Source organism: Flavobacterium sp. AK-345 (assembly GCF_058310175.1).
Genome location: NZ_JBZEER010000005.1, coordinates 230,687 through 288,357, shown reverse-complemented (window position 1 = coordinate 288,357; position 57,671 = coordinate 230,687). Strand labels below are relative to the sequence as shown.

Here is a 57,671-nt window from a genome sequence, read left to right as displayed (position 1 = left end):
ATATATACAGCTAAAAGGTTGTAAATTTGTAGATGAAATAGTTCCCTACGCAACCGAACAAGATTTAAATGACATCTTAACATCCTTTAAAATTGATGTTAGAATCTTAGGTGATGAGTACAAAGAAAAGGATTTTACCGGACGTACTTATTGTGAAGAAAAAGGGATTGAATTATTTTATAATGTACGCGATCATCGTTTTTCTAGTAGTGGCTTGCGAAAGGAAGTGGCTTTTAGAGAATTATCAATCGCTAAATAATTTTTGAAATAGACGAATGAATAAAAACACGAAAATTTATATTGCAGGCCATAAAGGTATGGTCGGAAGTGCCATCTGGAGAACTTTATCAGAAAATGGATTTAGTAATTTAATTGGTGCTTCGAGTAAAGAATTAGATCTTAGAAATCAACAAGCAGTTCGCGATTTCATCCAAAAAGAAAATCCTGAAGTTATTATTGATGCTGCGGCACGTGTTGGCGGAATTTTAGCAAACAATGATTTTCCATATCAATTTATTATGGAGAATATGCAAATTCAGAATAATTTAATTGACTCTGCATTACAAAATGACGTTGATAAATTTATTTTTCTAGGCAGTTCTTGTATTTATCCAAAATTAGCTCCACAACCATTAAAGGAAGAGTACCTGCTTACAGATACTCTTGAGCCAACAAATGAGTGGTACGCTATTGCGAAAATTACAGGGGTAAAAACATGCCAGGCAATTAGAAATCAATTCGGGAAGGATTATGTAAGTCTTATGCCCACAAATTTGTATGGCACATATGATAACTTTGATTTAAACACTTCTCATGTTTTGCCTGCCATGATAAGGAAATTTCATGAAGCAAAAGAAAATAATCACGCACCGGTAACCCTTTGGGGAAGTGGTTTACCGATGCGTGAATTTTTATTTGTAGACGATATGGCCAAAGCAGTAGTTTTTGCCTTAGAAAATAAATTGCCGGATTATTTATATAATGTTGGGACAGGCGAAGATTTGACAATTAAGGAATTAGCAGAAATAATTCAGGAAATTACAGGTCACAAAGGAGAAATTATTTGGGATTCCACCAAACCAGACGGGACACCAAGAAAATTAATGGATGTTTCTAAAATGCATGAATTGGGATGGAAACATCAGGTTGATTTAAAAGAGGGAATTCAAAAGACATACAATTGGTTTTTAGAAAACACGGAAAATTTTAAACAAGTAAAATTATAATAGATTAAATAGATTTAAAATCGTTTGATATAGAAAAATATGAAAGTAGCATTTATTACAGGAGTAACAGGGCAGGACGGCGCTTATTTAAGTGAGTTTTTATTAAAAAAAGGATATAAAGTTCATGGACTAAAAAGACGTTCTTCATTATTTAATACTGATCGTATTGATCATTTATATCAGGATCCACATGTAGACCACCGCAATTTTTATTTGCATTATGGCGATATGACTGATAGTACGAATTTAATTCGTTTGATAAAGGAAATTCAACCGGATGAAATTTACAATTTGGCGGCAATGAGCCACGTAGCCGTTTCTTTTGAAACACCTGAATATACCGGAAATGCTGACGGATTAGGAACGTTACGAATTTTAGATGCTGTTCGTTTATTAGGAATGGAAAAAAAGGTTCGTATTTATCAGGCTTCAACATCTGAACTATACGGAAAAGTTCAGGAAGTACCTCAATCTGAAAAAACGCCTTTTTACCCACGTTCGCCTTATGCAGTAGCTAAAATGTATGCTTTTTGGATTACAGTAAATTATCGTGAGGCTTATGGTATGTATGCCTGTAATGGTATTCTATTTAATCATGAATCTCCAATTCGTGGAGAAACTTTTGTAACGAGAAAAATTACAAGAGCTACAGCCAGAATTGCATTAGGGTTACAGGATAAATTATATCTTGGAAATTTGGATGCAAAACGAGATTGGGGACATGCCAAGGATTATGTTCGCATGATGTGGATGATTCTGCAGGCTGATGAACCAGAAGATTGGGTAATTGCAACAGGTAAAACTACGGCAGTAAGAGATTTTGTACGTATGAGTTTTGCCGAAGTAGGTGTAGAACTTGAATTTAAAGGAGAAGGAGCAGAAGAAAAAGGATATGTAAAAGCATGTAATAATCCTGAATTTCAAATAGAGATAGGCAAGGAAGTACTTGCTGTTGATCCTAAATATTTTAGACCTACAGAAGTTGATTTGTTAATTGGAGATCCTACAAAAGCAAAAACCAAATTGGGCTGGGAGTGTAAATATGATTTGCAAAGTCTTGTAAAGGATATGATGCAAAGCGATTTAAAGCTAATGCAGAAGGATCAATACTTAAAAGATGGTGGCTATAGAACGTTAAACTATTTTGAATAGTCTGATTACCGAAAAAGTATTTTATTTGGAGTTGTTTTAATCTTCGGTATTTATCTATGGCAGTAAATCAATTAAAGGTTGGTGCATTATTATCTTATGTTGTACTAATACTAAATAATATAGTAGGACTAGCATATACTCCATTTATGCTACGTATGATGGGGCAAAGTGAATATGGTTTGTATTCTTTAGTAGCTTCGGTTATAGCGTATTTAACGATACTTGATTTTGGGTTTGGAAATGCAATTATCAGGTATACTTCTAAATTTAGGGCTCAGGGCAAATTAGATGAGCAGTTTTCCATGTTTGGAATGTTTATAATTCTATATTCAATTATTGGAGTAATTGCCTTCATTGCAGGATTGTGTTTATACTATAATGTAGATTCTATGTTTGGTAAAACAATGACGATTGAGGAACTGGGCAAGGCTAAGATTATGATGCTTTTAATGGTATTTAATATAGCTTTTACGTTTCCATTAAGCATTTTTGGTGCTATTATTACTGCTTATGAAGACTTTATTTTTCAAAGAATTATCCAGATTGTTCGAATAATACTCAACACAGGGGTTATGATCCTATTGTTAACGATTGGTTATAAGGCAATCGCTATTGTGGTTGTCACGACCATTTTTAATTTATTGACATTGTTGATTAATTATTTCTATTGTAGATATAAAATAAAAATAAAAATATACTACAAGAAAGTTGATTGGAGTTTCTTAAAAGAGGTTGCATTGTATTCATTTTATATCTTCTTAAGTATGATTATGGATCGTATTTATTGGGGTACAGGGCAATTTATATTGGGTATGTATGTTGGTACGGCCGCCATTGCTATCTTTTCAATCGCTATTTCACTGCAAAATATGTATATGAGCTTTTCGGCTTCGATTGCAAATGTGTTTTTACCTAAAATCACAAAAATGATTACCGAAGGACAATCTGAAAAAACCATTTCAGATTTGTTTATAAAGACCGGAAGAATTCAATTTATTATTATTTCATTTGTTTTGGTTGGTTTCATTATTTTCGGGCAACAATTTGTTGTTCTGTGGGCGGGTAAAAGCTATGTTGAGGCGTATATAATAACATTATTGTTTTTTATTCCCTTGACAGTACCATTAATACAAACAGTTGGGATTACTATTCTGCAAGCTCGAAACCAAATGAAATTTAGATCATTACTTTATATCTGGATTGCTTTTTGTAGCCTTGGATTGCAATTTTTACTTGCGAAAAAATATGGCGGAATTGGTGTGGGAATAGGAATTTCATCAGGTTTGTTTTTAGGGCAAATTGTAATAATGAACATTTACTATTACAAAAAACAAAAAATTGATATTCCTTACTTCTGGAAAGAGATTGCTAAAATGTCTATTGTTCCTTTAATTTTAGGCGTGTCTGTATATTATTTATCTACTTTGTTTATTATAAATACAATTATGGATTTGTTTTTAGGCATAGTACTTTTTAGCATTGTTTATATACCACTTTTCTGGATATTCAGTATGAATAAATTTGAGAAAGATCTTTTTGGAGCTCCTATAAAAAAGCTTTTTTTAAGAAGATGAAACTTATAATATTAGCTTAAAGAAAAAAAATAAAATTGTTATAATACTTAAAATATATTAAAAGAGAAAATGAGTAAAATTTATTTATATTGGTTTAATAAAAAAGGAAAATTTGGAAATTTTGGCGATGAGTTAGGACCTTATATCATACAAAAACTCTCAGGCAAAGAAGTTTATCAAGTACCTATACCAAGAAGCTCAATTAAGTTAATCCTTGCTTATATAAAAGCAGTTTTTTATAAATATCACAGTATAAATATATTTAAATCTGTTTTAAAGACACTATTCCTAAATGGGAAGTATATCATATCTGTTGGTAGTATAATTGGCTGGGGAAGTGGAAAACGAATAGTTTGGGGAAGTGGTATTTTATTTGCAAATGAAAAAGTTGACAATGGAACATTTTTAGCTGTTAGAGGTAAATATACTCAGAATAGATTAAAAGAATTGGGATATAATTATCCTGAAGTTTTTGGTGATCCGGCTTTACTTTTGCCGTTAGTATATCCGGTGACTTTGACAAAAAAATATAAATTAGGATTGGTTCCCCATCATACGCAATTTGAGCATTTTGCTCATTTTGAAGATAAATTCGGCATAAAAGTAATAAACTTAATTGGTGATGTCGAATCGATAATTGATGATTTTGCCAGCTGCGAAACTATCATTTCTTCATCTCTTCATGGTGTTATTGTTGCCCATGCCTATAAAATCCCAGCTTTGTGGTATGAATATCCTAAAATAAAATGGCATGGTGAAAATATTAAATTCTTAGATTATTTTTCTTCTGTTGGTATTGATGAATATGCACCATTTCCTTTAAAAGAGAGTGATTCGTTTGATGTAGATAGTGAAATAGAAAATGTTAAAAGAAATCTTGACAAGGCTAATATTAACATGGATTTAAAAACTATACAGGACAAACTTATTGCTGTAGCTCCATTTAGTGTATTACCAAAATTTGCTAATCAGCTTTAAATTGATAAAAGGATTCTATAAAAATTGATTAAATAAAGTAATAAATAAGTAAATGAGATTTAGATATGATATTGGATTCCTAAGAGCATTAGCCGTTTTTATAGTAGTTTTTTTTCATTATAAAATACCGTTTTTTCAAGGTGGTTTTATTGGGGTTGATATTTTCTTTGTGATAAGTGGTTTTCTTATGACCAGTATAATTTTAAAGGGCTTTGATAAAGATTTTTTCTCTATTAAAGATTTTTATATAAGACGTTTCGAAAGAATTGTTCCTGCACTAGCAGTAATGATGCTCTGTGTTTTAATAATAACATTTTTTATTTACTTTCCTGTAGATTTAAAGCAGGTCTCTGTATACACATTTTTCTCAGGTTTGTTTTTATCAAATTATTATTACTTATTTAATTCAGATTATTTTGATGCATCTTCACAAACCAACATATTATTACATACTTGGTCACTTTCTGTAGAATGGCAGTTTTACATAATTTATCCACTTTTTTTAGTACTATTAAAGAAGTTCTATCTTAAGCGAAAAAAGGAATTTAATGCCATATTTCTGGCCATTACTTTGTTTTCTTTTCTTTTGGTAATTGTTTTTAATAATTTTTTGCCATCTTCTTATAGCAAAATCAGCTTTTTTTCATTTACTCATAGAGCCTGGGAAATGATGTTTGGCGGGATGGCATTTCTATACAAAGATTTTTTTGAAAATAAAATATCAGATTTTTTTAAAAATATATTGATTGGTCTGAGTATTATCGTCATAGCGATTAGTATCGTTTGTTTAAACGAAACTTATGCATGGCCTTCCTCGTTAACACTTTTACCCGTAATTGGTACTTTCTTGGTGATTGCTTTAAATAAAGAATATAATTTTTATAAAAATTCAATCATACAGTATATAGGAAATATTTCTTACTCTTGGTATTTGTGGCATTGGCCTATATGTGTTATAGCTAGATACTTTGACTATAAAGGTGTTGAAGTAACAGCATTATTGATCGTTATTTCTTTGCTATTAGCTAGCTTATCTTATGAGCTTATTGAAAAAAGGTCTAAACTTGTCTCTTTGAAAAAGATGATTATAGGCTCTTCATTTGTTATTCTTATCTCTCTGATCGGAATTTTTGGGACTCCAAATAAATACTTGTTTTCTAAAGACGCAGTCTTACTTTCAGAATATAAAGATCATTATGATGAAAATAGGAGAAAGCAATTTCATTCTGGTGTATGTCATAATGTTAGTAAGGTAGATTATAAAAAATGTTTATGTATAAACATAAAAAAGAAAAATATTTTATTGTTGGGTGATAGTCATGCCGGGCAATTTTCCCTTTCTTTTAGAAAAAAGTTAGATAGTACAAAATTTAATTTTATGGAACATACAGTTGTTGGCAGTTTTCCGTTGATCAATGCAAAGGGAGAGAAAAGAGCAACTGGACAATTTAAAAGCATATTTAATAAATTTATTGTAGAGCATAAAAGTAATATTGATGTGGTCTTACTTTCATGTAATTGGATGAATTATCCTAATTCAGCGGGATATACTTCTAATGAAGAATTAGTTAATGATGTTAATGCTACAATTAATGAGTTGAAAAAAATGGGAATAAAAAAAGTTCTCGTCATGGGGCAGGGAGAAGAATACAATATTGATTATCCAAGAGTTATTGCATTTAATTTAGAAGGAAAACTTGGAAAATCTTATGTCAATCAAGAATCAGTAATATTAAATAATGATTTAAAAAAACTAGTTCCGCCGGAAAACTATATTAATATATTTTTAGACAATAAAATTAAGCATTACGATCCCGTAAACAAAGTACCCTACATGTTTGATGATGACCACATGACTATTTACGGAGCCGATCAGATTGTTGATCTCTTACTTAAAAAAAATATTTTTTAATATGGGGAAAAGAAAAATTGCTTTTATTTTATACCAGTTTGGTGTAATATCTGGTAGATCAAATGGTGTAAGAAGCCAGGCATTATCGGCTTGTAACATTTTGAATGAATTTGGTGATGAATGTATTTTAATAAACGGATGGGAGCATTATGATTGGAAATCATTTGATGCAATTCATATTTATGGTTATGATACTGCTATACATACTTTTGTTAAAACATTATCATTTAAAAATCCAAATATATTTATATCGCCAATTATAGATTCTACTAAGCCATATTCTATTTATAAGTGGGCAACATTTAATGGTTTTGAAAAATTAAGATTATACAGTAATAATTATGCATTGCGTAAAGCGCTACATTTAGTAAAAGGAGTATGTGCCAGAAGCGAACATGAAGCTAAATTTTATAAAGAATCTTTTGGAATCGATTCGAAAAAAGTTTTTAACATACCGCTTTCTTATGGTGTAGAAGCACCACAGAATATCCAAAATATTTTAGAAAGAAAAGAAAATTTTTGTTTTCATTTAAGTTCTCTTTATCAGGATAGAAAAAATGTAATTAGATTAGTTGAGGCTGCAAAAAAATATAACTTCAAGCTTGTACTTGCAGGCAATAAAGGTAGTGATGCTGAATTCTTAAAAATTCAACAAGCCATCGGTAATGCAACGAATATAAAGGTTTTAGGGTTTGTGTCTAATGAAGAATTAAAAGAAATATACTCAAAGGCAAAAGTTTTTGCGCTTCCAAGTACAAATGAAGGAGTAGGGATAGTGGCTATGGATGCTGCTGTTTACGGATGTAATATTGCAATGACTAACTTAAAAGGACCAGTTGAATATTATCCAAATATTAAAACAGTAGAGATCTTAAACCCATATAATATTGATGATATTGGGGAGAAAATTGTTAAACTTCTTAAGGAAAATAATGACGAAAATCTTTATCAGTATATGCTTTTAAATTTTTCTGCAAAGAGTATCTATTTTAAATTGAAAAATATGTACGATGGTTGTAACTAGATCAGGTAAAACTAATAACATCAAAATTAACGGTTCGAAATTTAACTTAATATCGAACGTTTTTTCTCCATTATTGAATTAATCCTTAATGATAAAAGCAGAAAATTTTACCTATCTGGGGATCGCATTGTCTCTTATTGGAGTGCCATTAGGCATGTATTTCAATTATTTATTTCCTTTTGTTAAATGGTCACCGATATTTATGTTTTTATCTGTGATTCTTATAATATCATATAAGAATTTATTTTTAGGAAAGTTACCATCGTATAATAAATGGTTCACGATTTTAGTTGCCTTCCAATTACTAATGCTTATTTATGGCTTACCTTCTGATAAATTAACTTTCCAATATATAAGCTTTCATGGTTATATTATTTTTCTAGTATTTGCGCTAGCCAGTAATAAAAACGATGTGTCATATGACAAAATTATATTATTTACTTTTTACGTTTCAGCATTGTGTACATTTCTTGGAGCGTATTTTATTTGGAAAGGTCTTGTAACTGGTGAAGATGCTTGGCAATTAAGACAAGATCAACAAGATTATGCTCTTGAAGCCTTTACAATAGCTAATGGTGCAATAATTAATTACACTAGTATTTTATGTTTGCGTTTCAAAAATAAATTTGTTAAGATTTTACTATTGCTTGTATTTGCATTAGATATTTACGTTCTGTTTATGTCTACAAAAAGAACACCGGTATTCGTTGCTATAATCATAGCAATATTGTATTTATATCGAACTGGTTCTGTAAATAAAGCCTTAGTTCTTAAATATTTTAAGATTCTATTATTGATAATTGTTGGTTTTGTGGTTGCTTATATTAATATTGAAGCCTTACAAAAAATCATCGATAAATTTGCATATGATTTCTATAGTGGAGTGCTTAATATCTTAGGAAATACAGATATTAGAGATACTTCCGGTTCTGCGATTGCAAGATATAGAAGCAGGGAGTGGGCCTATAATTACATAGATAATAATTTTGACTTTTTTAATTACATCTTCGGAGGCGGCTATATGACCCGATGGCTTGATAACCCTCTTTTACAATCTTATCTGGATATGGGCATATTTGGTTTTATTATGTATGTATTGCTAATATTGGTTTTTCCAATCAAAAATTATTTCAAAATAAACAATATTCTTACACTTTTTGCTTTTCTACTATGTATATACAATATAATGGCATCTATTAGTTCAGGTAATCCATATCTTTATATGAAGCACATTCCTGTTGTATTTTTAGTTTTTACATTGAATTTAAAAGCAAAACAAGTTTATTTTTCCGAAAAAAAGCTGGTTCGTAAAGTATAACTATATAAAAATCATAAATATATATGCATAAGACGGCAATTGTTTATCATTATCTGGCATCTTACAGACAACCGATATTCACTAAACTTATGAGATCGAAGAAAATTGAATTTTCTATATATTCAGGAACAGTTAGTGAAATTGAAATAAAGAAAATTGATACGAGTTTTTCTTTAAAAGAAAGTAATGACGGATTACGTTGGTTTTTTTTTAAAAACAGATGGTTTTTTAAAAAGAAATTACTTTGGCAATCCGGTTTAATTACTTTGATGCGTAAGAGTGATTATGATTCTGTAATTTTTTTAGGATCGCCATATCATATTTCTACATGGTTTGCTGCTATCGTGGCGCGATTAAGAAGAAAAAGAGTATTTTATTGGATGCACGGAGTGTATAAGGATAAAATTACTTTTGTTGATTACTTCAAATTATTTGTTTTTTATAAACTAGCAAATGGTTTTTTCTTGTATGGAAGACGAGCCTACAATGTACTGAATAAGTATAAGGTTAAGCCAAAAGAGAATATTCATATAATATATAATTCTTTAGATTATGAAAAAAGTCTCGAATTTAGAAAAGCTATTACTGAAATAGATATTTGGAATTACAGGTTAAAATATTTCAACGAAGAAAATACGCCAGTAATTGTTTTTATCGGCAGACTAAATTCCATTAAGCGCTTAGATATGATAATTGAAGTCCAGCGTTTACTTAAGTTAAAACACAATAAAAATTTCTTTAACACTCTTATAATTGGCGATGGTGAAGAAAGACAAAAACTGCAAAAGCAGGTTGATCAAAATGAGTTAACAAAAAACGTCTCTTTTTTAGGAGCCATTTATGACGAAGAAATTAATAGTGAAGCTTTAATGTATGCCGATCTATGTGTTACACCCGGAGAAATTGGCTTGACAGCCATTCATAGTTTGGCATATGGTACTCCTGTTGTTTCTCATGATAACCTGAATTTACAAATGCCAGAGATAGAATCTATCCATAAAGGAGTTACCGGAGATTTGTATGAATATAATAATTTAGAAGATTTGGCAAATGTGATTGAAAATTGGTTGCTAGCGAAACCGATCAAAAATCAATCTATAGTAACAAACTGTTATAAGGTTATTGATGATTACTATAATCCAGATTACCAATTAAAAATTTTTGAATCAGTATTGTGTAATGCTAAAAATATATAGATGAGTATTGTTTTTAAATTGAAACAAAGTAATGAATTAGCTCTTATTTATAGGTTTTTTAAAAGGCTTTTTATTAAATACATATATGGTTTAAAAAGTGTACATAAAACCTTTAACATAGGCGGAAAATGTAATATAAGTAAGGATTTAAAGGCGGGTGAATATTCTTATGTTGGAAATAACTGTTTAATTTACCCGGGTGTTACCATTGGAAGATATACTATGTTGGCGCAAAATGTTCAAATAATTGGGGCAGACCATAACTATGATATACCAGGTATACCATCGACATTTTCTGGGAGACCAACCTTAAAAAAAACATTCATTGGTAGAGATGTTTGGATTGGGGCAAATAGTATTGTAATGGCAGGCGTTAAAATTGGAGATGGAAGTATCGTTGCCGCTGGATCAATAGTGACAAAAGATGTCGATCCATTTGTTATAGTTGGAGGAGTACCAGCCAAGTTTTTACGAAAACGTTTTTATTCTGCTGAAGATGAATTAAAGCATTTAAATATGCTGGATGGTGAAGTATTAAAAAATGTACGTAATAAACCAGTTACTATAAACTAATTTTAACAATAAGTTATAATAATCATGAAATCTGAAATTCCAAAATATATTGACACAATTCCAAAATCAGATAAAATCTATAGGTTGATTTGGCGTATTACTTCCTTATTTTTTTTTAAGCCTTTCTCTTTACCTTTTTTTAATGGCTGGCGTATTTTTTTATTAAAAATTTTTGGAGCAAAAATTGGAAATCATTGTGTTATTCATGCTTCAATAGAGTTGCCATCTCCTAAAAATTTGACATTGGGATCTTATTCGGCATTAGGTCCGGAAGTTAAATTACATTTTGGAAAAACTATTATAGGAAATAAGGTCACTATTTCGCAAAGAACATATTTATGCAGCGCTACACACGAAACAACGTCAATAAATACACCTTTTGTAGCAGGTACTATTGTTATAAAAGATTTTGCGTGGGTTGCAGCAGAAGCATTTATAATGACAAATGTTATAATTGGTGAAGGAGCAATTGTAGGAGCAAGAGCTGCAGTTTTTAAAGATGTCGAGGATTGGTCCATAGTTGGTGGAAATCCTGCTAAGTTTATTAAAAAAAGAATTATCTATGACAATCAATGATTTTACTCCAGTACAAACAACACCTTTTGATAAAAAAACAAAAATCAAAATTCATCTTTGGAGATTGATTAATAGAACAATATTTAGAGTTTTTCCTAATCAAATCAAAAAACCAAGAATTATTCTATTACGTTTATTTGGAGCTCAATTAGCAGAAACAGTAAATATTAATAGAAAATCAAATATCGAATTACCATGGAATTTGACAATGGGGCATCAGTCCAGTGTAGGAGAGAACTCTTGGATATATTGTTTGAATAAAATACAAATAGGTGAGAAATGTTGTATTGGTAAAGATGTATACTTAATTACAGGCAGCCATTCTATAGAATCTCTGAATTTTAATATGGTAACAAAACCTATAATTATCAATGATGGATGTTGGGTCGCCACAGGAAGTTATATCCTAGCTGGCGTTGTATTAGGTAGATTTTCTGTCATTGGGGCAAAATCAATAGTGAATAAAAATACAAATGAGTTTGACGTTGTCGTTGGAAATCCAGCCAAATTTATTAAGAAAAGAGAATTTAAATCTATTTAAGGAATGATATCAATACTAATACTTACTAAAAACGAAGAGCAAGATTTACCTGGTTGTTTGGAATCAGTGTCCTGGAGCGATGATATTCATGTATTTGATTCTTTTAGTGATGATCAAACTGTTGCAATTGCCCAAAATGCTGGAGCTAAGATTACTCAGCGAGGTTTTGATAATTGGTCAGCACATCAAAATTGGGGTTTAGCAAATATAAAATTCAAACATCCGTGGGTACTTTATATTGATGCAGACGAAAGAGTTTCAGATTCTCTGTATTCCGCAATTAAAAATCTTAAATTAGATACTAATTCTGAAGTAGTTGCTTATGAAATTAGACGAAGAGATTTTGCATGGAATGGAAAGTGGTTGAAATATTCACAAATGTCTCCTTTCTATTTAAGACTATTTCGTCCGAATAAAATGCGTTATGAAAGGCTGGTAAATCCAGTTTCAATACCAGATGGTGCGGTGGATAAAGTTGAAGGTTTCTTAGACCATTATCCTTTTAGTAAAGGTTTTAAATTTTGGATTCAACGCCACTTGAGTTATGCTGATATGGAAGCCCTTACAAGAGTAAAGGATTTGGAAAAAGGCACATCTTTTTCTTTAAAAAAAGCTTTGTTTAGTTCTGACTTTACAGAAAAACGATACCATCAAAAAGGCATTTTTTATAAGATGCCAGGCCGCCCATTAATAAAATGGTTCTACATGGTAATTATCAGGAGAGCCTTTTTAGACGGATCAGCTGGTATTACTTATGCTACTTTACAATCTATATATGAATATTTCATTGTTTTAAAAAGTAGCGAACTCATCAAACAAAAAAAATAATCAAAATTATTTTAAGATAACAAAACTTATGAAAGTCTCTATAATTACGGTTTGCTACAATAGAAAGGCAACCATTAAACAATCTATAAACAGTGTTTTAGATCAGGATTATCCAAATATAGAGTATATAATCATAGATGGTAATTCATCAGATGGTACTCAGTCTATTATTGAATCTTACTCGGATAAAATTGCTCATTATATTTCTGAACCCGATAAAGGAATGTATGACGCAATTAATAAAGGTTTGAAATTAGCAACCGGTGATATTATTGGATTAATGCACTCTGATGATGTTTTTTATGATAACAGTGTTGTTTCTAAAATAGTTAATACATTTTTAATGTCTTCTAATGCTGATGCTGTTTATGGAGATGGTATTTATGTTACAAATGATGCTGAAGAAAAAATAATTCGAAATAGAATTGGCGGACAATATAATTTTGAAAAATTAAAATCGGGTTGGTTACCATTGCATCCAACGGTCTATATTAAGAAATCAATTATTGAAAAATACGGTTATTATAGTTTGGATTTTAAAATAGCTTCTGATACTGAATTTTTATTACGATACCTGTTCAAATACAAAATAAATATTGTTTATATGAATGAATATGTGGTGAAGATGAAAATGGGAGGGTTAAGTACTGACTATAAAAGAGTATTTCATGTTCTATCTGAAGATTATAAAATTTATAAATATCATAATCTTTCAGCTTTTAAAGCTGTTTTTCAGAAAAAATTTTTAGCATTAACACAGTATTTAAAATAATATAAAATATAAGATTCTCACAGATGAAAACTTTAAATAAATTATCTGGTCACAATTTTTCGCGTTATTTTAAGCTCTTATTTGTAGTTTGGGATTTAGTCTTATTGAATATATCTATACTGTTATCTGGAGTTGCTGGCTTTGGCAGTATTGATAAACTTTTTTTAACACAGGTTCAAACAGTTTCATTACTGAGTAATTTAGTTTGGATTACTTTGCTTTTATATAATGATTCATTTAGGATTGTAAGGATAGAATCTATAGAATCTATATTGAAGAGAACAATTAAAAAAATCGCTATTCACTCTGCTTTTATCACAATCTTTGTTGTTTTTTTAAATTATACAGATGTTTCAAAATGGTGTTTAATTTATTTTTATTACTTTTTCTTTTCTTTAATTATAATATCACGCTATTTGTCTATAAGACTTTTAATGTATATAAGAGCCCAAGGGTATAATTTTAAAAGTTATATTATTGTAGGAGCGAATGATACAGGCGAAAGAATGCGTAAAACATTATCAACGAATCTTACGTATGGATATCGTTTTCTAGGTTTTTTTGACGAGAAAGTCGATCCATTTGCTTTTATTTCGGGACCAGTTGTAGGTGATTTTAATGATGTTGAGGAATTTATTATTGCAAGAAACGTTGATGAAATGTATGTAGCATTGCATATTGATAATATTTCGGTAATAAATAATTTGATACGAATTTGTGAGCATAATATGGTGCGAATTAAATTCATTCCGGATTTTCAGCTCTATACGAAATCAAGTAAAGTCGAAATTTTATTTCACGATAATACACCTGTACTTACATTTCGACGTGAACCTTTAGAATTTACAGTAAACAGAATATTAAAAAAAGGATTTGATGTTTGTTTTTCTCTAGCAGTAATTTTATTGATATTTCCGTGGTTATTTCCTATTTTAGTACTGATTATTAAATTAGAATCACCAGGACCAGTTTTTTTTAAGCAGCAACGTTCAGGAAGAGATAATCAGGCTTTTGCATGTTTAAAATTTAGAAGCATGCGTGTTAATGATTTATCAGACTCTAAGCAAGCTGGTAAAGGGGATAGTCGCATCACTAAGTTCGGAGCTTTTATGCGTAAAACTTCTATTGATGAACTTCCTCAGTTTTTTAATGTTTTCCTTGGAAATATGTCTGTTGTAGGGCCAAGACCTCATATGATAAATCATACAAAACAATATACCGATTTGATTAATAATTATTTGGTTAGGCAGTATGCAAAACCTGGAATCACTGGTTGGGCTCAGGTAAATGGTTTTCGAGGTGAGACAAAAAAGGTTCTTGATATGGAAAATAGAGTAGAATTTGATATTTGGTATATTGAAAACTGGAGTCTTTTATTAGATATCAGAATCATAATAAAAACAGTTGTCAATATATTTCAGGGAGAAGAAAATGCTTATTGAAAATTAAGAACAAACAGTACGTCACAATTATAATCAATATTTTTAATCTTAATATATGTTAAGTCAAATTACAATCCTAATGAAATATAAATCACCTTTTTTTATAAAAACAACATGTCTTTTATCCCTTATACTTTTGCTTTTTTCCTGTGCTTCACGAAAAGATATAGTTTATTATCAAAATATTGATACAATTAAAGCGGGTCAAAATACAAATTCTTATGAAGTGAAAATTCAACCGGATGATTTATTAATGATAATTGTTTCAGCTGAAGATCCTGAAATTGCACTTCCTTTTAATTTGACTACTGTTGCTACGCAAAACAACGCAAATTTACTAGCCGCTACAAGTCAGAGTGTAATTCAGTCATACCTGGTAGATAAAAATGGAAATATTGAATTTCCTGTTTTGGGAAAATTACAAATAGGAGGATTAACTCGCACAGAAGCATTACAGCTTTTAAAAGATAAGATAGCGGTTTATATTAAAAACCCAATTATCAATATGCGAATAATGAATTTTAAGATTTCCATGCAAGGTGAAGTCAATATTCCCGGAACTTATTCCGTTACATCAGAAAGAGTTACTTTGATTGAAGCTTTGAGTATGGCAAAAGACATGACTATCTATGGCAAGAGAGATAATATTTTGGTAATTAGAGAAGTTAATGGTGTTAAATCGTATAATAGAGTAGATATTACAAAAGCTGATTTTATAAATTCTCCATTTTATTATTTAGCACAAAATGATGTAGTTTATATAGAACCAAATAGGACTAAAGTAAATGCTTCTGCTGTAGGACCTAATACGTCTGTAATAATATCAGCTGTTTCTATTTTAATATCACTTTCTGTTCTAATCTTTAAATAAAATTAAATAAAAAAATGCATACACAGGACTTTTACAATGAGATAGATAATAAAAGCGAAGAGGTAAATCTTAGGGAACAGTTAGATAAATATATAATTAATTGGCTATGGTTTTTATTAAGTGTGGTGATTTGTTTAATAGGTGCCTTTCTATACTTACGTTATTCGACACCAATTTATGAAGCTACTACCGCCATATTGGTTAAAGATGAGAAAAAAGGAGGAATGCTTTCAGAACTATCAGCTTTTTCAGATTTGGGAATTGGAGTAGGATCTGTTAATAATGTTGATAATGAAATCGAAATATTAAGATCCAGAACTATTATTGAAAGTACTGTAAAAAGATTAAATCTAAATATTAATTTAGTAGCAGAAGGTAGTGTTGTTGATCGGGATATATATCTGGATTCTCCTATAAGGGTTAATTTTATTAGCAAAACACATTTATTTAATGATGCTAAATCAGTTTTAAGGTATAATTCCTTAACAGCTAATACTTTTGAATTAACAAATGAAATAGTAGATAGTGAAAACATAATTTTAGCAACAAAAAAAGTATTTAACTATGGTGAAAAAATCCCAACTAGTTTAGGGATTATGGTTATAGATAAAACCATTAACATTGTAGCTAAGACCTCTGAACACTATAAGTCCATAAAGATTTTCCTAAATTCGATTGAAAGTGTTGCCGAGAGTTATAAAAGCAGAATTGATGTTGAGCCTATTAGTAAAACAAGTAGCGTAGTAAATATTTCTATTACTGATCCTGTACAGAGAAGAGCAGAGGTTTTTCTGGACAATATGATTCAGATTTATAATCAGGATGCTGCTCAGGATAAAAATTTTATTTCTGAGAATACTTCTCAATTTATAGCAGGTAGACTAGCCTTGATAGCAAAAGAATTAGATGGAGTTGAGCAAGATGTCGAAAGCTTTAAAAAAACAAACAAATTAACTGATATTGAATCTGAAGCGAAATTATTTATAGAAGGCTCAAGTGAATATGATAAAAAAGGAGTAGAAACAGAAATTCAATTAAATGTGGTTTCGTCTTTGTTAGATTTTATAAAAAAAAGCACTAATTCTGATTTATTACCGACTAATTTAATAACAGCGGATGGCGACGACACCAGCGGATTGATTACCTCTTATAACCAAATGGTTTTAGATCGTAATCGTATTTTAAAATCGGCAACAACAGAAAACCCGTCGGTAATAAAATTAGATCAGCAGATTTCCTCTTTAAAATCAAACATGACTGCGAGTTTAAAGCGTATGCAGTCTAACTTACAAATTCAAAATAGGAATATTCAGAGTCAGGAAAATCTTTTAAATAGTAAAATTGGTAAAATCCCAGTTCAGGAACGTCAATTCAGAGTAATTGCAAGACAACAAAAAGTAAAAGAAGAATTGTATTTGTATTTATTGCAAAAAAGAGAAGAAACTGCTATTTCCTTAGCTGCTACAGAACCAAATGCACGCGTTATTGATGTTGCTAAAGCAGGGAAATTCCCTATAAGTCCTAAGAAAAAAATAGTATATCTAGCCGGAATATTAATGGGATTATTAATTCCTTTTGGATTTATTTATGTAGATGATTTATTAGATACAAAAATTAAAAGTAAATTAGATTTAGAGGGAAAAACACAAATTCCATTTATTGGAGATATACCAACATCTAATGACATTGGCGAATTAATAAAATCTGAAAGCAGAACTAGTTCTGCAGAGGCGATCAGAATTGTTAGAACCAATTTGGAGTTTATGCTTAATAAAGTACCTGAAGGAACCGCTAAAACTTTATTTATTACATCTACATTTTCATCAGAGGGTAAAACATTTATATCTGTTAATTTAGCTGCAACATTTGCTCTCTCAGGAAGGAGAGTTTTATTAATTGGTATGGATATTAGAAATCCAAAATTTGGAGAATATATTGATGTTCCTCCTTTAGGCTTAACAAATTATTTGTCATCTAGTGAAAATAATATTGAAAATTATATTGTAAAACACCCAGGTTACGAGAATTTCTTTATTCTTCCCTCAGGTATAGTTCCGCCAAATCCTGCTGAATTGTTGATGAGTAAAAAAGTAGATCAGCTTTTTGAAAAATTTAAAAAAGAATATGACTATATTATTGTTGATACAGCTCCTGTAAGTTTAGTTACAGATACTTTATTAGTGGCTAAAAATGCTGACACATTTGTATATGTAATGCGTGCAAATGTTTTAGAAAAACGTATGCTTTCTATTGCAAATACTTTTTACAGAGAGGGTAAATTACCAAATATGTGTATTCTTCTTAACGATACTGACTCTACAAAAGGCTATGGTTATGGGTATGGGTATGGCACTACGGAAGAAAAAAAATCTTGGCACAAAAAACTTTTTTCTTAGTAAAAAAAAAATAATTATATAAAAAAACGGTTCAATTAATTGAACCGTTTTTTTTTGTTTTACACCGTTTTAAATTTTAAAAACATCAATATTTAAAATTTAAAGAACTGATTATTAGATATTATTTCTTTTAAATTAGCTATGGTGTTTACTTTTATTCTTTTATCGAATGAAGCTATATGTTTATTATGATGAACATCTGTACCCGTAAAATCGTACATTCCTTTTTTTAGAAGATGATCTGCAACTTTGGTAATTGTTTCGCCATAATAACCTACTAATGCTAGTAAATTTAATTGAAATAAACACCCTGCTTTTTTTAGCTTTTCATACTCATTCAGGTTTTTATGATAAAACAAATACCTTTCGGGGTGGGCTAAAACAGGAACATATCCTGCTACCTGCAAGTCAAAAAGAATTTTATATAATTGTACCGGAGCATTCATGTAGGACATTTCGACCAAAACATAATTATCTTTTAAAGTAAGAAGCTTTTCCGATTTAAAATGACTTTCAAACCAATCGTCCATAAAATATTCTGCGGCAGCATGAAATGGAATTTTAACATCCAGATCATTTAATAAAAGTTTGGTTTCCGAATGATTTGCAATAATAGCCTCAGGAGAATTATTCCAGATATAGTGGCTAATATGCGGAGTAGTTATAAATTGATAAATACCAATTTCCTGTAGCGATTTAACAAGATTTTTGGTTTCAATTATAGTTCGTGCGCCATCATCAATCCCTGGTAATAAATGAGAATGGATATCAACATAATCTTCAGACAGAAGATCTTTTAAATATGGTTTAGACTTGAAAAATGATAACATATTACAAATGTAAAATAAATAGTGATATTTTCTTACCCTTATAAGATTTTTATTTATTAAGATTATACTACATATAAGTTGTTACAACATAATTTTTGCCCTTTGCTAATTATGTTATATTTTGCATTGATAAAAAATGAAGTATTTTATGAAAATTAAGGAAAATTTATATAACAAAAGAATAATTTCTATAGATGCTTTAAGAGGAATTACGATTTTTGTGATGATTTTTGTAAATGAATTGGCAAGCGTGAGGAATGTTCCTCAATGGATGAAACACATGCCTGCAGATGCCGATGCTATGACTTTCGTAGATCTCGTATTTCCTGCATTTTTATTTATTGTTGGCATGTCAGTTCCGTTTGCATTTAATGCGAGACTGTTAAAAGAAGATAGTACACGAACAATCTGGACACATACTTTTAAAAGAGCATTGGCCTTAATTATAATTGGCGTTTTTATGGTGAATGCGGAATATGGTTATGATGCCACAAAAATGTTAATTACACCCGCTTTTTGGGGACTTTTAGCATACTCAATGCCAATTCCTATTTGGAATAAATACCCAAAAGATTTTCCTCTTTGGCTAAAAAACACACTGCAATATGGCGGAATATTAGTTTTGATAACACTTTACTTTTTATATATTCAGGATACAGGTGAAATAGGTATGACACCAAAATGGTGGGGAATTCTGGGTTTAATCGGTTGGGCATATCTTTTTACTGTAGTATATTATTGGCTTGTTAACGGGAAATTATGGGCAATGATTTTCTTTTTAGTAGTTTGTGTTGCTGCAAACTCGATCAATTTAATAGAAGGAAGTATATTACAACAGTATTCATGGCTTAATTTTATTGCAGGACATTTAACCCATGCTTCGTTAGTTACTGCTGGCGTAATTATTTCTTTATTGTTTTTTGATCGAAAAATTCCACTTAAAATCAATTGGCCGGTTATCTTTTTTGCAATTTTATTTTTTGTAACAGGGTATCTTTTAAGACCGTATTTCGGAATATCAAAAATAAAAGGAACACCTTCGTGGACGATGTTCTCTGCTGCAATTTGTACCGTTTTGTTTTACTTTTTGTATTGGTTAATGGAAATTAAAAAACAAACAAAATGGAGTGACTTTTTTATGCCGGCCGCTGCAAATCCTTTATTGATTTATATTTTGCCGGGTATTAGTTATTATTTTAATCTTGCTTTTAAAATTGAAATTATTCCGGAGTATTTTCGCGAAGGGCTTCCGGGAATAATCTGGTCATTACTATTCTCAACAATTATGTTATTGGTAATGAAAATTTGTAATAAGTATAAAATTCAATTGCACTTATAGAGAGTTCTAAGTTCAGGTTGGCTCAAAGTAAAACTTGAACCTAAACTTAGAATATTTATATTTTAACTGATTTGATTTCTAAAAATGCTCCAGAAACAGGATTGTAATTCACAAAATTGAATTTACAAAGATTATGAATGTTTAAAAGTTTTCCATCAGGCAATCCGTCTTGTTTAAATTCTGACCACAGAATTTTAGTTGTTGTAAATCTGCTTGGCGAAGGCATTAAATCAACTCTTGGGTGCGAACCACCATGTACACAGCCAGTTCCTTCCGGATTTCCTTCGCGAGCCTGAATTTTTATTAAATGAGATGATTTATAAGTAATGATCACAAATTTTGAATGGTCAGATAAATTTGTTGAAACGCCGTCATTTGAATCAGATGCCGTAATCATTACATTTAATTCTATTTCTCCAACAGGATTATTTTTAGCAGTAACCTTAACGATTCCCTTTTTTTGACGAATCCTATTAATTGTTTCCTGGTTTTCTACAGCTGGCCCGGCAATATACCAGGTTGAGGTTTTGATTAAATCTTTATCAGAGCCAGATTGTTTTTTAAAGAAAACAAAGCCTGAGCTGAAAAAAGAAATTGTAATGACCAGAACGACTATTTTGTTTTTCATATTAAAATTCTTTTATCCAAAATCAAAAATATACTTTTTATAAACTATTTTGGTTTCCCTTTTTTATTATTCATAAAATCAGCTTTTTGTTCTAAATTAAATTTTAAATTTGTAAGAAGTTGTTTCTTAAAATTTTGCAGAATGAAAAGTCTGAAATTCATAGTTACCTTATTTTTATTTTCAATGGTATCATTTTGTTACGCACAAAATGATACCATTGAAAATAATAAAAAAGATATTTTAGATGTTCTCTATAAGCTTTTTGATAAAAATGATTCCGTATCGAGGAATTCTGATAAAAAAGTGGCATTTTCACTGCTTCCCGTTCCAATAGATTCAGATAAAAATGCTGGTTTAGTAGTGTCTTTTTTAACAACATTTTATCTTGGAGACAGAGAAACTACAAAAATGTCTCAGGTTACTTTTTCTCCCTATTTCAGTTTTACCAAACAATATGTATTTCCAATTCAGTCTTATATTTATACCAAAAATAATAACTGGAATTTTATCGGAGATTATCGTTATATGATTTATCCTCAGCCAACATATGGTTTAGGAGGACATAATACAGATGAAAAAATGTCGACCTTAGATTATCAGCAATGGCGTTTTTATCAATTTGCAACCCGAAAAATAATTGGAAATTTTAGGCTTGGTTTAGGTTTCCTTTTAGATAATTACCAAAATATTTCTGAAGAATCATATATTGATGAAGAAACAGATTATTTTAAATATATGGATGGAAATTTTGATGATGAAAATTCTTTTGGAGTTGCGATTCAGGGATTGTATGATTCAAGAGAAAACAACGTAAATCCTGAACAAGGTTTGTATGTAGAAGCAGATTACAGAATAAATACAAGCGGAGTAAATGATGAAAAATGGAAATCTATTTATTTTGATGCCCGAAAATATTATTCATTCCATAAAACCAAACACAGAGTTTTAGCCTCCAGAGTTTTTTATTGGTCGACTTTTGGTGGGAAACCACATTATCTCGATTTACCAAGTATTGGCTGGGATCGTGACGGTAAAACCGGAAGAGGCTTTACCAGAAACAGATTTCGAAGTAACGCACTAATTTATTTCGAAACAGAATATAGAACAGACATCACTAAAAACGGTTTTCTTGGAGCAGTATTTTTTACTAATATTTCCTCTGTTTCAAAACTGGACACCTATAAGTTTAGCAAATGGAATCCTGCCGTTGGAACCGGAATTCGTATTAAATGGAACAAGCAAAACAACAGTAATTTGGTTCTGGATTTTGGAGTTAGTAAAAACGATTGGTCTTTGCGATTGGGTTTAGCCGAAAATTTCTAACTTTCCAAAAAATCAACTGATCAAAAATTCATGCAATTATCTGTTATTATACTTAATTATAATGTGCGTTACTTTCTGGAACAATGCGTTTTAAGCGTTCAGGAAGCGATTTCTAATCTTGATGCAGAAATTATTGTAATAGATAATAATTCTGATGATGATAGTTGTTTGATGATGAAGCAACGTTTTCCGGAAGTAAAATTGATCGAAAATAAAGAAAACTTCGGATTTCCAAAAGGAAATAATATTGGAGTTGATGAGGCAAAAGGAAAATATGTATGCATTTTAAATCCTGATACGGTTGTTGCAGAAGATACCTTTACAAAGATTTTGGCTTTCGCCGAAAGGCAAACTAATCTCGGAATCATTGGCTGTAAATTAATTGATGGAACAGGAAATTTTCTACCGGAAAGTAAACGCGGGATTCCAACACCCTGGGTAGCTTTTACCAAGTTTTTTGGACTCTATAAAATTTTTCCAAAATCAAAACTTTTCAATCAATATTATGCTCAGCATTTGGACGAGAATGAAACCGGAGAGGTTGAAATTTTAGTTGGTGCCTTTATGTTGATGGAAAGAGATTTATATCTTAATTTAAAAGGTTTTGACGAGGATTGTTTTATGTATGCCGATGATATTGATTTGTCGTATCGTACTTTGAAAATGAAAAAAACAAATTTCTATTTTCATGACACTACGGTTTTACATTATAAAGGAGAGAGTACTGTAAAAGATGAAAAATATATGAAGCGTTTTCAGGAAGCAATGACTTTTTTTTATCAGAAACATTTTAAAAAGTCCTTATTTTTTTCTATTTTCATTAAAGTTGGAATCGTGTTTTTTTCTTTCATTAAAATGTTTCGTGGAAAACCGAAAGTAAAACCATTGCCAGATATCTATTTTTTATATTCTTTAAATACAGAATTGTCTGAAAAGTTGACTTTTATTCTGAAAAATAAAGTTGCTATTTTCGATTTCAAAAAAGAAAAAATGGTAAATTCGTCGCAGATTTCGAGAGGTAAAAGAGTTGAGGTTATTTTGGATAATCACTATGTTTCGTTCAAAAAATGTATCAAAATCATAGAAACTCTTAAAGATAAGAGTATTACTTTTAAGATTTTGCCCAAAAGAGCAAATTTTGTTATTGGAAGTAATTCAAGAAATGATAGAGGTCAAATTATAAAAATTGAGTAAAAAATTATATTAAATATAATTTATATTTAAAATATTCAGTAATTTCGCAATCTGAAAATCAAAATCACCCTTGAGGTTAACAATATGGCAAGATTTGAATTAAAACTTCCCAAAATGGGAGAAAGTGTAGCTGAAGCAACTATTACAAACTGGTTGAAAGAAGTTGGAGACAAAATTGAAACTGATGAAGCAGTACTTGAAATCGCGACTGATAAAGTAGATAGCGAAGTACCAAGTGAGGTTTCGGGAATTTTAGTTGAACAATTATTTGGCAAAGATGATTTAGTTCAGGTTGGTCAAACCATTGCAATTATTGAAACAGAAGGAGATGTTCCGCAAGCAAAAGTTGAAGAACAGGTTGCGGTTCCGGCAGAAGTAACTGAAATCGAAAAAACAATTGAAACAGCTCAGGAGACTGTTGCTGCCCCTCAGGATTTTTCGGGATCAGATAAATTCTTTTCTCCATTAGTTAAAAATATTGCAAAAGAAGAAGGTATTTCTACTGCAGAATTAGACGGTATTAATGGTTCAGGAAAAGATGGCAGAGTTACCAAAGAAGATATTTTAAAATATGTAGAAGATCGTAAAGCTGGCGTTATAACTCCAAAAGCTGAGCCAATTGCAGTTGAAAAAACTGAGACTGCTACTCAGGCTCAAACTGATACTGTGACTGATACTACAACTCCGGTTGCGCCAAAAGTTGCTGAAACAGCAATTCAAAAAAGCCAGCAGGCGGTTCCGGTTTCTGTAAACGGAGGTGATGAAATCATCGAAATGGACAGAATGCGTAAACTGATTTCAGGTTACATGATAGCATCGGTACAAACTTCTGCACACGTACAATCGTTTATTGAAGTTGATGTTACCAACATTGTAAAATGGAGAGACAAAGTTAAAACTGCTTTTGAAAAGAGAGAAGGCGAGAAGCTAACTTTTACGCCAATTATGATGGAAGCCGTTGCAAAAGCGCTAAAAGATTTTCCGGGAATGAATATTTCTGTTAATGGTGATTATATTATCAAAAAGAAAAATATAAATCTAGGAATGGCTGCAGCTTTACCAAACGGAAATTTAATTGTGCCGGTTATTAAAAATGCCGATCAGTTGAATCTTGTTGGAATGGCAAAAGCAGTTAACGATTTAGGGAACCGTGCAAAAGCAGGAAAACTAAAACCAGACGATACACAAGGCGGAACTTATACTGTAACAAACGTGGGAACTTTTGGTAGTGTTTTTGGTACGCCAATTATCAATCAGCCGCAAGTAGGAATTTTAGCTTTGGGCGCAATTCGTAAAGTGCCAGCTGTTATAGAAACGCCTGAAGGTGATTTTATTGGAATTCGCCAAAAAATGTTCTTATCGCATTCTTACGATCATAGAGTTGTAGATGGTGCCTTAGGAGGTAGTTTTGTAAAACGTGTTGCTGAATATTTAGAAGCTTTTGATGTAGACAGAGACTTTTAAAAATCATAATTTTATAAATAATTAGCCCTTTTAACATTTTTAATGTTGAAAGGGTTTTCTTTTATTATTATTTATTTAATCAATAACAAGAATGCTTAACTTTATAAAAAAGACAAGGAAAATTCGTCTTTAAAATTTATATTTGTAAACTTATAAAATTTAAATATGGAACTTAAACTCAACAAACCAATTTGCTTTTTTGACCTCGAAACTACAGGTATTGACATTGGGAAAGATCGAATAGTAGAAATTTCAATATTTAAAGTTTTTCCTAACGGAAACAAGGAAAGTAAAACATGGTTAGTGAATCCAACCATTCCAATTCCGCCGCAAACTACGGCTGTCCATGGTATTACTGATGAAAAAATAGCGAATGAGCCTACTTTTGCGGAATTAGCTCCGCAAGTTCATAATATGATAAAAGATAGTGACTTGGGTGGATTTAACTCAGATCGTTTTGATATTCCGTTATTGGCAGAAGAGTTACTTCGTGCGGGAGTTGATTTTGATATGAAAAACAAAGTTTCGGTAGATGTGCAGACTATTTTTCATAAAATGGAAGAACGTACCTTAAGTGCGGCCTTGAAGTTTTATTGTGGAAAAAGTCTTGAAAATGCGCATTCAGCAGAAGCGGATACAATGGCGACCTATGAAATTTTAAAAGCACAATTAGATCGCTATCCTGAGTTGGAAAACGATATGAAAGTATTGTCTGAATTTACAACTCGTAAAAAAATTGCCGATTTTGCAGGAATGATTGCTTTTGATCAGGATGGAGAAGAAATTTTCACCTTTGGAAAACACAAAGGAGCAAAAGTAGATAAGGTTTTAGAAACAGAACCAGGTTATTTCAGCTGGATTCAAAATGCTGATTTTCCATTATATACCAAAAAAGTTCTGACAGCAATTAAATTAAGAAGATTAAATACGAAGTAAGATTCTAAGTTGCTGAGTTTTTTTGCATATTTTCTTAGAATCTTAGCAACTTAGAACCTTAGTAACTTATAAAGAAATGAAAATAATCTGTATCGGTAGAAATTATGCCAATCATATAGCGGAATTAAAAAACGAAAGACCGGCAGAACCAGTGATCTTTATGAAGCCTGATTCAGCAGTTTTGTTAAAGCAGCATCCTTTCGTAATTCCTGAATTTTCTGAAGAAATTCATCACGAAATTGAGATAATTGTAAAAATTAACAAAGTAGGAAAATATATTGAGCCTAAGTTTGCACACAAATATTATGATGAAATTAGTGTAGGTATTGATTTTACTGCCAGAGATTTACAAGCTAAGTTAAAAGAAAAAGGATTACCTTGGGAAAAAGCAAAAGCCTTTGATGGTTCTGCAGTTATTGGGGATTTTTTACCTAAAACTGATTTTATTTCGATGGAAAATCTTAGTTTTGAGCTGACGAATAATGCAAAAACAGTTCAAAAAGGCAATACAAGTCATATGCTTTGGAAAATTGATGAGCTTATTTCGTATATATCGCAATTCTTTACATTAAAAATAGGTGATATCATTTTTACAGGAACACCGGAAGGTGTTGCGGCAGTTAAACCAAACGATGTTTTAGAAGGCTTTTTAGAAGATAAAAAATTATTTAGAATACAAGTAAAATAATGGCTTTAAAATATAACCTTTCGAAAGTGTATGCGCTTTCAGATAATGATCCCGAATTTGTAAACGAAATTCTTAAATTGTTTGTAACCGAAGTTCCAGAAGATCTAAAACAAATTAAAGAAGGAATTAAAAAGAAGGATCATAAATATGCCTATGCTTATGCGCATAAAATTAAGCCAACATTAGATTTGTTAGGTTTAAATGTTGCTTTTGAAGAAATTCTTCAGGTTGAAGCCTGGACAAAAGCTGAAGGCAAGAAAAAAGAAATTGTTGAAACTTTTAAAAGTATAAAAATACAAGTAAAAGAAGCTATCAAGGAAATCAAAAAAGACTTTGATGTTTAATTTAGGTGCTCCTATTTTGTCTTTTAATTTAGGTCAAAAATAGGGGCGTCCCAAACTTTGGTACACTATATATCTTTTGTTCCGGAAAATTTTCGTTTAAAGTGTCATTTCTTTTTATTACAAAAGGATGCGTTTCTACCCTCACGCACATTGTTTCGACAAGACCTACTTCTTAATAAATGACTTACTTTTGAAGTAAGTAAAATATTCTATTCGTATGAAAGCAACTATTATAACAATTGGAGATGAAATCTTAATAGGTCAGATTGTGGATACAAATTCTGGTTTTATTGCAAAATCTCTTGATCGAATTGGAGTCGAAACCAGAGAAATGATTTCGATAAGCGATGATAAAAAACATATTTTAGATACTTTCGCACAACTTCAAAACAAAGTCGATGTTGTTATTGTTACAGGCGGATTAGGACCAACAAAAGATGATGTTACAAAAAAAACATTCTGTGAATATTTTGATGATGAATTAGTTGTAAACCCAGAAGTTTTGGCTCACGTAACAGAACTAATTGAAGGTTTTTATAAACGACCAATTTCCCAATTAAATAAAGATCAGGCTCTGGTTCCTTCAAAATGTACCGTTTTGAATAATAAGATGGGGACAGCGCCGGGGATGTGGATGAAAAAAGAAAATACGGTATTTATTTCACTTCCGGGAGTTCCGTATGAAATGAAATATTTAGTTGAAGAAGAAATAATTCCAAAAATTGTTCGCGAATACAAACGACCGTATATCATACATAAAACCATTTTAACGTATGGTCAGGGTGAAAGTTTAGTTGCAGAACGTATTGAGGATTGGGAAAATAATTTGCCTGATTTTATCAAATTAGCCTATTTGCCAAATCCGGGCAGAGTGCGTTTACGATTAACGGCAAGAGGAACTAATAAAGAAGAATTAGAAGAAGCAATCGAATCTAATGTAAAATCTTTAGATGCGATAATTCACGATATTATAGTAGGTTACGAAGAAAATGAAACCATAGAGTCTGTGGTTGGGAAGATTTTAACGAGGCAAAAGAAAACAATTTCAACGGCTGAAAGTTTTACTGGAGGGAAAATTGCTTCGATTTTATCGGGAGTTCCCGGAGCTTCAAAATATTTTAAAGGCAGTGTTGTTTCATATGCGACAGAGGCAAAGGTTAATGTTCTCGGTATCTCGCAAGATTTAGTAGACGAATTTTCGGTAGTAAGTGCACAAGTGGCATCGGCTATGGCTTTGAATGTGAAACAGATGCTTAAAACAGACTATGCAATTGCAACAACCGGGAACGCCGGACCGACAAAAGGTGATGCAGATGCTGAAATTGGAACTGTTTTTATCGCTTTAGCTACCCCGGATGACATAATTGTTGAAGAATTTAATTTTGGCCAACCACGTGAAAAAGTGATAGATAGAGCTTCGATTAAGAGTTTAGAAATATTACAGAAAGAAATTTTAAAAAATGTGCAATAAATTTTTGCTACAATGGTTTATTTTTCTTTTCTTTGCACCCTGATTTTGAATAACGATAAAAGATAAGTATAATGTCAAGAGTTTGTGACCTTACAGGTAAAAGAGCGATGGTAGGAAATAACGTTTCTCACGCTATGAACAAAACTAAGAGAAAATTTTCTGTAAACTTAGTTAAAAAGCGTTTTTATCTTCCAGAAGAAGATAGATGGATTACTCTTAGAGTAGCAGCATCTACGATAAAAACAATTAATAAAAATGGAATCACTGCTGTTTTGAAAAAAGCACAGTCAGAAGGATTTATCAAATAATCTTTTCCTAAATAAATATATAGCAAGATGGCAAAGAAAGGTAATAGAATCCAGGTAATTTTAGAATGTACTGAGCACAAGACTTCTGGTGTTCCAGGAACTTCTAGATACATTACAACTAAGAACAAAAAAAATACTCCGGACAGATTAGAGATTAAAAAATTTAATCCAATCTTGAAACGCGTAACTGTTCACAAAGAAATTAAGTAATAATTAGAGATTTTTGTAAATCTCAAATGGTTTAGCCATTTCGAGTTTTATAAGAAACTTCAAATAACATTTGAATCATGGCAAAGAAAACCGTAGCATCGTTACAAACATCTTCTAAGAGATTATCAAAAGCCATCAAAATGGTAAAATCTCCAAAAACTGGTGCATATACATTCGTAGAATCTATTATGGCTCCTGAAGAAGTTGATACTTTCTTGAAAAAGAAATAATAACAATTACAGTATATAGAAAAGCTACTTTCATTCCGAAAGTAGCTTTTTTATTTTTATATTTGTCTAAAATTTGGAGAAGCCCAAATTGGGTTTTTTAAACAAAAAATTATGATTTTACTTCAATCTTTTATTCTTAACTTTATTAGGATAAAAGATTTTACAATATCTAAATTAGTTTAAAAACAAAATTGCCTTTTTTAAGTTTTCAGGCTTTGGATCGTTAATAATCCGAAAGTCTAACAATCTAATACTATATACAATAATGAGTTTTTTTAAAAAATTATTCTCTACTGATAAAAAAGAGACTTTAGACAAAAGTCTTGAAAAATCAAAAACTACTTTTTTTTCAAAGTTAAGTAAAGCTGTTGCCGGAAAATCTAAAGTCGATGACGATGTTTTAGATGATCTTGAAGAAATTCTTGTGGCATCTGATGTTGGTGTAAACACAACTTTAAAAATAATTTCAAGAATTGAAAAACGTGTTGCCGAAGATAAATATTTAGGAACAGAAGAATTAAACCAGATTCTTCGTGAGGAAATTGGTGCGTTATTATCTGAAACCAATACAGGCGAAGCAACCGAATTTGAAATTCCGAAAGATAAAAAACCTTATGTTTTAATGGTTGTTGGAGTAAATGGAGTTGGTAAAACAACTACTATTGGTAAATTGGCTTATCAGTTCAAAAAAGCAGGTTACAAAGTAGTTTTAGGTGCTGCAGATACTTTTCGTGCTGCTGCGATAGATCAATTACAAGTTTGGGCAGATCGTGTTGATGTGCCAATTGTAAGACAAAATATGGGAAGCGATCCTGCTTCTGTAGCTTTTGATACATTGCAATCAGCAGTTGCTCAAAATGCAGATGTTGTTATTATTGATACTGCCGGAAGGTTACATAATAAAATCAATTTGATGAACGAGTTAACCAAAGTAAAACGCGTAATGCAAAAGGTTGTTACTGATGCGCCTCACGATGTACTTTTGGTTTTAGACGGTTCTACTGGTCAAAATGCCTTTGAACAAGCCAAACAATTTACAGCTGCGACCGAAGTAACTTCTTTAGCTGTAACTAAGCTTGACGGAACTGCAAAAGGCGGTGTTGTTATTGGTATTTCAGATCAGTTTCAAATTCCTGTAAAATATATTGGTGTTGGTGAAGGAATTGAGGATTTACAGGTCTTTAATAAATACGAATTTGTAGATAGTTTTTTCAAATAATATTTTTCAGATAATTCAATGAGTTTTTCTTCTTTTAAAAATATAACGCCTCTTACTTTTTATTTTGGAAGCGTTATTTGTTTTGTTTTAGCAAACGTTTTGCGAGACAAAAGCCTGTCTTTTTACTACGTTTTATTGGTTTTAGGTTTGATTTTCTTTTTTATGGGAATCCTGAAAAGATTACGTACTAAACGTTAATTACTGATATAGCGCACTAATTTTCTCCCACAAAGTTTCGTCAAAATCAGATAAGGCTAAGTTGACATCGTCTGCAGCGTCTCCCATTCTGATAATGACCATGTTTTTGCTTGGAACAACATATATTTTCTGATCGTTTTTGCCTAAAGCCATAAACATATCGTTTGGTGCAGTTGGTATTATACTTCCGGAAAAAGTGAGTTGTGATTGTGGTAAATGATAAGAAGTTTTGCCATTTAGCCACCATAAATAACCATATCCCAAATTGACGTTTTGTGAAGTTGTTGTTGCTTCATTAAAATAAGTTTCGTTTAAGATTTGGGTATTGTCCCATTTTCCTTTGTTAAGCATTAAAAGCCCAAAACGTGCCATACTTCTTGATGTGCTGGTATAGACACTATTTACGTCAATCTGAACCCAATTGCCGTTCATGCCAATTTTATCTCTTAATTTTGCATTAAAATAATCCTCCCAAGCTAGTCCGCTTGCTGCTGCTACAGCATCCTGCAATTTTACATATACGTTATGATATGCCCAACGGCTTCCGGCATCGGCTTTATAAATTAAGCTTGCCGGATCTACATCATCTGTACTGTCATCTAGACCTGATGTCATGGTTAATAAATGTTTACAGGTAATCAGGTTTTCTTTTGCTAATGTTTCGCTTGTCCAGCCTGTACCAATATATTGTGAAACTTTATTATTGATATTTAATAAACCTTCTTGCTGAGCGATTCCAGTTATTGTAGAGGTTAATGTTTTTCCGGCGCTTGCCCAGTACCAGTTTGTGGTTGCAGAATGTCCGTTAAAGTAATTTTCCATTACGATTCGCCCATTGACCAGAATTATAAACGACTTTGAATTTTTGAGTTCTAAATAATCTAAAAGCGGCTGAACTGCGTTTTGATTCCACTTTAAATCTGAAATAGATTTTGTTTCCCAAGTATTGCCCGTTAAAGGAGGAAAGTACATGGTTTGAGTTTCTGCCGGTGTTTGTTCCGTTGGATCTGAACTGCATCCTGCTAAAAATAAGATTGCCAGGACGCTAAAAATAGTTTTGGTCATGTTTTTTGGTTTTGGTTTGGGGTTTGACCAAAAATATGTAAAATAGTTTAATGGGTTTTGTGAATTTTTATTTCTTTTAGAATGATATAAAGTTAACTTTGTAGTTCACTAAATTTTCTTTTGAAAACTGGAGCCCTAGCCCCGATGGGAGGGAAAATCCTTTTGTGCTGGGGTTCAGCACAAAAGATTGGAAGGACAGCGGGAAATAGCTCCTTATAAATATTATTATATGAAAAATACCTTTATTATTTTGGTTTTGTCGCTTTTGTTTGTAAGCTGTAAGCAAGAAATTAAACCTGCGGATATTGCAAAACTAAATGGTTATTGGGAAATTGAAAAAGTGGTTTTTGATAAAGGCGAAGAAAAGGCGTATGGAATGAATGAGAACTTTGATTTTTTTCAGATGAAAGGAAATAAAGGGACCCGAACGAAAGTGATGGCACAGCTTGACGGAACTTTTTTAACAACGGATACATTTGAAAACGTTTCGGTTAGATTTACAGATAAAGGAACTTTTTTGGATTATAAAACGGATTATGCAAAGTGGAGCGAGGAATTAATTTCAATTTCTGATGAAACTTTTGTGGTAAAGAATGATCAGGATAAGGAATATCATTATAAAAAAGCAGGACAAATAAATATTTTAAACGATGGCAAAAAGACTAAATAACGAAAGTACGATTGGGGCTGTTTTGCAACAGATTATCCAGGTGAATAAATTACAGCCCGGAATGGATCAGATTGATGTAAAAGAAGCCTGGAGACAATTGATGGGGAATGGTGTAAACACATATACAAAAAATGTAGTTTTAAAGGGAAGTACTTTGTATGTTGAACTTGGATCGGCAGTTTTAAGAGAAGAATTGAGTCACGGAAAATCGAAAATCGTTAAAATGATTAATGAGGAATTAGGGCGAGAGGTTGTTAAAGAGGTTGTTCTTAGATAATTTTAGATTTTAGAGTTCAGATTTTAGATTGGCTGAACTTTGTAAATAGCTTATAAAGAAAAATCCCGTTTCAATTTGAAACGGGATTTTTTATTTTAATCTAAAATCTAAATTCAGAAATCTAAAATTTAGAACTGCTCTCTTCCAGCAAAATGAAATGCACCTTCGATAGCAGCGTTTTCGTCGCTATCAGAACCGTGAACTGCATTTTCTCCAATAGAAGTTGCATATGCTTTACGAATACTTCCTTCAGCAGCTTCAGCAGGATTTGTAGCTCCAATTAAAGTTCTGAAATCTTCTACAGCGTTGTCTTTTTCTAAAATTGCAGCAACAATTGGTCCGCGTGACATGAATTCAACTAATTCTCCGTAGAAAGGTCTTTCTGCGTGAACTGCGTAAAATGCTTTAGCATCGGCTACAGTTAATTGAGTTAATTTTAATGAAACGATTTTGAAACCTCCGTTTGTAATCATTGCTAAGATATTCCCGATGTGTCCATTTGCTACAGCATCTGGCTTAATCATTGTAAAAGTTCTATTTGTTGCCATTTTTGTGTTTTTAAATTTTGTGCAAAAATAGACTTTTTTATGAATTGATTTTAATAAATTCATAATTAAAACACTACAGAATGATGTTTTGAGTAATTTTTTTAAACCATATAAGTTATATAAGTTCATTTAATTACTTGCGTATAGATTGTAGATCTAAAAAATATGCAGCATTACTAAAATGAACTTATATAACTTATATTGTGAAAAGAAATAATTAGACTTTGAAAATCAATTTGTTTTTATAGAATATCCATAAAATGAATGTCCAGATGCAAACATATACCAATGCGCCTGCCAAAGAAGCTGTCATTGGATTACTGAAGAATGGAGCGATTCCGAAACCGTACAGATAACTTAAAAGATTGATTTTTTCTTCAGGATTATGCGGATTTTGGAATTCTATCATTACTAAAGCCTGTGGAATAATTTGAGAAGTAAAAAATACAATCATAGGATTTACACCCCAAATTAAAAATGGTTTAAATCCTTTTTTATAATCAGCGATATCAATTGCATAATATAAGATTGATAGAAATGTGGTTGCTAATCCTGTGGTATATAAAACGTAACTGCTTGTCCAGATAGATTTGTTGATTGGAAAAACAATATTCCAAAGTAAACCAGCAATAATAAGTGCTATACCAGCAATGGCCATTTTTGTAGCTTTTTGCGTTTTAGATATTTCACGCATTAATATCTGGCCGATTAATAAACCGATAATTCCGTTTACAATTGAAGGAATTGTACTTAAAATTCCTTCCGGATCCCAGGTTACGGTTCCGCGGTACATATGGCCTTTTAATAAAACGCTATCAAGCCATGCTGCTAGATTGGTTCTTTTCTCCAGATTGGCAGCACCAAATCCTGGAACAGGAATTAATGTCATTAATGCCCAATAACCCAATAATAAAACAGCTCCTGTTATAATTTGTGTTTTTTGAGAGGTTTTTAAATACAACAGTGAAACTACAAAATACACAATGGCAATTCGTTGTAAAACTCCCGGAAGACGTACGTCGTGATACGCTTCAATTCCGCTATAGGCTAAAAATAAGTATATAAATAGAATAGAAAAAGCCAGAATATTTTTGACTTTAGAACTGAAATTCCCCATTAAGGCGTAACCAACTGCAATTGTAATCGCTAAACGACCGATTAGAAGTGGAATTCCTTCCAGTCCAAATAATTGTATTTTGCCAAAAAAGTTGAAAAATATCCCTAAACAGAACATTCGTAAGGAACGAACCAAAATTTTATTGAAAGTTGTTTGGTCGTAGATTTTATCTGGCATTGCAAGCGGAACTGCAACTCCCATAATAAAAACAAAAAAAGGAAACACCAAATCTGTTAGGGTGCAGCCGTGCCATTCGGCGTGTAAAAGTGGTGGATAAACATTACCCCAATCGCCGGGGTTGTTTACAATAGTCATTAATAAAATAGTTAATCCTCTGAAGACATCCAATGAAATCAAGCGCTCTCTGGTCATAGTTTTTTGGTAATAGGTTAGTTTTTGTTTTAAAAGGTTACTATTTGGTTTAGAGAGGCAATAATTTCAGAAGAGGCGGTTATTTATTCTGATGATTATTACTTTATTGTTTTTGTTTGCCACGAATTGCACAAATTTCCACGAATTTTTCTTTAAGGATTCACGTTCGTGAAAATTCGTGGCAAACATTTTTTATATCATAATTATATTAAAATTCGTTTCTAACGGTTTTAGTTTTTGAATTAAAAGCGGAATTAATTGTTCACCTTTTTCTAAATAAAACTCAGAAAAATTAGATTGACGTTCCTGTAAGCTTTGATTCGGGAATAACTCGCATTGTAAATCTGTAACGCGCTGTAATTCTGAGTCTAATTTTCGTTTTTGTGCCTTTAATAATCTTTTTTCAAGATTTTCTAAACCCTTTTTTTGTTTTACTTCTTGCGCTTTTACAGCTCCGGTAAATGATTTGTCGGTTTGCTGTGCTAATTCGTAAAGATATTCAAATTGTTTTTCCAACGTTTCTTTTTGTGGTGTTAAATCAATAGGAAAAGCAGATAACTTATGTGTGATCGCATTAACTAAATCCGCAGGTTTTGTAAACAGGTCTTTCCAGCTTAAATTTAAATTATCAGCTTTTTTAGCTTGTTTTTCGGTACTTAAAAGAACTGAATTTCGAACCAAAAGCACCGGGAAAGTAATGTTTACGGCATTAAAAAATGATTTTAATTCCAGCCAATAAGCAATTTCTCCGCCTCCGCCAATGTAGCATAAATTAGGCAGAATAATTTCCTGATATAGCGGACGCATAATTACGTTTGGACTAAATTTTTCAGGATTACTTTCTAATAATTTTAAAATTTCTTCTTTTGAAAATGAAATTTTAGTGTTGTTTACAAAGTATTTATCATTTTCAAAAATAATTCTCTCACGCAAAACATCTTCAATATAAAATAGATTGATTTCACGTGGATTAACCTGAACAGTGTAATCCTGAAATTGTTCTATCGTTTGCTGAACAGCTTTAAAAGAAGTTTGATTTTCTAATTCTTCTTTTACAAAAGGAATAAAAGCACGTTTTAAATCGGCATCATCAGCATCAAGAATTACTAAACCGTAGTTAGAGAATAAACTATCGGCCAAAAAACGTGTAGCATCGGCAAGGTTGTGGTGTTGTAAATAAGCTTCTTCAAAAAGCTTTTTTAAAACGCCGGCATTTGTACTTGAACCTAATTCTAAGGAATAAATTTCGAAAAACTCAGCCAAACCTTCTGTCGAAAGTCTGCCAACAGGACCGGTACTTTCTTTATTCCATCTGAATTTTTTTCCTTTAAAATTAAAATAATTGATCTCTTCAAAATCGTGATCTTCTGTTGCCATCCAATAAATGGGAACAAAATTATATGTCGGATATTTTGATTTTAATTCTTTGGTAAGATTAATCGTTGAAATAATTTTATATAAAAAATATAGCGGACCACTAAACAAATTTAATTGATGTCCTGTAGTAATCGTAAAAGTATTTTCTAGTGCGAGAAGCTCGATATTTTGCTTCGTAGAATCAGAAATTTCAATGTTTTGATATTGCTTTTTTAAAGTGGCAACAAGCGGAATTCGGTTGTTGTTATTAAAATTCGATTGTTTTTCAACGATTTGTTTTTCAAAGTTTTCCAGCGTTGGAAAATGATTGTATAGAGGTTGTAGTTCGGGTTTTTGATCTAAGTAATCTTGTATCAATTTAGAGAAATATCCTGAGTTTTGGTAGCTGATACAGTCGGTGGGCATAATTTTAGATTTATTTTTGACAGCTGTAAATTTAATGAAAATATATACTTAAAAGTGTTTTTAACGAATGCTTAAGATTTGATTTTTGTTTTTTGTTTTAAAGTTCATCTAATCAAGTTTTTAGTTTTGATTAAATTCAAATTATTTAAAATGTAAAATAAGTCTAATTTGTTAAAAAAGCATAAGTGTGTTGAAACTAATTGTTCTAAATGTGAAATATTCATAACGAAACTATATTTTTGTAATCAAAAAAAAGATATACCTAATTTTGCATGAAAAATAATCCTGCCCAAAAGAATTCCTTAAAACATATTCTTTTTGGATCCTTAATTGGAACCACAATCGAGTTTTTTGATTTTTATATTTATGCCAATGCAGCAGTATTGGTTTTTCCACAATTATTTTTCCCGGGTGCAGATTCGACGATGGCAACTCTGGAATCTTTAGCTACTTTTTCAATTGCCTTTTTATCGCGTCCCTTGGGTTCTGCTTTTTTTGGGCATTATGGAGATAAAATTGGACGTAAATTTACTTTAGTAGCTGCTTTACTAACAATGGGTATTTCAACAGTTACCATTGGGTTTTTGCCAAGTTATGCCAGTATTGGTGTTGCAGCTCCTTTATTGTTAATGCTTTGCCGATTTGGACAAGGTGTTGGTTTAGGAGGCGAATGGGGAGGAGCTGTTTTATTGGCCATCGAAAATGCACCGCCGAATAAACGTGCCTGGTATGGAATGTTTCCGCAATTGGGAGCTCCAATAGGATTACTGCTTTCAGGAGGAACTTTTTTATTGTTAACAGATTCAATGAGTAATGAAGATTTTATGGATTATGGATGGAGAATTCCGTTTATTGCCAGTTCACTTTTGGTGGTAGTAGGTTTTTATATCCGAACTAAAATTACAGAAACACCTTCTTTTGAAAATTCGAAAAATGCGCATGAAGAAGTGAAAATTCCGTTTTTAACGCTGGTTAAATCCTATAAAAACCAATTGATTTTCGGGACATTCTCTGCCATTACAACCTTTTTGGTATTTTATTTAATGACCGTTTTTACATTGAGCTGGGCTACATCAGATTTAGGAATTGTTAAAAGAAATGGATTATTAATACAATTATTTTCGGTACTGTTTTTTGCAATTTTTATTCCGGTTTCTGCTATAGTTGCAGATAAAATTGGCCGTCGTAAAATGCTTATTATAGCTACAGCAGCTATAGCTGTTTTTGGCTTCTTCTTTTCTTACTTTTTAAGTTCGGGTAATATTGTTTTGGTTACGACTTTTGCCTGTATCGGAATGTCTTTAATGGGATTTACTTATGGCCCGTTAGGAACTTTTCTATCAGAGTTGTTTCCAACAAATGTTCGTTATTCGGGAGCATCCTTAACTTTTAATATGGCCGGAATTTTGGGTGCGGCATTTGCACCTATGATTGCAATTTGGCTGGCATCTACATATAGTGTGAGTTATGTAGGCTTTTATTTAATGGGAGCAGCATTTATTTCTTTGATCTCATTTTTGGTAATTAGTAAAGAGGAGCATAAGTTTTAGAATCTTAACCACCAAAGTTTTGCAAAAATATATACAAAGTCCACAACTTCGATAACTATCGGGATTGCGGACTTTGTGGTTTAAAAATGAAACTAAAAACTCCTTTTAATCTTTTCACAAAAAGTCTCCAAATATCCCGTATTTTTGCAAAAAAATAATTCTTTTGAAAAGCAAACTCTTCATCGTTACACCTCCTTTTACACAACTGAATACTCCGTATCCGGCCACTGCGTATATAAAAGGATTTTTAAATACAAAAAATATCGAATCGGTTCAGGCAGATTTGGGTATTGATGTGATTTTAGAATTGTTTTCGAAGAAAGGTTTAATTGATTTGTTTGAATTTTCAGGTTTCAGATTTGCTCCGCCAGTTCGACTTTCAGTCTCGGGTCAGGTTGTTGGAAACGAAATCTCCGATAATTCAAAACGTATTTTTGCTTTACAAGATGAATACATTAAAACGATTGATGCTGTAATTCAGTTTTTGCAGGGAAAAAATCCAACTTTGGCTTTACAGATTTGTCAGGAAGATTTTTTGCCTGAAGCTTCTCGTTTTGCCCAATTGGAAGAACTTGACTGGGCTTTTGGAACAATGGGAACGCAGGATAAAGCAAAACATTTAGCGACTTTATACCTTGAAGATATTTCAGATTTTATTGTAGAATGTGTCGACGAAAATTTTGGCTTTAGCCGATATGCAGAGCGTTTAGGCAGAAGTGCCAATTCTTTTGATGAACTTTATGAAGCTTTACAGCAGAAACCAACTTATATAGATTCAATTTTAATTTCGATTTTAAAAGAAAAAATTGAAATTATAAAACCAACTTTTTTCCTGATTTCTGTTCCCTTTCCGGGGAATTTATACAGCGCTTTTCGATGTGCACAATGGATAAAACAAAACCATCCGGAAATTAAAATTTCAATGGGCGGCGGTTTTCCAAATACCGAATTACGTTCTCTTTCTGACGCTCGCGTTTTCGAATTCTTTGATTTTATTACTTTAGATGATGGCGAAGTGCCGATAGAAGAATTAATTTTCAATCTGGAAAACCCAAATGCCAATTCATATAAGCGAACTTTTTTATTGGAAGATGGAAAAGTGGTTTATAAAAACAATTCCTTAAAACACGATTATAAACAAGCACAAGTCGGAACGCCTGATTATTCTGATTTGTCTTTGGATAAATACATTTCTGTTATCGAAATCGTAAATCCAATGCACAGAATGTGGAGCGACGGACGCTGGAACAAACTCACAATGGCGCATGGCTGTTATTGGGGAAAATGTACTTTTTGTGATATCTCATTAGATTATATCAAAGTGTATGAACCTGTTGCGGCTAATTTGTTGTGTGATCGAATGGAAGATATGATGCAGCAAACGGGTCAAAATGGCTTTCATTTTGTTGACGAAGCTGCGCCACCTGCTTTAATGCGTGCTTTGGCATTAGAAATTATACGCAGAAAACTAGCCGTTACATGGTGGACAAACATTCGATTTGAAAAAAGCTTTTCTAAAGATTTATGTTTATTGCTAAAAGCTTCAGGCTGTATTGCCGTTTCCGGAGGATTAGAAGTTGCTTCGGACCGATTATTAAAATTAATAGACAAAGGCGTAACGGTTGAACAAGTTGCAAAGGTAACCCGAAATTTTACCGAAGCCGGAATCATGGTTCATGCGTATTTAATGTATGGATATCCAACACAAACCGTTCAGGAAACAATTGACAGTTTAGAAATGGTTCGTCAGTTATTCGAAGCCGGAATTTTGCAATCTGGTTTTTGGCATCAATTTGCGATGACAGCACATAGTCCGGTTGGTTTATATCCGGAGAAATTTGGTGTAACAAAAACAACAGAAGTCATTGGAACTTTTGCCAATAATGATATTGATTACACCGATTCTACAGGAATCAACCACGATAAATTTAGTTTCGGACTAAAAAAATCGCTTTTTAATTTCATGCACGGAATTTGTTTTGATTATGAACTTCAGGATTGGTTCGACTTTAAAATTCCGAAAACTAAAATTGATCAGTATTTTATTTTCAATGCCTTAGAAGAAACTAATGATTTCAATACAAAACCAAATGCAAAAGTGGTTTGGTTAGGCGGAAGACCTTCTGTTGAATATTTCATAAAATCAAAAAAAGGACAAACCTGGGAAATGATGACTTTTACTTTTCATGATAAAAAAGAAAGCTTCAACATTCAAACCAATAAAAATGAAGGAGAATGGCTGGTTGATATCTTAAAAAAGATTACTATTTCAAACGGTAAAAATTATACTTTTCAGGAAATAAAAGCTGACTTTGAAACTCAATTAGATGATTTTGAATTGTTTTGGTATTCAAAACCAATTAATACTTTACGCGAGTTTGGATTGTTGGTTTTGTAGATTTTTTTAATCGTAAATAAAATTTTAAATTAAAGAATTTTCTTATTTTTACATCAGAATAAGAATTCATTAATTATGCAATTTCAAGAAGGTTTTCATACTTATTATATTTATATTATAACAAATAAGACCAAAACGGTTTTTTATACTGGAGTTACAAATAACTTAAGGATAAGACTGAATCAACATAAAGAAAATATTTTATTAAAGAATAAAACTTTTGCTTCAAAATATATTGTTGAGTTTTTACTTTACTACGAAAAGTTCACATGGGTTCAGGATGCAATTACTCGTGAAAAGGAAATTAAAGGATGGAGGAGAGAAAAAAAATTAGAACTGATAAAAACAAGTAATCCGGATTTCGATTTTTTGAATTATTTATTTGAATAGTATTGCGGAGTTGCTTGCGGAGATTCCTCCTCCGTCGGAATGACATACAGAACGTATTATCTAAGTTTATTACACAAAGTTGTCACAAAGTTTGTCATTCCGACGGAGGAGGAATCTCCGCAAGTAGCTCGACAAAGATTGACAAAATTTAAAACAAAATTTTAATTCAATACGAAACATTCTCCCCATCCTCAGGAATCGAAACTTTATCCAAAAGATCATTCTCGGATAATGCTTCTCTTAATTCTTTTCTAGTTGTGGGACAATGATTTAAAGCCTCTAAATGATTTGCAAAAACCTGATTTGGTGCCAAAGCAACAAATTTCAAAATATCGTTCATTCGCATTAATAAAGGCTGACCAATGTCAAGTCGTGCAGTTCCGCAGGCTACAACGGCAATTTCAGGTTTAAATTCAACAAGAACTTTTTGAACATGCTCTGTAAAAATGGTATCAGAACTAATATATACGGATTTTTCATTTGCTAATTCAATATTAAAACCCATTACATTTCCCATTAATTTTGCAATAAATCCGTAACCATGAATAGCAGGAATTCCAGTAATTTTTCCGTTTAAAAATTCTTGTGGTTCCCAATAATTCAAACTTTGAACAATATTTAAACCTCTTGTTGTTAGTGTTTTTTCATCTTTAATGCTACAGGTAACAGGAATGTTTTTTCGTCTTAAAAAAACTTCGCCGGCTTTGTCAATATGATCAGGATGCAAATGTGTAATCAGGCAATGTGTAACTTTACTTAAAATATCTCTACTATTTTTAGGAAGAGCAACTAATGGATTTCTTTTAGGTTTGTATCGAAAGATGGTAAAAGGCGGAATCGTTTTTCTCTTTCCTAACATCGGATCAACTAAAATAACATGTTCATCTGTTTCTATAACTAAAGTGGCATTTCTTAAATGATGAAATTTCATATCTGAAAAAGTTTAGATATTAAAAATACAAAATTTTGAAATAAATAGTAGCAATAAATTACATCTTAAAACGAAAACCAACGCCGTGTATGTTTTCTATAGAAATACCTTCTTCATTGATTAAAATTTTGCGTAAACGCGAAATAAAAACATCCAGACTTCTTCCTGTAAAATAATCGTCATTTCCCCAAAGTGCCGAAAGTATCTTTTCTCTTTTTAGGACCATATTTTTATGATCAAAAAATAATTTTAAAAGTTCTGCTTCGCGTTGTGTAAGGCCTATTTTTTCATCTTCATTAAAAAGAAAGAAATTCGTGAAATCAAATTGGTATTTTCCAATAGTATAAACAATGCTTTCTGTCTGATTATTTTTCTGCGAACGTTTCAAAAAAATTCCAATTTTCAATAACAATTCTTCAATACTAAACGGTTTTACGAGATAATCATCGGCACCTAAACGCAGTCCTTTAATGCGATCTTCTTTTAAGGTTTTGGCCGAAAGGAAAATAATCGGGATATCGGTATTACTTTTTCTAATTTCGGTTGCCAGTTCAAATCCATCCATTTTTGGCAACATGATATCAAGGATGCAAATGTCGAAATCTTCTTTTTTAAAAGCTTCCAGACCTGATTTTCCATCACAGCAATGAACTACGTCGTAATTATTTTGTTCGAGATTGTCTTTGGTCAGAAACGCTAATGTTTCATCATCTTCGGTATAAAGAATTTTAAAATTTTTCATTTTTTATAAGGAATTGATATGGTGATAGTAACACCTTTTATTTCGTTGTTTTCGGTTTTTATTTTCCAGTTTTGCAAATTGCAAATTTCTTTTACATAGTATAAACCAAGGCCAAAACCATTGACTTCATTGCTTTTTTCATTTTGAATTCGGTAAAACTTATCAAAGATTAAAGATATATTTTTAATCGAAATTCCGATTCCGTTATCAACAAAAGCTAATTTTAGAACCTGATTTTCTTCAGTTATCTCAATCGTAATTTCAGGTTTTTCATTACAATATTTCACTGCATTGTCTAATAAATTGTAAATCAAATTGGTAAAATGAAAAACGTCGGTTTCAATTTTATAATCATTTGATTTACTGCTTATTTTTATGTTTGCTTCAGGGTACTTTAATACAATATTTTCAATTGTTTCTTCCAAAACAGGAACAATCAAAATAGATTCTTTTTTTAGTTCCAAAGTCTTATAATCAGATTTTGAAGTATTTAAAATTTTCTCAATATGATGATTTAATTTATGACTTTGCTTTATAATAATGTCTGTATAAGTATGCAGTTTTTTATCTTCTTTAATTGGATTTTGTTCAATTAAATACTTCGAGGCAATTAAAATCGAAGAGAGCGGTGTTTTAAATTCATGCGTCATATTATTGATAAAATCGCGCTGCAATTCAGAATATTTTTTTTGTTGTAAAAGCGTAAAAATAGAATAGACATAAATTAACAGAATAAGAATCAATACGATTGAAAGTACAAACCAAAAACGCATCGAACTAAATAAATAAGATGTTTCATTGGGAAAACGAACAGCAAAATAATAAACGAGATTTTTATGCTTCGGAAAATAAACGGATTGTTTTCCTTTTTCTTGTTTAGATAATGAAATATAATTTCCATATACCATTTCGTCACTTTGACAATTGTACATAGCATATTCAAAATCAGTAGTGATATTCATTTTTTTGAATTCCGTTTTCAGGTAAAATTCCAGAATATCAGGTTCAAAATCATTGTCGACATTTACTATATAATAGTCATTGGCAATTTTCTGAACAGGATTCTGCGCCGGCAACTCGTGATTGGTGCCTTCATATAGCTTTTTTGCCACTTCAAGCAATGCAATATGGGTTTTTTGGCTTAGCTTTTTTTGCTCTAAAGTAAAGGCTTCTCTGGTCCAAAGTAATTGTGCCACCAAAATACCTATGATAGCAATAAGTCCTAAAAGAATGATACTGTTGAGTTTATTTATTTTCAATGAAAAGTATTTTGATAGTGTAATATAGTTAAAAATTAAAAGAAACTAAATGAAAAATATCCGTTAACAAGTCGTTAACAAACATTTGAAACCGCTTAACAGCGAATTGTTTTTATCTAAACTACTTTTGATAAAGGAAATTTAACCATAAACCACTTTAAATAAATTTATTATGAAAATTATCAAAATTTCAATGCTGGCTTTAGCTTTAGGATTAATGTCTTTCTCTGCTATAGCACCAGTTCAGTCATTAGTTTGCACAAATGAAAACAGTACAATTGCAGCATCAACCATAGTTTGGAAAGCAGAAACAGTTGATGTAGGCGAGATTCCGCAAGGAACACCAAAAGCAATTGTTTACGAATTTAAAAATACTGGAAAAACTGCCGTTGTAATTACCAATGTAAAAGGATCTTGTGGCTGTACAGCAACAGATTACACAAAAGAGCCAATTTTACCAGGTAAATCAGCAAAAGTAACAGCAACTTATAATGCAGCAAATAAAGGTGCATTTACAAAAACAGTTACTGTAACAACAAGTGCAGAAGAAACACCAAAAATCCTTACATTAAAAGGAACAGTTATCTAAAAATAAAAGGTTGATTATAAAGGGGAAAACTCCGGATATGTAATGTATCCGGAGTTTTTTTTATGCCTAATAATTAAATTGTTTTTTGAGAAAATAGAATCAAAAACATTGTTCGTAAGTGTGTGATTTTATTTTTTGTAAAAGTGTTATTTGTATCAAAACTTTTCTATTTTTATTGAAAAAATCACTATGAAATTTTTCTACTCGATTGTTGCTTTTGTGCTTCTTATGACTGTTTTTTCTTGTAATAAGAAAGAAGAAAGCAAAGAAATATTAAAAAAACCGTCAGAGGAAGTAGTTCCTGAACTGAAAATTAAAATCGATAGTGCTGGTATTTCCGCTTTTTATAAAACATATCCTAAATTGATTAAGTTTCAGAATGAGGTTTTTGCTTTATACAAGAAAAATAAATCGACTCAATTGTGGCTGGACAACAAAGGTGTTGTTGAGTACGGAAATACGTTATTCAATAAATACAAAGGATTAGATCAGGAAGGTTTAAAAGCTAATTTTCCGTATAAGGAACAAATTAATCCTGTTTTTGAACATACTGCTGAGAATAAGTTATCAAAATCAGATACCGATTTAATGATTTCAAACTTGTATTTTTATTACGTTCAGAAAGTTTCCGGAGTAGATGAAAAAACGTCAAGAGCGCTGGAATGGCTTTTGCCTCGAAAAAAAGTTAATTATCAGGTTTTTTCAGATTCTATTTATAATAAAGCTACCATTAGCGATGACAAAAAGAGCAAGATGTTCAGTCAATATTATAAGCTTCGTGACGCACTGCATGAATATAGAGAAATTGAAAAGAAAGGAGGATGGAAAGCCATTCAGACTGATGTCGATTTTAAAAATTTTAAATTAGGAGATTCTGTAGCTTCAATTGGGCAAATAAGAGAAAGACTTTACGTAACCGGAGATCTTAAAGAAGATACTAAAAGTAATATATGTGATTCTACTTTAATAAAAGCTATTAGAACTTACGAATTACACCACGGTTTAACGCCAAAAAACATCATTTTACCAGAACATATTGCCGAGCTAAACGTTACAGTTTCAGAAAGAATCAAAACTATAATTGCTAATATGGAACGTTGCCGATGGATAGATCCTGAACTTGAAAAAGGAAAAGAATATATCGAAGTGAACATTCCGGAATTTAGATTGTATTTAATTCGCAATCACGATATAGCATTTGTATCTCCGGTCGTGGTAGGAAAAACAATGAATAAAACCGTTATTTTTAGCGGAATGATGAACAATATCGTATTTAGCCCGTATTGGAATGTTCCTCCAAGTATCATTAAAAGTGAAATAAAACCCGGAATGGCAAAGAACAAGAATTATCTGGCTCAGAAAAATCTGGAGTGGAATAACGGTGCTGTTCGTCAATTACCCGGAAAAAATAATTCGCTTGGTCTGGTAAAGTTTTTATTCCCAAATTCAAATAATATTTATTTACACGATACGCCTGCAAAAAGTTTGTTTGAAAGAGAAAACAGAGCTTTTAGTCATGGCTGCGTTCGTGTAGGAAAACCAAGAGAACTAGCAATCGAACTTTTAAAACAAGATCCTTCGTGGACGCCTGCCAGAATTGATAAAGCAATGCACGCAGGAAAAGAAAACTGGGTGAGTCTAAAAAAGAAAGTTCCCGTTTACATTGGTTATTTTACCGCCTGGGTAGATCGAGACGGAAATTTGAATTTTTATAAAGATGTTTACAAGAGAGATGATAGTTTAATCAAATTATTGACTGAGGAATAAATTTTAAAAAAGTTCTGCCACGAATTTCACGAATTTCCACCAATTTTTATGGGCGGAAAAGCATGATATTTAATTTGTGATAATTCGTGCAATTCGTGGCAAAAAAATACCTTACTTAGAAATTACATCAATACATTTATAAAAACGTTTTGTGTAATGTTCCGTGTCTAATGAAGTAATAGTAACGCTTTGCACTTTTCCAGATGAAGCGTGAATAAATTTAGATTGCATTCCGTTCGCCTCGCAAATAATGCCGAGATGTCCCACAACAGTTCTGTCTTTATAGCCGTAGAAAACCAAAATATCACCAACTTTAAATTCTTCAGGATTTAATGCAGTTCCCAAATCTTTATAACCACTGGAGCTTCTTGGTAAAGTCATTCCGAAATTTTTGTAAACGTAACTTACAAATCCGGAACAGTCAAATCCTTTTTTGGGATCACTTCCTGCATATACATAAGGAACACCTAAATAGTTTTTAGCGTAACTGATAATAGAATCGCGGTCTATTTTAGTTGATGGTTTCTGAATTTGAACTGCCTCTGTTTTATCTTCTTTTTTACAAGTAAACGAAGAACATAAAATGGCAGAAAAGAATAATATATAGAGACTTGATTTCATTTTTTTTTTGAAGTTGAATCAGAACATTAATTTATAAAGATAGCGCGTAGGTTTTGAATATCAAAGCAATAGTTCTTTACGAGGTTTTGATGTGAATAATAAAACGTAAAAAAGAATATAATATTTTGGTGTTTTTTTATTGTCTTTTGATGTTTTAGTATCTTTTTCAAAACCTTATTTCAGATATATTTGTGAATCTCATTTAGATTTAACGAATAATATTATGTTTCTAAAAAAAATACCGCTTTTAATTCTGTTTTTGATGGTTTCGGTTGTTTCTCAATCTCAAAACAAAACCAATACATTTCTTTATCACGGCAGAGTTGATAAACTTGAAAATAATAAAGTAATTTTAATTGGAACAGCTTCTTCTGTTTCATTTAATTTTACAGGAACTGAATGTTCAGTTTCGCTTCAAAGTGTTGATTCATACGAACATCATAATTATGTTTCGTTGGTCTTAGACGGAAAATATTTGGGAAAAATAAGAATTGAAAAAGGCGCAGTTCAGTCTTTTCCAATAAAAACTACAACTAACAAAAAAGTCCATAGACTTGAAATTTATAAAAATACCGAGGCTCAAAGCGGAAATATTTTATTTGCCGGAACAACAGCAAAACTAACTTCAATTTCGACAAAGAAGAAAAAGAAAATCGAATTTATTGGTGATTCTATTACTTGTGCTGCTGCGAGTGATTCAGTTGATTGTGATAAGGGAGAATATATGGATCATCATAATGGTTATTTTGCTTATGGCCCCAGAATTTCAAGAAAAATTGATGTTGATTATTTGGTAAGCTCCGTTTCCGGAATTGGAATGTATAGAAACTGGAACGACGAGAACAAAGACGAAGCGATAATGCCTGATGTTTATCAGAATTTATATTTAACCAAAGACAATTCTAAACCTAAATACGATTTTGCTTTTCAGCCTGATATTGTCAGTATTGCTTTGGGAACCAATGATTTTTCTGGTGGAGATGGCAAAAAAGAGCGTCTTCCTTTTAATGCTGAAAAGTATGTTTCAAACTACATCAACTTTATAAAAATGTTGTACAAACATAATCCGAAAGCACAAATTGTGATCACAAACAGCCCAATGGTAGGCGGAGAAAGAGCAATAGTTTTTGAAGATTGTCTGAAGAAAGTTAAAAACGCTTTCGCGGAAGACAAAACACATAAACCAATCTTGATTTTTAAATTTAAACCAATGACTCCAAAAGGTTGTTTAGGACATCCTGATGTTAATGATCACAAAGTTTTAGCAGCTGAATATGCTCCATTTCTAAAAAAGCTCTTAAATGAAAAATAATATATTTAAGTTTGTTTTCTTTCTATTGATTTCCAGTACTATGATGGCAAACGTTACACTTCCGAATATTTTTGGCGATAATATGGTTTTACAGCGCAATGCTGAAGTCAAAATTTGGGGTTGGGCAAATCCAAAAGAAGAAATCAAATTGGTTTCGAGCTGGAACAATCAGGAATATAAAGTGGTCGCCAATAATCAGGCGCAATGGGAACTACATATTAAAACGCCAGAAGCCGGCGGACCTTTTACCATTTCGATAAAAGGTTACAACGAAGTGGTGCTTAAAAATATTTTGATTGGTGAAGTTTGGCTTTGCACGGGACAATCCAACATGGAAATGTCTGCAAGCTGGGGAATTGACAATGGCGAAGAGGAAATGAAAAATGCGATGAATCCTAATATTCGGTTTTTTACCGTTCCTAAATTAACAGCAACAACACCGCAAAATAATCTATTAGGAAATTGGGTTGACTCGACTCCGGAAACCATGAAAAACTTCAGCGCAATTGGTTACTTTTTTGCCAAACGTTTGAGAGAAGATTTAAAAAATGTTCCAATCGGGTTAATTTCTTCCAATTGGGGCGGAACTCCAGCCGAAATCTGGATGCCGGAAGAAGTCGTTCAAAATGATGCTATTTTATTAGAAAACGCCAAAAAACTTAATGAACAAGAATACGGGCCTCGCCAACCCGGGCGTGCTTACAACGCCATGATTTATCCAATTACGGGTTTTAAAATTGCAGGAACGCTTTGGTACCAAGGCGAATCGAATGTTGGTTCATTGGTTTATGATAAAACATTATCGGCTTTAATTACTTCATGGAGAAAAGTTTGGCAGGACGAATTTCCTTTTTATTTCGTTCAAATCGCGCCTTATAAAACCGGAAGTAACAACTTCTCAAATGTTATTGTGAGAAATTCTCAAAGAAAAATTTTAAAAAAAGTTCCGAAAACTGGAATGGTTCTGACTTCTGATATTTCAGATACAATTGATATTCATCCAAAGAATAAAAAAGATGTCGGAATTCGTTTGGCAAATTTGGTTTTGGCTGAAATCTATCCCGAAGCTTCGGGACTAAATTCTAATTTGGTAAATGGACCACTTTTTAAAGATTTTAAAGTCGAAAAAAATAAAGTAATTGTTTCGTTTGATTATGCAGAAGGATTGCATTTTAAAAACAAAACCTCGAATCAATTTGAATTGGCTGGAGCCGATGGAATTTTCTTTCCTGCAGAAGCTTCAATAAAAAATAATCAGGTGATTTTGATAAGCAAGAAAGTTGTAAATCCCGTGAAAGTAAGATTCGCGTGGGGAAATACCATACAATCTGATTTGTTTAATAAAGCGAATTTGCCGGCTTCTTGTTTTATTACGGAGTGAGAGAATATAGAGAAAAGAACAAAGAGTAAAGATTTTAGACCTTAGATTTTTAGCGCCTTTTTTGTTAGACTGAGCGGAGTCGAAGTCCCGCAAAGTTTGTCATTTCTTATTCCTCAAAATGACAAGATTTGTGGAAAAAGAAATAATTCGAAAAGCTCTTGTGTATTGGTTTGCGTGAGGGATAGCAGTGTAAAGCCCACAGCCTGACGAAGGAAGTGCGAGGACTTTTAGCGAATAGCCCGACCCGGAGGGACACGCCCAAATTACTAAACTAACTAACCAATGAAAAATAAAAAAATAATAACTATTGGGGTTTTTGCCCTGTTTACAGTTGGAAATATGAATGCACAGAAAAAACCTTATTTAGATAAAAATAAAACCATAGAACAACGTATCGATTTGCTTTTGTCTTTGATGACGCTGGAAGAAAAAGTGGGGCAAATGAATCAATATAATGGATTTTGGGATGTAACAGGTCCGGCTCCAAAAGGCGGAACAGCAGAACTGAAATACGAACATTTGCGAAAAGGCTGGGTTGGCTCAATGCTGACGGTTCGTGGTGTAAAAGATGTTCGCGCTGTTCAGAAAATTGCGGTTGAAGAAACCCGTTTGGGAATTCCGTTGATTATTGGTTTTGATGTTATTCACGGTTATAAAACGTTAAGTCCGATTCCGCTGGCAGAAGCGGCGAGCTGGGATTTAGAAGCGATTAAAAAATCGGCGGCGATTGCGGCTGATGAAGCTTCGGCATCTGGAATAAACTGGACTTTTGGTCCAAACGTCGATGTTGCAAATGATGCGCGTTGGGGGCGTGTGATGGAAGGTGCGGGAGAAGATCCGTATTTAGGTAGTAAAGTGGGTTACGCAAGAGTAAAAGGTTTTCAGGGGGAAACAACCGCTGATTTGGCTAAAGTAAATACGATTGCAGCCTGCGCAAAACACTTTGCAGCGTATGGTTATGTTGAAGCAGGATTGGAATATAATATTGTAGATATCAGTAACTCTAAATTGTACAACTCTGTTTTGCCACCTTTTGAAGCTACTGTAGAGGCTGGAGTTCGAACGTTTATGAATTCGTTTAATACACTAAACGGCGTTCCTGCAACAGGAAATGTTTTTTTGCAAAGAGATATTTTAAAAGGAAAATGGAAGTTTGACGGATTTGTAATTTCAGATTATGCTTCAATTCGCGAAATGATCGCGCACGGTTACGCAAAAGATGAAGCCGATGCAACGGCAAAAGCCGTAATTGCAGGTTCAGACATGGATATGGAATCGTATTTGTATGTGGCGAAATTGACTGGTTTGGTGAAAGAAGGAAAAATAAAAGAAGCGTTGGTTGATGATGCCGTTCGCCGAATTTTGCGTGTGAAATTTGAATTGGGATTATTTGATGATCCATACCGATATTGTGACGAGAAACGCGAAAAAGAAGTTGTAGGAAGTAAAGCAAACAATGAAGGCGTTTTAGACATGGCCAAAAAGTCGATTGTATTGTTGAAAAACGAAAAGAATTTGCTTCCGCTAAAGAAATCAGGACAAAAAATTGCTTTGATTGGGACTTTGGCAAATGATAAAAATAGTCCGCTTGGAAGCTGGAGAATTGCGGCTGATGATAATACGGCGGTTTCGGTTTTAGAAGGAATGCAGCAATATAAAGACAATCAATTAACTTTTGAAAAAGGTGTCGATTTATTATCTCAAAAAGCTACTTTCCTGACAGAAACAGTTTTTAATACAACAGATAAAAGCGGATTTGAAGCAGCAAAAACTGCAGCGAAAAATGCTGATGTTGTGGTTATGGTTTTGGGAGAATACGGTTTTCAAAGCGGTGAGGGAAGAAGCAGAACAGATTTGAATTTGCCGGGATTACAACAAGAATTATTAGAAGAAATTTATAAAGTGAATCCAAATATCGTTTTGGTTTTAAATAACGGTCGTCCGTTGAGTATTCCGTGGGCTGCCAAACATGTTCCTGCAATTGTTGAAGCTTGGCAATTGGGAACTCAAACCGGAAATGCCGTGGCGCAGGTTTTATATGGAGATTATAACCCGAGTGGAAAACTGCCAATGTCGTTTCCGAGAAATGTAGGTCAGGTGCCGATTTATTACAACAAATACAGCACAGGAAGACCAATTGACAGTGATAAAAACGTGTTTTGGTCGCATTATATGGATGTGGAGAAAACGCCTCAATTTCCGTTTGGTTTTGGATTGAGTTATACCAAATTCGATTATAAATATTTAAAAATAAATAAAACGGCTTTTGCCAAAGGAGAAAATGTTCAGGTTAGCGTTGCCGTTACCAACTCTGGAAATTATGATGGAAAAGAAGTAGTACAATTATATATTCACGATGAATTTGCCAGTATCGTTCGCCCAATAAAAGAATTGAAAGGTTTTGAATTGGTAAACCTGAAAAAAGGAGAAACTAAAACGGTAACTTTTACTTTAACCAATAAAGAACTTGGTTTTTATGATAATGAAGGAAATTATTTAGTTGAGCCTGGAACTTTTAAAATTATGGTTGGAGGAAGTTCTGATAAAGGTTTGGAAAGTGGTTTTGAGATAAAAGAATAGGTTTTGCCGCGAAGGCGCTAAGACGCGAAGTTTTTTTTTCGCCACGAATTCACGAATTGATTGTTTAAAAATTCGTGAATTTTTGGCGATTTTTTTTTCGCGCAGATTTAGCAGATTCGACAGATTTTTTATCTCCTAAATCTGCAAAATCTGCGAGAGTTATTATATTTGAGAAGCAAAGACCAGAGCAGCAAGAATATGTTCTTTTTTTAATTGAGGAAAATCTTCAATAATTTCATCAAAAGACATTCCTTTTAACAACCACAAAAGAATATCTGAAACACAAATTCTGGTTCCTGTAATTGTAGGTTTGCCAAATCTGATATCTGGGTTTATCGAAATTAAATTTTGGGATCTATTTTCCATAGTTTTATTATTTAAACAAATTTAAAATATTAAAAACGAATTAGATTTTTAATTATTGTAGTTTATTTTTCTCCATGAATTTTTAAACAATTAATTCGTGAATTCGTGGCGATTTTTAATTTGAATAAAAAGCTTAGCGTCTTAGTGTCTTTGTGGCAAAACTTCGGGAGTTTTTTGTATTTTTAAAATCTATTAAAACTACAACCTATAAATTAAAACAATGAAATATAACAGATGCGGAAAAAGCGGGTTATTATTACCTGAAATTTCTTTAGGACTATGGCATAACTTCGGTTCTGTAGATAATTTTGATAATGCTGAAAGTATTGCTGTCGAAGCTTTTGATAAAGGAATTACCCATTTTGATTTAGCCAATAATTACGGACCCGTTCCAGGTTCTGCTGAAACTAATTTTGGTAAAATCCTTTGGCATAATTTTCAGGGAAATCTGCGTGACGAAATCATAATTTCGACAAAAGCCGGCTACACTATGTGGGATGGACCTTATGGCGATTGGGGTTCCCGAAAATATTTGCTGTCAAGTTTAGATCAAAGTTTAAAAAGAATGAAAGTCGATTATGTCGATATTTTTTATTCGCATCGACCAGATCCCGAAACGCCAATTGAAGAAACCATGCAGGCTTTAGACTATGCCGTAAGAAGCGGAAAAGCATTGTATGTTGGAATCAGTAATTATTCGGCAGAGCAAACGCGTGTTGCGGTTGATGTTTTGAAACAATTGGGAACGCCATGTTTAATTCATCAGGCAAAATACTCCATGTTAGAGCGTTGGGTGGAAAATGGATTGTTAGATGTTCTGGAAGAAAAAGGAGTAGGCTGCATTGCATTTTCGCCTTTGGCACAAGGACTTTTAACAGATAAATATTTAAACGGAATTCCGGAAAACTCAAGAGCGCATAATCCGAACGGACATTTAAAAGAAAATGAGGTTACGGCAGAAAGAATTCAGAAATTAGTTCAGCTGAATGAAATTGCTAAAAATAGAAACCAATCTTTAGCACAAATGGCTTTGGCCTGGCTGATGAAAGACAAACGAATTACCTCAGTTTTAATTGGCGCAAGTTCTGTAAAACAGTTAAATAATAATATTGATTGTCTGCAAATTTTTGATTTTACATCAGATGAATTGAATGCGATTGAAAGCATTTTGAAATAATTTATTACAATATTCAAACCCTACAGGTTTTTAAAACCTGTAGGGTTTTACACGTAACGTTGAATTGAATATTATTTTATAATCATTGCCAAACCGCCACCACTTGCCAATTTATATTTTAATTTCGTGTTAGAATCAACCGTGATAATTTCTCTTTTATAATCGTTTGCAGCTTTATCAGCATTTAATCCATCAGAGAAAATTTCAGCTTCGAATTTTTTGCCTTTTTGAAGGAAAGAAAAATCAATTGTTATTTCTCGTGAATCCCAGTTGGTGATGGAGGCTAAATACCATGTGTTTGCTTTTCTTCTGGCTATTGTTACAAACTTTCCAACTTCGCCATTTAAGGAAACTGTTTCATCAAAAGTAGTCGGAACTTTAGCAATAAAATCAGTGCTTTCCTTTTCCTTCATATAAGCCGTTGGGCTGTCGGCCATCATTTGCAAAGGTGCTTCAAAAATGGTGTAAAGTGCCAGCTGATGACATCTCGTTCCCTGACTTACTGGATTAGAATGACTCGGTTTGAACTCGCTTTTGGTTGCATTTCGCATTGCGCCCGGTGTGTAATCCATTGGACCGGCCATCATTCTGATAAATGGAATTGTTGTATCGTATAATGGCACATCGTCGTTTGGTGTCCATTTATTGTTTTCTAATCCTTTTACACCTTCAAAATTTAGAATATTCGGATAAGTTCTCTGAATTCCGGTTGGTTTGTACATGCCGTGAAAATCCAAAAGCAATTTGTGATTCGCTGCTTTTTGAGAAATATCATAAACGGAATTCACCATTTTGGCATCGTCGCGATCAATAAAATCAACTTTAAAACCTTTGATTCCGAGTTTAGCGTAATTCTCAAAAATACCATCAATATTATTGTTTAACGCCATCCACGAACTCCACAAAATAATACCAACGTTTCGTTCTTTTGCGTAGGCGATTAAGGCTTCTAAATCTACATTAGGATTGTGTTTCATAATGTCGGTTTCTACACTCCAGCCTTCATCCAAAACCACATATTCGACTTTGTTTTTTGAGGCAAAATCAATGTAATATTTATAGGTTTGGGTATTGATTCCGGCTTTGAAATCGATATTATAAATATTCCAGTCGTTCCACCAATCCCAGGCTACTTTTCCGGGTTTAATCCACGAAACGTCTTTTATTTTTGATGGTTCAGATAATTTCTGTACCATATCATTATTGACTAAAGCCGAATCATTTTCAGAAATTACAATCGCTCTCCATGGAAAAACTCGGGTTCCTTTGGTTTTAACCAAATAATCAGCTCTTTCGGTAATTAATTTGTTGAGGTTGTTAAATCCACCGTTTGTTTCTTTTAACGGATATTTAGAAAAGCGTGATTCAAAACCAGATTTAGAACTATTATTCGTTACAAATAAGCCTGGATAATCTTCTAAATTCGCCTCAAGAAAAACCGCTTTTTTATGATTTTTATAATCAATTAAAAAAGGTAGAAAGGCCAAAGTATCTTTTGCAAATTCGCTTATTTTTTTGTTCTCATAATGCGATTCAAACGATGAAATAAATGGATCTTTCGGATTTCTTAAATCACGAACATACGGCATTAAAGTATTGTAATCCTGATCGAAATTTAAAACAACTTCTTCAGATATTACTGTAATTTCTTTTTTCTTTCTGGTAATAAAACGATACGCAGCGCCATCATCAAAAACACGATATTCAATACTAAAATCATTTTTAAAATCTAAAACCAGTTGATTGTATTTATTTTGAACCGATTTCTTTTTGTAAAATGGAGTTTCAAATGAAGCATCAACACTTTCTTTTTTCGAATTTATAACTACAGCATTTTTTCCTAAAACAGTATTTCCGTCTAAAGTCATAGACATTTCAGAAGGTGCCAAAATCAAATCTTTTTCATGCGAAATTGTCCACGAAATTTTATCATTTACAGCAATTTTAATTTCAATTTTTCCGTTAGGAGAATTCAAAACAAAATCCTGTTTCTTTTGCGAAAAAGAAAGGTTTAAGAAAAAGAAACAAAAAAGAACAAATAGATTTTTCATGTTGGGATTTTTTTTCACCATATAAGTTATATAAGTTCATTTAGTTAATAGCGCAAAGTTCAGCTTATAATCTCTTAAACGAACTTATATGGTTTAAAATTTTAACTACTTCAATTGTTTATTGTATTTTTTCACAATTTCCAAAGTCGATTTATCTCCATTAAAAACAGAATTCAATCCTTGCGGTTCTTGCGGAGGATCTGTTGTTAGCGGTTCGCCGGGATTCCATTTTCCAGTTTCGTTGACCGCTTTTCCTTCGCCACCGTATCCCCAGAAATTTGCTGCTTGTAACGGACCGCCATTTTTATGACTTTCCAGAACTCTTCCAAAAATATAACTGTAAAACTGATCGCGATAAACAGAAGAAGCTCCCGCATTCAAATTTTCATTTTCTCTTGGTAAACCAAATTCTTCAATAATAATCGGTCTTTTTAAATTATTAGCCACCTTAATATGATCGTCAATATATTTTCCTGCATTTTCGATTGTTTTTGCTATTGTGGCTTCAGCATTTTCTGCTTTAAACCAATTCCAGTTTTTAGGCCAAATATGCATCGTCAAATAATCGATATTCGGATTCTGATGTGTGCGTTCAAAAATTTCCATACTGTCATTCGAACTGTTTTTTCCTTCAGAACCAGTCGAAACCAAATGATTTTTATCTAAACTATTAATCAAATTCACAATATTATTTAGCCAAACCGTAAATTTCGTTTCGTTTTCAACCGTAAAAAGTCTTGGTTCATTTCCAACCTGCCACGCCATAATGGTGTTGTCTTCGTTATATTTCTTTTTAGAATATTTGTTTGTTCTTCCAATAATAAATTTAACATGATCTTCCAGAGCTTTCATACAAGGTTCACAACTATGAAATTGTTCGGTATACGACATAAATTGAGGCCAGGTATTTGGAGCAATATTCGGAACCGGAATTGTGCCTTTGCCATTCCACTCCAGATATTGCGACATTCCGCCAGACCATTCCCAGTTATTCGTCAAATACAAAACCGCATACATTTTACGTTTGCTCATTTCAGCAATCAAAAAATCCAATCCGTCAAGCAAATCATCATCATATTTTCCCTGCTCGTATTGTAGCGCCGGTCGAACCGTAAAATCGTATTTTCCGCCATCGGCACCAACTAAAACACGCAAATTATCAATCCCGTTTTTCTGCATGAAATCCAGTTCGCGCAGCAATCTTTTTCGGTCTCCCACTTTTTTTGAAGCCAGCAAACTTCCGTACCAATAATTGGTTCCAATGTAGGCATATGGTTTGTCGCCTTTATAAAATTGTGTTCCTTTTACCGTAATTCTTTCCTGCGCATTACAAGCGACTACAGAAAAAATTAAAGCTAATCCGAAGGTTTTTAAAAATGTGTTTTTCATTATTATCTTTTTTAGGAGCTATTTCCTGCTATCCGTTACAATCTTTTGTTCCATTTCATTTCACAAAAGGATTTTCACTTCTATCAGGGCTATGGCTTTAGGTTTCATAAGAAGTTCTTTTTTGTCAGTTTCGTTAATTGATTCCAATTCCACTGTTTTGTCATTCCGAGGAACGAGGAATCTCCGCAAGTAACTCCATCCAGAGAATCGCCAATCTTTGTCGAGCTTCTTACGAAGATTCCTCGTTCCTCGGAATGACAAAAAAAGACAAAAAATAAGAATAAATCTGTGTAAATTAGTTTTAATCCGTCAAATCCGCGTGCTATTTCTGTACTAATTTACTTCGGTAATTCATACATTTTCGGCAGCGAATTCAATAATGCCGATTTTGGCTTTTCTGCAAATGTCTTGAAATCAGCAGCATTCGAAACAGAACCATTCGGGACATAATAGCCGTCAGTGTTGTTATTCCAGAACATTACATAACTGATTTCTACGCTATTTGATGTTAACGCACTATATAAATAATACGAAAACCAATCCGTTATAGGCGAATTAGAACTTGTAACGCGAAAA

54 protein-coding genes (2 of these 54 running past the window's edge) are annotated in these 57,671 nt (G+C 32.2%); 40 read left to right on the top strand and 14 right to left on the bottom strand.

The features are described 5' to 3' along the window. From AC4FQ3_RS11915 to AC4FQ3_RS11835, 17 genes are all read left to right on the top strand, one after another. Positions 1–259: the 3' portion of an adenylyltransferase/cytidyltransferase family protein gene (locus AC4FQ3_RS11915; protein ID WP_042565194.1), read on the top strand. It extends 167 nt beyond the left edge of the window; 259 of the gene's 426 nt are visible here — the last part of the coding sequence; the start codon falls outside the window, past its left edge; the stop codon is at positions 257–259. A gap of 16 nt (positions 260–275) precedes the next feature. After that, positions 276–1,226, top strand: coding sequence for a GDP-L-fucose synthase family protein (locus AC4FQ3_RS11910; RefSeq protein WP_491181993.1), 951 nt, complete (start codon positions 276–278; stop codon positions 1,224–1,226). A 39-nt stretch (positions 1,227–1,265) separates the two neighbouring features. Then, on the top strand, positions 1,266–2,378 hold the full coding sequence (gene gmd, locus AC4FQ3_RS11905) for a GDP-mannose 4,6-dehydratase (protein WP_042565196.1): 1,113 nt from the start codon (positions 1,266–1,268) through the stop codon (positions 2,376–2,378). A gap of 56 nt (positions 2,379–2,434) precedes the next feature. Further along, on the top strand, positions 2,435–3,952 hold the full coding sequence (locus tag AC4FQ3_RS11900) for an oligosaccharide flippase family protein (RefSeq protein ID WP_042565197.1): 1,518 nt from the start codon (positions 2,435–2,437) through the stop codon (positions 3,950–3,952). Between the two features lie 69 nt (positions 3,953–4,021). Continuing rightward, complete coding sequence (locus tag AC4FQ3_RS11895) at positions 4,022–4,930, top strand: polysaccharide pyruvyl transferase family protein (RefSeq protein ID WP_052483665.1); 909 nt, start codon at positions 4,022–4,024, stop codon at positions 4,928–4,930. A gap of 52 nt (positions 4,931–4,982) precedes the next feature. Further along, complete coding sequence (locus AC4FQ3_RS11890) at positions 4,983–6,842, top strand: acyltransferase family protein (protein WP_491181992.1); 1,860 nt, start codon at positions 4,983–4,985, stop codon at positions 6,840–6,842. A gap of 1 nt (position 6,843) precedes the next feature. Continuing rightward, positions 6,844–7,866, top strand: a complete 1,023-nt coding sequence (locus AC4FQ3_RS11885; protein ID WP_491181991.1) for a glycosyltransferase family 4 protein — start codon at positions 6,844–6,846, stop codon at positions 7,864–7,866. Positions 7,867–7,954: 88 nt separating this feature from the next. Then, positions 7,955–9,184 carry a hypothetical protein gene (locus AC4FQ3_RS11880; protein WP_491181990.1) on the top strand — a complete coding sequence of 410 codons (1,230 nt, stop codon included), beginning with the start codon at positions 7,955–7,957 and terminating at the stop codon, positions 9,182–9,184. An 89-nt stretch (positions 9,185–9,273) separates the two neighbouring features. Then, positions 9,274–10,380, top strand: coding sequence for a glycosyltransferase family 4 protein (locus tag AC4FQ3_RS11875; RefSeq protein ID WP_491181989.1), 1,107 nt, complete (start codon positions 9,274–9,276; stop codon positions 10,378–10,380). Continuing rightward, positions 10,381–10,953, top strand: coding sequence for an acyltransferase (locus AC4FQ3_RS11870; RefSeq protein WP_491181988.1), 573 nt, complete (start codon positions 10,381–10,383; stop codon positions 10,951–10,953). Between the two features lie 24 nt (positions 10,954–10,977). After that, positions 10,978–11,529, top strand: a complete 552-nt coding sequence (locus AC4FQ3_RS11865) for an LbetaH domain-containing protein (protein ID WP_042565201.1) — start codon at positions 10,978–10,980, stop codon at positions 11,527–11,529. Further along, positions 11,516–12,070 carry an LbetaH domain-containing protein gene (locus tag AC4FQ3_RS11860; RefSeq protein WP_042565202.1) on the top strand — a complete coding sequence of 185 codons (555 nt, stop codon included), beginning with the start codon at positions 11,516–11,518 and terminating at the stop codon, positions 12,068–12,070. The genes AC4FQ3_RS11865 and AC4FQ3_RS11860 overlap by 14 nt, the downstream gene beginning before the upstream one ends. 3 nt (positions 12,071–12,073) lie before the next feature. After that, entirely contained in the window at positions 12,074–12,898 is an 825-nt protein-coding gene (locus tag AC4FQ3_RS11855) for a glycosyltransferase family 2 protein (RefSeq protein ID WP_491181987.1), read from the top strand. Between the two features lie 28 nt (positions 12,899–12,926). Continuing rightward, a complete protein-coding gene (locus AC4FQ3_RS11850) occupies positions 12,927–13,670 on the top strand; it encodes a glycosyltransferase family 2 protein (protein WP_491181986.1) in 744 nt (247 codons plus the stop codon). A 23-nt stretch (positions 13,671–13,693) separates the two neighbouring features. Beyond that, the gene (locus AC4FQ3_RS11845) at positions 13,694–15,112 is read left to right on the top strand and encodes an undecaprenyl-phosphate glucose phosphotransferase (RefSeq protein ID WP_042565205.1); all 1,419 of its coding nucleotides are present in this window, start codon (positions 13,694–13,696) and stop codon (positions 15,110–15,112) included. Between the two features lie 79 nt (positions 15,113–15,191). After that, positions 15,192–15,983 (top strand): polysaccharide biosynthesis/export family protein, encoded by a 792-nt coding sequence (locus tag AC4FQ3_RS11840; protein WP_491181985.1) that lies wholly within the window; start codon positions 15,192–15,194, stop codon positions 15,981–15,983. 14 nt (positions 15,984–15,997) lie between these two features. Then, entirely contained in the window at positions 15,998–18,379 is a 2,382-nt protein-coding gene (locus tag AC4FQ3_RS11835; protein WP_491181984.1) for a GumC family protein, read from the top strand. 92 nt (positions 18,380–18,471) lie between these two features. Here the strand turns inward: AC4FQ3_RS11835 and AC4FQ3_RS11830 are convergent, their stop codons facing one another. Beyond that, on the bottom strand, positions 18,472–19,209 hold the full coding sequence (locus AC4FQ3_RS11830; protein ID WP_491181983.1) for a tyrosine-protein phosphatase: 738 nt from the start codon (positions 19,207–19,209) through the stop codon (positions 18,472–18,474). Between the two features lie 148 nt (positions 19,210–19,357). Here AC4FQ3_RS11830 and AC4FQ3_RS11825 point away from each other — a divergent pair, with 148 nt between their 5' ends. Then, the gene (locus AC4FQ3_RS11825; protein WP_491181982.1) at positions 19,358–20,548 is read left to right on the top strand and encodes a DUF5009 domain-containing protein; all 1,191 of its coding nucleotides are present in this window, start codon (positions 19,358–19,360) and stop codon (positions 20,546–20,548) included. A gap of 55 nt (positions 20,549–20,603) precedes the next feature. Here AC4FQ3_RS11825 and AC4FQ3_RS11820 read toward each other — a convergent pair whose 3' ends face one another. Continuing rightward, positions 20,604–21,176, bottom strand: coding sequence for a hypothetical protein (locus tag AC4FQ3_RS11820; RefSeq protein ID WP_491181981.1), 573 nt, complete (start codon positions 21,174–21,176; stop codon positions 20,604–20,606). Positions 21,177–21,317: 141 nt separating this feature from the next. Here AC4FQ3_RS11820 and AC4FQ3_RS11815 point away from each other — a divergent pair, with 141 nt between their 5' ends. From AC4FQ3_RS11815 to ftsY, 11 genes are all read left to right on the top strand, one after another. After that, positions 21,318–22,499, top strand: a complete 1,182-nt coding sequence (locus tag AC4FQ3_RS11815; protein ID WP_491181980.1) for a hypothetical protein — start codon at positions 21,318–21,320, stop codon at positions 22,497–22,499. A 30-nt stretch (positions 22,500–22,529) separates the two neighbouring features. Beyond that, positions 22,530–23,693 carry a glycosyltransferase family 2 protein gene (locus AC4FQ3_RS11810; protein ID WP_491181979.1) on the top strand — a complete coding sequence of 388 codons (1,164 nt, stop codon included), beginning with the start codon at positions 22,530–22,532 and terminating at the stop codon, positions 23,691–23,693. 84 nt (positions 23,694–23,777) lie between these two features. Beyond that, the gene (locus AC4FQ3_RS11805; protein ID WP_073395417.1) at positions 23,778–25,157 is read left to right on the top strand and encodes a dihydrolipoamide acetyltransferase family protein; all 1,380 of its coding nucleotides are present in this window, start codon (positions 23,778–23,780) and stop codon (positions 25,155–25,157) included. A 165-nt stretch (positions 25,158–25,322) separates the two neighbouring features. Then, the gene (locus AC4FQ3_RS11800) at positions 25,323–26,093 is read left to right on the top strand and encodes a 3'-5' exonuclease (RefSeq protein WP_073395416.1); all 771 of its coding nucleotides are present in this window, start codon (positions 25,323–25,325) and stop codon (positions 26,091–26,093) included. A gap of 76 nt (positions 26,094–26,169) precedes the next feature. After that, on the top strand, positions 26,170–26,781 hold the full coding sequence (locus tag AC4FQ3_RS11795) for a fumarylacetoacetate hydrolase family protein (RefSeq protein ID WP_042565214.1): 612 nt from the start codon (positions 26,170–26,172) through the stop codon (positions 26,779–26,781). Further along, a complete protein-coding gene (locus AC4FQ3_RS11790) occupies positions 26,781–27,125 on the top strand; it encodes an Hpt domain-containing protein (RefSeq protein WP_042565215.1) in 345 nt (114 codons plus the stop codon). Before AC4FQ3_RS11795 ends, AC4FQ3_RS11790 begins: the two co-directional genes overlap by 1 nt. A 217-nt stretch (positions 27,126–27,342) precedes the next feature. Continuing rightward, positions 27,343–28,596 carry a CinA family nicotinamide mononucleotide deamidase-related protein gene (locus tag AC4FQ3_RS11785; protein ID WP_491181978.1) on the top strand — a complete coding sequence of 418 codons (1,254 nt, stop codon included), beginning with the start codon at positions 27,343–27,345 and terminating at the stop codon, positions 28,594–28,596. 71 nt (positions 28,597–28,667) lie between these two features. Continuing rightward, positions 28,668–28,904, top strand: a complete 237-nt coding sequence (gene rpmB, locus AC4FQ3_RS11780) for a 50S ribosomal protein L28 (protein ID WP_008468080.1) — start codon at positions 28,668–28,670, stop codon at positions 28,902–28,904. Positions 28,905–28,931: 27 nt separating this feature from the next. Next, entirely contained in the window at positions 28,932–29,114 is a 183-nt protein-coding gene (gene rpmG, locus AC4FQ3_RS11775; protein WP_008253902.1) for a 50S ribosomal protein L33, read from the top strand. Between the two features lie 77 nt (positions 29,115–29,191). Then, positions 29,192–29,344 (top strand): DUF4295 domain-containing protein, encoded by a 153-nt coding sequence (locus AC4FQ3_RS11770; RefSeq protein WP_007805819.1) that lies wholly within the window; start codon positions 29,192–29,194, stop codon positions 29,342–29,344. Positions 29,345–29,609: 265 nt separating this feature from the next. Continuing rightward, positions 29,610–30,563, top strand: a complete 954-nt coding sequence (gene ftsY, locus AC4FQ3_RS11765) for a signal recognition particle-docking protein FtsY (RefSeq protein ID WP_302097223.1) — start codon at positions 29,610–29,612, stop codon at positions 30,561–30,563. Between the two features lie 198 nt (positions 30,564–30,761). Here ftsY and AC4FQ3_RS11760 read toward each other — a convergent pair whose 3' ends face one another. Beyond that, positions 30,762–31,826: a serine hydrolase domain-containing protein gene (locus tag AC4FQ3_RS11760; RefSeq protein ID WP_491181977.1), complete on the bottom strand. Its 1,065-nt coding sequence runs from the start codon at positions 31,824–31,826 to the stop codon at positions 30,762–30,764. 229 nt (positions 31,827–32,055) lie between these two features. Between AC4FQ3_RS11760 and AC4FQ3_RS11755 the strand changes: the two genes are divergently transcribed. Beyond that, on the top strand, positions 32,056–32,496 hold the full coding sequence (locus tag AC4FQ3_RS11755; RefSeq protein WP_491181976.1) for a hypothetical protein: 441 nt from the start codon (positions 32,056–32,058) through the stop codon (positions 32,494–32,496). Beyond that, positions 32,477–32,773, top strand: a complete 297-nt coding sequence (locus AC4FQ3_RS11750; RefSeq protein ID WP_042565220.1) for a DciA family protein — start codon at positions 32,477–32,479, stop codon at positions 32,771–32,773. The genes AC4FQ3_RS11755 and AC4FQ3_RS11750 overlap by 20 nt, the downstream gene beginning before the upstream one ends. Positions 32,774–32,901: 128 nt before the next feature. On the opposite strand, the gene AC4FQ3_RS11745 is transcribed toward AC4FQ3_RS11750, so the two are convergent. From AC4FQ3_RS11745 to bshC, 3 genes are all read right to left on the bottom strand, one after another. Further along, positions 32,902–33,321, bottom strand: a complete 420-nt coding sequence (locus tag AC4FQ3_RS11745; protein ID WP_491181975.1) for a nucleoside-diphosphate kinase — start codon at positions 33,319–33,321, stop codon at positions 32,902–32,904. Between the two features lie 217 nt (positions 33,322–33,538). Beyond that, a complete protein-coding gene (locus AC4FQ3_RS11740) occupies positions 33,539–34,810 on the bottom strand; it encodes an acyltransferase family protein (protein ID WP_491181974.1) in 1,272 nt (423 codons plus the stop codon). 192 nt (positions 34,811–35,002) lie between these two features. After that, entirely contained in the window at positions 35,003–36,592 is a 1,590-nt protein-coding gene (gene bshC / locus AC4FQ3_RS11735; protein ID WP_491181973.1) for a bacillithiol biosynthesis cysteine-adding enzyme BshC, read from the bottom strand. 272 nt (positions 36,593–36,864) lie between these two features. Between bshC and AC4FQ3_RS11730 the strand changes: the two genes are divergently transcribed. The 3 genes from AC4FQ3_RS11730 to AC4FQ3_RS11720 all read left to right on the top strand — a co-directional run bounded on the left by AC4FQ3_RS11730 (position 36,865) and on the right by AC4FQ3_RS11720 (position 40,930). Further along, positions 36,865–38,142 (top strand): MFS transporter, encoded by a 1,278-nt coding sequence (locus AC4FQ3_RS11730; RefSeq protein WP_491181972.1) that lies wholly within the window; start codon positions 36,865–36,867, stop codon positions 38,140–38,142. A gap of 163 nt (positions 38,143–38,305) precedes the next feature. Then, entirely contained in the window at positions 38,306–40,540 is a 2,235-nt protein-coding gene (locus AC4FQ3_RS11725) for a B12-binding domain-containing radical SAM protein (protein ID WP_491181971.1), read from the top strand. Positions 40,541–40,615: 75 nt separating this feature from the next. Continuing rightward, positions 40,616–40,930, top strand: a complete 315-nt coding sequence (locus AC4FQ3_RS11720; RefSeq protein ID WP_042565224.1) for a GIY-YIG nuclease family protein — start codon at positions 40,616–40,618, stop codon at positions 40,928–40,930. A gap of 166 nt (positions 40,931–41,096) precedes the next feature. Here AC4FQ3_RS11720 and AC4FQ3_RS11715 read toward each other — a convergent pair whose 3' ends face one another. Genes AC4FQ3_RS11715 through AC4FQ3_RS11705 form a run of 3 tightly spaced genes read right to left on the bottom strand, consistent with a single transcriptional unit; the run spans position 41,097 to position 43,862 of the window. After that, a complete protein-coding gene (locus tag AC4FQ3_RS11715; protein WP_491181970.1) occupies positions 41,097–41,861 on the bottom strand; it encodes an MBL fold metallo-hydrolase in 765 nt (254 codons plus the stop codon). A 58-nt stretch (positions 41,862–41,919) separates the two neighbouring features. Then, positions 41,920–42,603 (bottom strand): response regulator transcription factor, encoded by a 684-nt coding sequence (locus tag AC4FQ3_RS11710; protein WP_302097213.1) that lies wholly within the window; start codon positions 42,601–42,603, stop codon positions 41,920–41,922. After that, positions 42,600–43,862, bottom strand: coding sequence for a sensor histidine kinase (locus tag AC4FQ3_RS11705; RefSeq protein ID WP_491181969.1), 1,263 nt, complete (start codon positions 43,860–43,862; stop codon positions 42,600–42,602). Before AC4FQ3_RS11705 ends, AC4FQ3_RS11710 begins: the two co-directional genes overlap by 4 nt. A gap of 172 nt (positions 43,863–44,034) precedes the next feature. Here AC4FQ3_RS11705 and AC4FQ3_RS11700 point away from each other — a divergent pair, with 172 nt between their 5' ends. Then, complete coding sequence (locus tag AC4FQ3_RS11700; protein WP_042565228.1) at positions 44,035–44,451, top strand: DUF1573 domain-containing protein; 417 nt, start codon at positions 44,035–44,037, stop codon at positions 44,449–44,451. Between the two features lie 189 nt (positions 44,452–44,640). Beyond that, a complete protein-coding gene (locus AC4FQ3_RS11695) occupies positions 44,641–46,218 on the top strand; it encodes a L,D-transpeptidase family protein (RefSeq protein ID WP_491181968.1) in 1,578 nt (525 codons plus the stop codon). Between the two features lie 111 nt (positions 46,219–46,329). Here AC4FQ3_RS11695 and AC4FQ3_RS11690 read toward each other — a convergent pair whose 3' ends face one another. After that, positions 46,330–46,839 (bottom strand): C40 family peptidase, encoded by a 510-nt coding sequence (locus AC4FQ3_RS11690; RefSeq protein WP_491181967.1) that lies wholly within the window; start codon positions 46,837–46,839, stop codon positions 46,330–46,332. A gap of 223 nt (positions 46,840–47,062) precedes the next feature. On the opposite strand from AC4FQ3_RS11690, the gene AC4FQ3_RS11685 reads away from it, so the two are divergent. The 3 genes from AC4FQ3_RS11685 to bglX all read left to right on the top strand — a co-directional run bounded on the left by AC4FQ3_RS11685 (position 47,063) and on the right by bglX (position 52,112). Further along, on the top strand, positions 47,063–48,151 hold the full coding sequence (locus AC4FQ3_RS11685; RefSeq protein ID WP_491181966.1) for an SGNH/GDSL hydrolase family protein: 1,089 nt from the start codon (positions 47,063–47,065) through the stop codon (positions 48,149–48,151). Beyond that, positions 48,141–49,532: a sialate O-acetylesterase gene (locus AC4FQ3_RS11680; RefSeq protein ID WP_491181965.1), complete on the top strand. Its 1,392-nt coding sequence runs from the start codon at positions 48,141–48,143 to the stop codon at positions 49,530–49,532. The genes AC4FQ3_RS11685 and AC4FQ3_RS11680 overlap by 11 nt, the downstream gene beginning before the upstream one ends. A 282-nt stretch (positions 49,533–49,814) precedes the next feature. Beyond that, positions 49,815–52,112, top strand: a complete 2,298-nt coding sequence (gene bglX, locus AC4FQ3_RS11675; RefSeq protein WP_491181964.1) for a beta-glucosidase BglX — start codon at positions 49,815–49,817, stop codon at positions 52,110–52,112. Positions 52,113–52,274: 162 nt separating this feature from the next. Here bglX and AC4FQ3_RS11670 read toward each other — a convergent pair whose 3' ends face one another. Then, positions 52,275–52,478 (bottom strand): DUF433 domain-containing protein, encoded by a 204-nt coding sequence (locus tag AC4FQ3_RS11670; RefSeq protein WP_073395398.1) that lies wholly within the window; start codon positions 52,476–52,478, stop codon positions 52,275–52,277. Positions 52,479–52,698: 220 nt separating this feature from the next. Between AC4FQ3_RS11670 and AC4FQ3_RS11665 the strand changes: the two genes are divergently transcribed. Beyond that, positions 52,699–53,655 (top strand): aldo/keto reductase, encoded by a 957-nt coding sequence (locus AC4FQ3_RS11665; protein WP_463460112.1) that lies wholly within the window; start codon positions 52,699–52,701, stop codon positions 53,653–53,655. 71 nt (positions 53,656–53,726) lie between these two features. Here the strand turns inward: AC4FQ3_RS11665 and AC4FQ3_RS11660 are convergent, their stop codons facing one another. From AC4FQ3_RS11660 to AC4FQ3_RS11650, 3 genes are all read right to left on the bottom strand, one after another. Further along, positions 53,727–55,706, bottom strand: a complete 1,980-nt coding sequence (locus AC4FQ3_RS11660) for a retaining alpha-galactosidase (RefSeq protein ID WP_491181963.1) — start codon at positions 55,704–55,706, stop codon at positions 53,727–53,729. Between the two features lie 105 nt (positions 55,707–55,811). Beyond that, positions 55,812–57,095: a glycoside hydrolase 5 family protein gene (locus tag AC4FQ3_RS11655; protein ID WP_491181962.1), complete on the bottom strand. Its 1,284-nt coding sequence runs from the start codon at positions 57,093–57,095 to the stop codon at positions 55,812–55,814. 338 nt (positions 57,096–57,433) lie between these two features. Then, on the bottom strand, positions 57,434–57,671 hold the final stretch of the coding sequence (locus tag AC4FQ3_RS11650) for a glycoside hydrolase family 26 protein (protein WP_491181961.1). The gene runs 992 nt beyond the window's last position; 238 of the gene's 1,230 nt are visible here — the last part of the coding sequence; the start codon falls outside the window, past its right edge; its stop codon occupies positions 57,434–57,436.

Excerpts from the sequence above, each read along its gene's own strand:
- AC4FQ3_RS11840 (WP_491181985.1), top strand. The coding sequence starts at position 15,192 with ATGAAATATAAATCACCTTTTTTTATAAAAACAACATGTCTTTTATCC.
- AC4FQ3_RS11895 (WP_052483665.1), top strand. The coding sequence starts at position 4,022 with ATGAGTAAAATTTATTTATATTGGTTTAATAAAAAAGGAAAATTTGGA.
- AC4FQ3_RS11695 (WP_491181968.1), top strand. The coding sequence starts at position 44,641 with ATGAAATTTTTCTACTCGATTGTTGCTTTTGTGCTTCTTATGACTGTT.
- AC4FQ3_RS11910 (WP_491181993.1), top strand. The coding sequence starts at position 276 with ATGAATAAAAACACGAAAATTTATATTGCAGGCCATAAAGGTATGGTC.
- AC4FQ3_RS11850 (WP_491181986.1), top strand. The coding sequence starts at position 12,927 with ATGAAAGTCTCTATAATTACGGTTTGCTACAATAGAAAGGCAACCATT.
- AC4FQ3_RS11810 (WP_491181979.1), top strand. The coding sequence starts at position 22,530 with ATGCAATTATCTGTTATTATACTTAATTATAATGTGCGTTACTTTCTG.
- AC4FQ3_RS11885 (WP_491181991.1), top strand. The coding sequence starts at position 6,844 with ATGGGGAAAAGAAAAATTGCTTTTATTTTATACCAGTTTGGTGTAATA.
- AC4FQ3_RS11830 (WP_491181983.1), bottom strand. The coding sequence starts at position 19,209 with ATGTTATCATTTTTCAAGTCTAAACCATATTTAAAAGATCTTCTGTCT.
- AC4FQ3_RS11795 (WP_042565214.1), top strand. The coding sequence starts at position 26,170 with ATGAAAATAATCTGTATCGGTAGAAATTATGCCAATCATATAGCGGAA.
- gmd (WP_042565196.1), top strand. The coding sequence starts at position 1,266 with ATGAAAGTAGCATTTATTACAGGAGTAACAGGGCAGGACGGCGCTTAT.
- AC4FQ3_RS11665 (WP_463460112.1), top strand. The coding sequence starts at position 52,699 with ATGAAATATAACAGATGCGGAAAAAGCGGGTTATTATTACCTGAAATT.
- AC4FQ3_RS11755 (WP_491181976.1), top strand. The coding sequence starts at position 32,056 with ATGAAAAATACCTTTATTATTTTGGTTTTGTCGCTTTTGTTTGTAAGC.
- bglX (WP_491181964.1), top strand. The coding sequence starts at position 49,815 with ATGAAAAATAAAAAAATAATAACTATTGGGGTTTTTGCCCTGTTTACA.
- AC4FQ3_RS11800 (WP_073395416.1), top strand. The coding sequence starts at position 25,323 with ATGGAACTTAAACTCAACAAACCAATTTGCTTTTTTGACCTCGAAACT.
- AC4FQ3_RS11875 (WP_491181989.1), top strand. The coding sequence starts at position 9,274 with ATGAGATCGAAGAAAATTGAATTTTCTATATATTCAGGAACAGTTAGT.
- bshC (WP_491181973.1), bottom strand. The coding sequence starts at position 36,592 with ATGCCCACCGACTGTATCAGCTACCAAAACTCAGGATATTTCTCTAAA.
- AC4FQ3_RS11655 (WP_491181962.1), bottom strand. The coding sequence starts at position 57,095 with ATGAAAAACACATTTTTAAAAACCTTCGGATTAGCTTTAATTTTTTCT.
- AC4FQ3_RS11750 (WP_042565220.1), top strand. The coding sequence starts at position 32,477 with ATGGCAAAAAGACTAAATAACGAAAGTACGATTGGGGCTGTTTTGCAA.
- AC4FQ3_RS11745 (WP_491181975.1), bottom strand. The coding sequence starts at position 33,321 with ATGGCAACAAATAGAACTTTTACAATGATTAAGCCAGATGCTGTAGCA.
- AC4FQ3_RS11855 (WP_491181987.1), top strand. The coding sequence starts at position 12,074 with ATGATATCAATACTAATACTTACTAAAAACGAAGAGCAAGATTTACCT.
- rpmG (WP_008253902.1), top strand. The coding sequence starts at position 28,932 with ATGGCAAAGAAAGGTAATAGAATCCAGGTAATTTTAGAATGTACTGAG.
- AC4FQ3_RS11820 (WP_491181981.1), bottom strand. The coding sequence starts at position 21,176 with ATGAAAAACAAAATAGTCGTTCTGGTCATTACAATTTCTTTTTTCAGC.
- AC4FQ3_RS11825 (WP_491181982.1), top strand. The coding sequence starts at position 19,358 with ATGAAAATTAAGGAAAATTTATATAACAAAAGAATAATTTCTATAGAT.
- AC4FQ3_RS11760 (WP_491181977.1), bottom strand. The coding sequence starts at position 31,826 with ATGACCAAAACTATTTTTAGCGTCCTGGCAATCTTATTTTTAGCAGGA.
- AC4FQ3_RS11685 (WP_491181966.1), top strand. The coding sequence starts at position 47,063 with ATGTTTCTAAAAAAAATACCGCTTTTAATTCTGTTTTTGATGGTTTCG.
- AC4FQ3_RS11740 (WP_491181974.1), bottom strand. The coding sequence starts at position 34,810 with ATGACCAGAGAGCGCTTGATTTCATTGGATGTCTTCAGAGGATTAACT.
- AC4FQ3_RS11815 (WP_491181980.1), top strand. The coding sequence starts at position 21,318 with ATGAAAAGTCTGAAATTCATAGTTACCTTATTTTTATTTTCAATGGTA.
- AC4FQ3_RS11715 (WP_491181970.1), bottom strand. The coding sequence starts at position 41,861 with ATGAAATTTCATCATTTAAGAAATGCCACTTTAGTTATAGAAACAGAT.
- AC4FQ3_RS11710 (WP_302097213.1), bottom strand. The coding sequence starts at position 42,603 with ATGAAAAATTTTAAAATTCTTTATACCGAAGATGATGAAACATTAGCG.
- AC4FQ3_RS11770 (WP_007805819.1), top strand. The coding sequence starts at position 29,192 with ATGGCAAAGAAAACCGTAGCATCGTTACAAACATCTTCTAAGAGATTA.
- AC4FQ3_RS11865 (WP_042565201.1), top strand. The coding sequence starts at position 10,978 with ATGAAATCTGAAATTCCAAAATATATTGACACAATTCCAAAATCAGAT.
- AC4FQ3_RS11860 (WP_042565202.1), top strand. The coding sequence starts at position 11,516 with ATGACAATCAATGATTTTACTCCAGTACAAACAACACCTTTTGATAAA.
- AC4FQ3_RS11845 (WP_042565205.1), top strand. The coding sequence starts at position 13,694 with ATGAAAACTTTAAATAAATTATCTGGTCACAATTTTTCGCGTTATTTT.
- AC4FQ3_RS11680 (WP_491181965.1), top strand. The coding sequence starts at position 48,141 with ATGAAAAATAATATATTTAAGTTTGTTTTCTTTCTATTGATTTCCAGT.
- AC4FQ3_RS11835 (WP_491181984.1), top strand. The coding sequence starts at position 15,998 with ATGCATACACAGGACTTTTACAATGAGATAGATAATAAAAGCGAAGAG.
- AC4FQ3_RS11880 (WP_491181990.1), top strand. The coding sequence starts at position 7,955 with ATGATAAAAGCAGAAAATTTTACCTATCTGGGGATCGCATTGTCTCTT.
- AC4FQ3_RS11670 (WP_073395398.1), bottom strand. The coding sequence starts at position 52,478 with ATGGAAAATAGATCCCAAAATTTAATTTCGATAAACCCAGATATCAGA.
- AC4FQ3_RS11890 (WP_491181992.1), top strand. The coding sequence starts at position 4,983 with ATGAGATTTAGATATGATATTGGATTCCTAAGAGCATTAGCCGTTTTT.
- AC4FQ3_RS11720 (WP_042565224.1), top strand. The coding sequence starts at position 40,616 with ATGCAATTTCAAGAAGGTTTTCATACTTATTATATTTATATTATAACA.
- AC4FQ3_RS11870 (WP_491181988.1), top strand. The coding sequence starts at position 10,381 with ATGAGTATTGTTTTTAAATTGAAACAAAGTAATGAATTAGCTCTTATT.
- AC4FQ3_RS11900 (WP_042565197.1), top strand. The coding sequence starts at position 2,435 with ATGGCAGTAAATCAATTAAAGGTTGGTGCATTATTATCTTATGTTGTA.
- AC4FQ3_RS11700 (WP_042565228.1), top strand. The coding sequence starts at position 44,035 with ATGAAAATTATCAAAATTTCAATGCTGGCTTTAGCTTTAGGATTAATG.
- AC4FQ3_RS11790 (WP_042565215.1), top strand. The coding sequence starts at position 26,781 with ATGGCTTTAAAATATAACCTTTCGAAAGTGTATGCGCTTTCAGATAAT.
- AC4FQ3_RS11730 (WP_491181972.1), top strand. The coding sequence starts at position 36,865 with ATGAAAAATAATCCTGCCCAAAAGAATTCCTTAAAACATATTCTTTTT.
- rpmB (WP_008468080.1), top strand. The coding sequence starts at position 28,668 with ATGTCAAGAGTTTGTGACCTTACAGGTAAAAGAGCGATGGTAGGAAAT.
- ftsY (WP_302097223.1), top strand. The coding sequence starts at position 29,610 with ATGAGTTTTTTTAAAAAATTATTCTCTACTGATAAAAAAGAGACTTTA.
- AC4FQ3_RS11785 (WP_491181978.1), top strand. The coding sequence starts at position 27,343 with ATGAAAGCAACTATTATAACAATTGGAGATGAAATCTTAATAGGTCAG.
- AC4FQ3_RS11690 (WP_491181967.1), bottom strand. The coding sequence starts at position 46,839 with ATGAAATCAAGTCTCTATATATTATTCTTTTCTGCCATTTTATGTTCT.
- AC4FQ3_RS11805 (WP_073395417.1), top strand. The coding sequence starts at position 23,778 with ATGGCAAGATTTGAATTAAAACTTCCCAAAATGGGAGAAAGTGTAGCT.
- AC4FQ3_RS11660 (WP_491181963.1), bottom strand. The coding sequence starts at position 55,706 with ATGAAAAATCTATTTGTTCTTTTTTGTTTCTTTTTCTTAAACCTTTCT.